At 34.7% G+C, this 57,671-nt stretch carries 55 protein-coding genes and 2 other RNA genes (1 of these 57 running past the window's edge); 18 read left to right on the top strand and 39 right to left on the bottom strand.

Translation table 11 applies throughout. The annotated features are described in order from the left end of the window. A protein-coding gene (locus C240_RS11180) for a glycerophosphodiester phosphodiesterase (protein WP_271495654.1) crosses the window boundary here: on the top strand, nucleotides 1-287 show its final stretch. 1,516 nt of this gene lie to the left of the window's left edge; only the last 287 of its 1,803 coding nucleotides appear in the window; its start codon lies off the left edge, out of view; its stop codon occupies nucleotides 285-287. A 48-nt stretch (nucleotides 288-335) separates the two neighbouring features. On the opposite strand, the gene nth is transcribed toward C240_RS11180, so the two are convergent. The 7 genes from nth to C240_RS11145 all read right to left on the bottom strand — a co-directional run bounded on the left by nth (nucleotide 336) and on the right by C240_RS11145 (nucleotide 5,994). Then, nucleotides 336-983, bottom strand: coding sequence for an endonuclease III (gene nth, locus C240_RS11175; protein ID WP_271495651.1), 648 nt, complete (start codon nucleotides 981-983; stop codon nucleotides 336-338). An 11-nt stretch (nucleotides 984-994) separates the two neighbouring features. Next, a complete protein-coding gene (locus C240_RS11170) occupies nucleotides 995-1,711 on the bottom strand; it encodes a DnaD domain protein (protein WP_271495648.1) in 717 nt (238 codons plus the stop codon). Nucleotides 1,712-1,739: 28 nt separating this feature from the next. After that, entirely contained in the window at nucleotides 1,740-3,239 is a 1,500-nt protein-coding gene (locus tag C240_RS11165; protein ID WP_271495644.1) for a carboxypeptidase M32, read from the bottom strand. Between the two features lie 9 nt (nucleotides 3,240-3,248). Then, nucleotides 3,249-4,412, bottom strand: a complete 1,164-nt coding sequence (locus tag C240_RS11160) for a THUMP domain-containing class I SAM-dependent RNA methyltransferase (protein ID WP_271495641.1) — start codon at nucleotides 4,410-4,412, stop codon at nucleotides 3,249-3,251. 128 nt (nucleotides 4,413-4,540) lie between these two features. Beyond that, nucleotides 4,541-4,910, bottom strand: an RNA gene (gene rnpB / locus C240_RS11155) — RNase P RNA component class B. 19 nt (nucleotides 4,911-4,929) lie between these two features. Further along, nucleotides 4,930-5,358, bottom strand: coding sequence for a cell division regulator GpsB (gene gpsB, locus C240_RS11150; RefSeq protein ID WP_271495638.1), 429 nt, complete (start codon nucleotides 5,356-5,358; stop codon nucleotides 4,930-4,932). Nucleotides 5,359-5,451: 93 nt separating this feature from the next. After that, a complete protein-coding gene (locus C240_RS11145; RefSeq protein ID WP_271495635.1) occupies nucleotides 5,452-5,994 on the bottom strand; it encodes a DUF1273 domain-containing protein in 543 nt (180 codons plus the stop codon). A 61-nt stretch (nucleotides 5,995-6,055) separates the two neighbouring features. Between C240_RS11145 and recU the strand changes: the two genes are divergently transcribed. Both recU and C240_RS11135 read left to right on the top strand, forming a co-directional pair. After that, nucleotides 6,056-6,697, top strand: coding sequence for a Holliday junction resolvase RecU (gene recU / locus C240_RS11140; RefSeq protein WP_271495630.1), 642 nt, complete (start codon nucleotides 6,056-6,058; stop codon nucleotides 6,695-6,697). Further along, nucleotides 6,687-8,990: a PBP1A family penicillin-binding protein gene (locus tag C240_RS11135; RefSeq protein ID WP_271495627.1), complete on the top strand. Its 2,304-nt coding sequence runs from the start codon at nucleotides 6,687-6,689 to the stop codon at nucleotides 8,988-8,990. Before recU ends, C240_RS11135 begins: the two co-directional genes overlap by 11 nt. A 51-nt stretch (nucleotides 8,991-9,041) precedes the next feature. Here the strand turns inward: C240_RS11135 and C240_RS11130 are convergent, their stop codons facing one another. The 4 genes from C240_RS11130 to C240_RS11115 form a co-directional block, all read right to left on the bottom strand. Further along, a complete protein-coding gene (locus C240_RS11130; protein WP_271495623.1) occupies nucleotides 9,042-10,646 on the bottom strand; it encodes a CTP synthase in 1,605 nt (534 codons plus the stop codon). 243 nt (nucleotides 10,647-10,889) lie between these two features. Beyond that, complete coding sequence (locus C240_RS11125) at nucleotides 10,890-12,557, bottom strand: peptide ABC transporter substrate-binding protein (RefSeq protein WP_271495620.1); 1,668 nt, start codon at nucleotides 12,555-12,557, stop codon at nucleotides 10,890-10,892. 28 nt (nucleotides 12,558-12,585) lie between these two features. Continuing rightward, the gene (locus C240_RS11120; RefSeq protein ID WP_271495617.1) at nucleotides 12,586-13,956 is read right to left on the bottom strand and encodes a transglutaminase-like domain-containing protein; all 1,371 of its coding nucleotides are present in this window, start codon (nucleotides 13,954-13,956) and stop codon (nucleotides 12,586-12,588) included. A 16-nt stretch (nucleotides 13,957-13,972) separates the two neighbouring features. Continuing rightward, complete coding sequence (locus C240_RS11115) at nucleotides 13,973-15,037, bottom strand: dipeptide epimerase (protein WP_271495614.1); 1,065 nt, start codon at nucleotides 15,035-15,037, stop codon at nucleotides 13,973-13,975. A gap of 302 nt (nucleotides 15,038-15,339) precedes the next feature. Between C240_RS11115 and C240_RS11110 the strand changes: the two genes are divergently transcribed. Next, nucleotides 15,340-15,906, top strand: coding sequence for a helix-turn-helix domain-containing protein (locus tag C240_RS11110; protein WP_271495611.1), 567 nt, complete (start codon nucleotides 15,340-15,342; stop codon nucleotides 15,904-15,906). Nucleotides 15,907-16,099: 193 nt separating this feature from the next. Next, nucleotides 16,100-16,441: a metal-sulfur cluster assembly factor gene (locus C240_RS11105; protein WP_271495608.1), complete on the top strand. Its 342-nt coding sequence runs from the start codon at nucleotides 16,100-16,102 to the stop codon at nucleotides 16,439-16,441. 61 nt (nucleotides 16,442-16,502) lie between these two features. Here the strand turns inward: C240_RS11105 and C240_RS11100 are convergent, their stop codons facing one another. From C240_RS11100 to ppdK, 7 genes are all read right to left on the bottom strand, one after another. Continuing rightward, on the bottom strand, nucleotides 16,503-16,952 hold the full coding sequence (locus C240_RS11100) for a hypothetical protein (RefSeq protein WP_271495606.1): 450 nt from the start codon (nucleotides 16,950-16,952) through the stop codon (nucleotides 16,503-16,505). A gap of 445 nt (nucleotides 16,953-17,397) precedes the next feature. Continuing rightward, nucleotides 17,398-17,745, bottom strand: a complete 348-nt coding sequence (locus C240_RS11095; protein WP_271495604.1) for an EamA family transporter — start codon at nucleotides 17,743-17,745, stop codon at nucleotides 17,398-17,400. Further along, the gene (locus C240_RS11090) at nucleotides 17,742-18,110 is read right to left on the bottom strand and encodes an EamA family transporter (protein ID WP_271495601.1); all 369 of its coding nucleotides are present in this window, start codon (nucleotides 18,108-18,110) and stop codon (nucleotides 17,742-17,744) included. The genes C240_RS11095 and C240_RS11090 overlap by 4 nt, the downstream gene beginning before the upstream one ends. Nucleotides 18,111-18,124: 14 nt before the next feature. After that, the gene (locus tag C240_RS11085; RefSeq protein ID WP_271495598.1) at nucleotides 18,125-19,096 is read right to left on the bottom strand and encodes an alpha/beta hydrolase; all 972 of its coding nucleotides are present in this window, start codon (nucleotides 19,094-19,096) and stop codon (nucleotides 18,125-18,127) included. Between the two features lie 133 nt (nucleotides 19,097-19,229). After that, nucleotides 19,230-20,534: a diaminopimelate decarboxylase gene (lysA, locus tag C240_RS11080; RefSeq protein ID WP_271495696.1), complete on the bottom strand. Its 1,305-nt coding sequence runs from the start codon at nucleotides 20,532-20,534 to the stop codon at nucleotides 19,230-19,232. An 84-nt stretch (nucleotides 20,535-20,618) separates the two neighbouring features. After that, on the bottom strand, nucleotides 20,619-21,719 hold the full coding sequence (locus C240_RS11075; protein ID WP_271495595.1) for a serine hydrolase domain-containing protein: 1,101 nt from the start codon (nucleotides 21,717-21,719) through the stop codon (nucleotides 20,619-20,621). Between the two features lie 367 nt (nucleotides 21,720-22,086). Continuing rightward, nucleotides 22,087-24,693, bottom strand: a complete 2,607-nt coding sequence (ppdK, locus tag C240_RS11070) for a pyruvate, phosphate dikinase (protein WP_271495592.1) — start codon at nucleotides 24,691-24,693, stop codon at nucleotides 22,087-22,089. A 172-nt stretch (nucleotides 24,694-24,865) separates the two neighbouring features. On the opposite strand from ppdK, the gene C240_RS11065 reads away from it, so the two are divergent. The 3 genes from C240_RS11065 to C240_RS11055 are packed head-to-tail and all read left to right on the top strand — an operon-like array spanning nucleotide 24,866 to nucleotide 28,273. Continuing rightward, on the top strand, nucleotides 24,866-25,501 hold the full coding sequence (locus C240_RS11065; protein WP_271495589.1) for a helix-turn-helix transcriptional regulator: 636 nt from the start codon (nucleotides 24,866-24,868) through the stop codon (nucleotides 25,499-25,501). Between the two features lie 44 nt (nucleotides 25,502-25,545). Further along, nucleotides 25,546-26,364, top strand: a complete 819-nt coding sequence (locus tag C240_RS11060; RefSeq protein WP_271495586.1) for a pyruvate, water dikinase regulatory protein — start codon at nucleotides 25,546-25,548, stop codon at nucleotides 26,362-26,364. Between the two features lie 13 nt (nucleotides 26,365-26,377). Beyond that, nucleotides 26,378-28,273, top strand: coding sequence for a fructose-1,6-bisphosphatase (locus C240_RS11055; protein ID WP_271495583.1), 1,896 nt, complete (start codon nucleotides 26,378-26,380; stop codon nucleotides 28,271-28,273). Between the two features lie 52 nt (nucleotides 28,274-28,325). On the opposite strand, the gene C240_RS11050 is transcribed toward C240_RS11055, so the two are convergent. Together C240_RS11050 and C240_RS11045 are read right to left on the bottom strand one after the other, a co-directional pair. Next, nucleotides 28,326-28,985 (bottom strand): ABC transporter ATP-binding protein, encoded by a 660-nt coding sequence (locus tag C240_RS11050; RefSeq protein ID WP_271495579.1) that lies wholly within the window; start codon nucleotides 28,983-28,985, stop codon nucleotides 28,326-28,328. A gap of 15 nt (nucleotides 28,986-29,000) precedes the next feature. Next, nucleotides 29,001-30,533 (bottom strand): ABC transporter permease, encoded by a 1,533-nt coding sequence (locus C240_RS11045; protein WP_271495576.1) that lies wholly within the window; start codon nucleotides 30,531-30,533, stop codon nucleotides 29,001-29,003. 214 nt (nucleotides 30,534-30,747) lie between these two features. Here C240_RS11045 and C240_RS11040 point away from each other — a divergent pair, with 214 nt between their 5' ends. Next, nucleotides 30,748-31,686 carry a serine hydrolase gene (locus tag C240_RS11040; protein ID WP_271495573.1) on the top strand — a complete coding sequence of 313 codons (939 nt, stop codon included), beginning with the start codon at nucleotides 30,748-30,750 and terminating at the stop codon, nucleotides 31,684-31,686. Nucleotides 31,687-31,947: 261 nt separating this feature from the next. On the opposite strand, the gene C240_RS11035 is transcribed toward C240_RS11040, so the two are convergent. Beyond that, nucleotides 31,948-32,265 carry a hypothetical protein gene (locus C240_RS11035; protein WP_271495569.1) on the bottom strand — a complete coding sequence of 106 codons (318 nt, stop codon included), beginning with the start codon at nucleotides 32,263-32,265 and terminating at the stop codon, nucleotides 31,948-31,950. Nucleotides 32,266-32,408: 143 nt separating this feature from the next. Here C240_RS11035 and C240_RS11030 point away from each other — a divergent pair, with 143 nt between their 5' ends. The 7 genes from C240_RS11030 to C240_RS11000 all read left to right on the top strand — a co-directional run bounded on the left by C240_RS11030 (nucleotide 32,409) and on the right by C240_RS11000 (nucleotide 38,867). After that, entirely contained in the window at nucleotides 32,409-32,753 is a 345-nt protein-coding gene (locus C240_RS11030) for a hypothetical protein (RefSeq protein WP_271495566.1), read from the top strand. A gap of 423 nt (nucleotides 32,754-33,176) precedes the next feature. Then, nucleotides 33,177-34,091 carry a helix-turn-helix domain-containing protein gene (locus C240_RS11025; RefSeq protein WP_271495562.1) on the top strand — a complete coding sequence of 305 codons (915 nt, stop codon included), beginning with the start codon at nucleotides 33,177-33,179 and terminating at the stop codon, nucleotides 34,089-34,091. A 240-nt stretch (nucleotides 34,092-34,331) separates the two neighbouring features. Further along, the gene (locus tag C240_RS11020) at nucleotides 34,332-36,002 is read left to right on the top strand and encodes a hypothetical protein (RefSeq protein ID WP_271495560.1); all 1,671 of its coding nucleotides are present in this window, start codon (nucleotides 34,332-34,334) and stop codon (nucleotides 36,000-36,002) included. A 235-nt stretch (nucleotides 36,003-36,237) separates the two neighbouring features. Beyond that, nucleotides 36,238-37,545 (top strand): Y-family DNA polymerase, encoded by a 1,308-nt coding sequence (locus C240_RS11015; protein WP_271495557.1) that lies wholly within the window; start codon nucleotides 36,238-36,240, stop codon nucleotides 37,543-37,545. Between the two features lie 21 nt (nucleotides 37,546-37,566). After that, nucleotides 37,567-37,950, top strand: a complete 384-nt coding sequence (locus tag C240_RS11010) for a hypothetical protein (protein ID WP_271495554.1) — start codon at nucleotides 37,567-37,569, stop codon at nucleotides 37,948-37,950. Between the two features lie 64 nt (nucleotides 37,951-38,014). Beyond that, a complete protein-coding gene (locus C240_RS11005; protein WP_271495551.1) occupies nucleotides 38,015-38,305 on the top strand; it encodes a hypothetical protein in 291 nt (96 codons plus the stop codon). Nucleotides 38,306-38,402: 97 nt separating this feature from the next. Beyond that, entirely contained in the window at nucleotides 38,403-38,867 is a 465-nt protein-coding gene (locus C240_RS11000; RefSeq protein WP_271495548.1) for a hypothetical protein, read from the top strand. Nucleotides 38,868-38,975: 108 nt separating this feature from the next. Here C240_RS11000 and C240_RS10995 read toward each other — a convergent pair whose 3' ends face one another. The 8 genes from C240_RS10995 to C240_RS10960 all read right to left on the bottom strand — a co-directional run bounded on the left by C240_RS10995 (nucleotide 38,976) and on the right by C240_RS10960 (nucleotide 45,960). Continuing rightward, the gene (locus tag C240_RS10995; RefSeq protein ID WP_271495544.1) at nucleotides 38,976-39,749 is read right to left on the bottom strand and encodes a carbonic anhydrase; all 774 of its coding nucleotides are present in this window, start codon (nucleotides 39,747-39,749) and stop codon (nucleotides 38,976-38,978) included. Nucleotides 39,750-39,932: 183 nt separating this feature from the next. Continuing rightward, a complete protein-coding gene (locus C240_RS10990; protein ID WP_271495541.1) occupies nucleotides 39,933-40,937 on the bottom strand; it encodes an NAD-dependent epimerase/dehydratase family protein in 1,005 nt (334 codons plus the stop codon). A gap of 631 nt (nucleotides 40,938-41,568) precedes the next feature. After that, a complete protein-coding gene (locus C240_RS10985) occupies nucleotides 41,569-42,093 on the bottom strand; it encodes a hypothetical protein (protein ID WP_271495538.1) in 525 nt (174 codons plus the stop codon). Nucleotides 42,094-42,190: 97 nt separating this feature from the next. Next, nucleotides 42,191-42,544: a hypothetical protein gene (locus C240_RS10980; protein WP_271495535.1), complete on the bottom strand. Its 354-nt coding sequence runs from the start codon at nucleotides 42,542-42,544 to the stop codon at nucleotides 42,191-42,193. A 190-nt stretch (nucleotides 42,545-42,734) separates the two neighbouring features. Further along, a complete protein-coding gene (locus tag C240_RS10975; RefSeq protein WP_271495532.1) occupies nucleotides 42,735-43,271 on the bottom strand; it encodes a hypothetical protein in 537 nt (178 codons plus the stop codon). A 40-nt stretch (nucleotides 43,272-43,311) separates the two neighbouring features. Next, complete coding sequence (locus tag C240_RS10970) at nucleotides 43,312-44,391, bottom strand: HAMP domain-containing sensor histidine kinase (RefSeq protein WP_271495528.1); 1,080 nt, start codon at nucleotides 44,389-44,391, stop codon at nucleotides 43,312-43,314. Continuing rightward, a complete protein-coding gene (locus C240_RS10965) occupies nucleotides 44,391-45,062 on the bottom strand; it encodes a response regulator transcription factor (protein WP_271495525.1) in 672 nt (223 codons plus the stop codon). The genes C240_RS10970 and C240_RS10965 overlap by 1 nt, the downstream gene beginning before the upstream one ends. Next, the gene (locus C240_RS10960; RefSeq protein WP_271495522.1) at nucleotides 45,055-45,960 is read right to left on the bottom strand and encodes a hypothetical protein; all 906 of its coding nucleotides are present in this window, start codon (nucleotides 45,958-45,960) and stop codon (nucleotides 45,055-45,057) included. The genes C240_RS10965 and C240_RS10960 overlap by 8 nt, the downstream gene beginning before the upstream one ends. Before the next feature lie 325 nt (nucleotides 45,961-46,285). Between C240_RS10960 and C240_RS10955 the strand changes: the two genes are divergently transcribed. Together C240_RS10955 and C240_RS10950 are read left to right on the top strand one after the other, a co-directional pair. Continuing rightward, nucleotides 46,286-46,768 carry a hypothetical protein gene (locus C240_RS10955; RefSeq protein WP_271495519.1) on the top strand — a complete coding sequence of 161 codons (483 nt, stop codon included), beginning with the start codon at nucleotides 46,286-46,288 and terminating at the stop codon, nucleotides 46,766-46,768. 371 nt (nucleotides 46,769-47,139) lie between these two features. Beyond that, complete coding sequence (locus C240_RS10950) at nucleotides 47,140-47,640, top strand: hypothetical protein (protein ID WP_271495516.1); 501 nt, start codon at nucleotides 47,140-47,142, stop codon at nucleotides 47,638-47,640. 348 nt (nucleotides 47,641-47,988) lie between these two features. Here the strand turns inward: C240_RS10950 and ssrA are convergent. The 10 genes from ssrA to C240_RS10900 form a co-directional block, all read right to left on the bottom strand. Continuing rightward, nucleotides 47,989-48,356, bottom strand: a transfer-messenger RNA (tmRNA) gene (gene ssrA, locus C240_RS10945). Between the two features lie 149 nt (nucleotides 48,357-48,505). Continuing rightward, entirely contained in the window at nucleotides 48,506-48,925 is a 420-nt protein-coding gene (locus C240_RS10940) for a VOC family protein (RefSeq protein WP_442896592.1), read from the bottom strand. A 75-nt stretch (nucleotides 48,926-49,000) separates the two neighbouring features. Beyond that, on the bottom strand, nucleotides 49,001-49,438 hold the full coding sequence (locus C240_RS10935) for a GAF domain-containing protein (RefSeq protein ID WP_271495692.1): 438 nt from the start codon (nucleotides 49,436-49,438) through the stop codon (nucleotides 49,001-49,003). A gap of 626 nt (nucleotides 49,439-50,064) precedes the next feature. Beyond that, complete coding sequence (locus C240_RS10930; RefSeq protein WP_271495511.1) at nucleotides 50,065-50,862, bottom strand: MurR/RpiR family transcriptional regulator; 798 nt, start codon at nucleotides 50,860-50,862, stop codon at nucleotides 50,065-50,067. A gap of 12 nt (nucleotides 50,863-50,874) precedes the next feature. Next, entirely contained in the window at nucleotides 50,875-51,972 is a 1,098-nt protein-coding gene (gene aguA / locus C240_RS10925; RefSeq protein ID WP_271495508.1) for an agmatine deiminase, read from the bottom strand. A 106-nt stretch (nucleotides 51,973-52,078) separates the two neighbouring features. Continuing rightward, nucleotides 52,079-53,017, bottom strand: coding sequence for a carbamate kinase (arcC, locus tag C240_RS10920; RefSeq protein WP_271495690.1), 939 nt, complete (start codon nucleotides 53,015-53,017; stop codon nucleotides 52,079-52,081). A 16-nt stretch (nucleotides 53,018-53,033) separates the two neighbouring features. Continuing rightward, nucleotides 53,034-54,125 carry an agmatine deiminase gene (aguA, locus tag C240_RS10915; RefSeq protein ID WP_271495505.1) on the bottom strand — a complete coding sequence of 364 codons (1,092 nt, stop codon included), beginning with the start codon at nucleotides 54,123-54,125 and terminating at the stop codon, nucleotides 53,034-53,036. Further along, the gene (locus C240_RS10910) at nucleotides 54,112-55,521 is read right to left on the bottom strand and encodes an APC family permease (RefSeq protein WP_271495502.1); all 1,410 of its coding nucleotides are present in this window, start codon (nucleotides 55,519-55,521) and stop codon (nucleotides 54,112-54,114) included. Before C240_RS10910 ends, aguA (C240_RS10915) begins: the two co-directional genes overlap by 14 nt. 82 nt (nucleotides 55,522-55,603) lie before the next feature. After that, complete coding sequence (ptcA, locus tag C240_RS10905) at nucleotides 55,604-56,632, bottom strand: putrescine carbamoyltransferase (RefSeq protein WP_271495499.1); 1,029 nt, start codon at nucleotides 56,630-56,632, stop codon at nucleotides 55,604-55,606. 241 nt (nucleotides 56,633-56,873) lie between these two features. Then, nucleotides 56,874-57,671 (bottom strand): family 1 glycosylhydrolase (locus C240_RS10900; protein WP_271494550.1); only part of this gene is annotated, 798 nt, incomplete at its 5' end.

Below are 57,671 nucleotides of genomic sequence, written 5' to 3'. Positions count from 1 at the left end.
ACATTTTACCTTTCAATATCGTTGGCCCGCCTATTTCTAATGTCGACTTTTTTACAATGGAATACTCGACTTTAAACCGTAACTTCATTAATGCCGCTCATAATGACAACAAAAAAGTTTATGCCTGGACTGTCAATGATGAAGACACAATGACTCGTATGATGTTTTATGGTGTGGATGGGATTGTGACGGATCAATTAAAATTATTAAACCAAACAATCAAAACTGATTTGGATGAATTAACTTATTCAGACAAACTTCTACATTTTGTTATTGGAATTGGTTAAAATAAAAAAACTGTTCTCAAACTAGTAGCTAGCTTGGGAACAGTTTTTTTAAATCTTATTCATTCTTGATTTGCCTTCTTGACACATGTATAACAATGGACATATATCACATTTAGGACTTCTTGCTAGACAATGATAGCGTCCAAAAAAGATCATCGTATGGTGTGTTTTTACCCACAACTCTTTAGGTATTTTGCGCATAAGTGTATCCTCAACTTCCGTTACACTAGCACTTAGTTTACAAATACGCAACCGTTTAGATACTCGTTCAACATGTGTATCAACTGCAATAGCTGGCTCACCAAAAGCATCGCCCATCACAACATTAGCCGTTTTACGACCAACCCCTGGCAATGAAACTAATTCCTCTCTCGTTCGAGGAACTTCACCATTAAATCGTTCCAACAATTGAGCTGCACATGCCTTGATATTCTTTGCTTTATTTCGGTATAAACCAATAGTTTTAATTTTATCTATGATTGCTTCTATAGGGGCTTCAGCGAGCGCAGAAGGTGTTGGGTACGCTGCAAACAGGGCAGGTGTTGCTTTGTTAACAGAGACATCTGTCGCTTGTGCACTTAAAATTACTGCAACTAATAATTGAAATGGATCTTTATGAATAAGTTCGCACTCAGCATCTGGAAACATTTCATACATAATTTCAATTGCTTCCATTGTCTTTTCTTTTGAAAGCATTTATCTACCTCCTACTCGTTATCATCAGGATTAAGCCAATTATGCAAAGTGACTTTGGGAATTGGCTCATTCGCTGCACTTTGTTGTTCAATTTCCTTTTGAATTAAGGCTTGTTTTCGACGTTTTTGGTCTTCTGCCACTTGCTCTTTCGTCGTAATATTTTTCCGTTCCCAAGCAAGTAAAATTCGATCAATATATTTCAAACTGTAAGCTTGGTTTAAAACGGCCTCTCGTAAAGCCAAACGAATTAATTCTGGTTGGTAATTGTCTGTTTCCAGCCATTGTCCAATCATTTCTAGTTCAATTGGTGATAGTTGACGACCAAATTCTTTTTCAAAGCCTTGATACAATGCCTTGATTGTTTCTTCAGATGCAAGTTCTTTTTCGGTTTCTGTTTCCTTCTGCTGTAAAAGTTCAATTTTTTGGAAAATAGGCAATAAATCGTACGTATCCATCATTTGACCTTGTTCATTCTGTTTTGTTTGGATCGTCAAAAAACCTCGCGAAACCAATTGATTTAGTAACTTATAGATTGTATCAATCGATTTACCCATTGTTTGACTGATTTCAGCTAATTCAGGAAACAAATTTCCTTTTACTTGTAAATGAAACAACTGCAGCCAAAATAAAAATTCTTCATCATTTAGTCCAATTTTGTGATAGTTCTCAAGGACCAAATTGGAGACAGTCGTTTCACCAGCTTTTAAATAGTCGTTAATTGTTAACATACTGCTCCCTGCTTTCTGATGCTAATGCTTATTCTGAAATTTTATATACATCAAAATAAATAGACTTCATGTAGTCGATTAAATATTGAGGATTCAACTCTTCTCCTGTTGCATCAAGAATCAATTGATTCGGTTTTCTAGACGCACCATACTGGTGAATATGCTGAGTTAGCCAATTTTTGATTGGAGAATAATCGTTACTAGATAAAACAGTATCGACATCCATTTCCTTTTTCATTGCATGATGTAATTGAGCTGCATACATATAACCTAATGCATATGACGGGAAGTAACCAAAGCTGCCGCCAGACCAATGAACATCTTGCACAATTCCTTCTAGATCATTTTCAGGACGAATGCCAAGATATTCTTCATACTTATCGTTCCAAATTTTTGGTAAATCCGCAACTGAAACATCTTCGTTAAAAATCATTTTCTCAATTTCATAGCGAATAATAATGTGTAACGGATAAGTCAAACTGTCCGATTCAATTCTAACTAAACTAGCCTTTGTTTCTTTCAATGAATCGTAGAAGACATCAAAATCAATGTCGTCAAATGTTCCTTCTGTACACTCTTTAAAGAAAGGATATTGTTTTTGCCAGAATTGTTTATTACTGCCAATAATTATTTCATTGAACAACGATTGAGATTCGTGAATCCCCATTGATGCACCTGTTGATAGTGGTGTGTAGTCATATTTTGGATCAATACTTTGTTCATAAATTCCATGTCCAGCTTCATGAATAACGCCAAATGTTGCCATTGAAAAGTTATGTTCATCCCAACGTGTTGTAATACGAGCATCGTTTCGGTTTAAATCTAGCATAAATGGATGAACCGTATCATCTAAACGACCACGAGTAAAATCATAACCTAATTGCTCTGTGACACCCATCACAAATTTTCGTTGTTGCTCTTTAGTTACTTTTCTAGTTAAAAAATCAGTTTGAGGAACAGTGCCTTTTTCAGCAATTGTCGCTCTAATTTCCATAATTCCATTTTTTACTTGAGTAAAGATTTTATCTAGTTTTTCAACCGTTAACTCAGGTTCATATTGATTTAATAGAACATCGTAATTGGTTGCTTCATCTTTTTTCCAATAAGGAATAAATTCTTTTAGAAATTCGATGATCGTTTCAATCTCAGTTTGCATTTTTTTGAAATCTTTAGCTTTTCGCGCTTTAAGCCATGCAGCATGAGCGTTCGTCAACGCCGTATTATACGCCTGCATACGTTCAGCTGGAATGCTATGATTTAATTCATAATCTTCTTTAACCTTTTTATAAACCTCTGTACCTGTTTCAGTTAACTCCTCTGTGTGAATGTCAAAATAAGCTATAGCGTCTTTAATTTTCGTTCCTACGCTGCGCTCAAAAGCCATTCCCGATAAATAACCAACTACTTCTCCGCGAAATGAACTGCTGGTTTCAGGCATCCCTGTTTGACTATCCCACTCCAGTAAGCCTAGAGCTTCATTTAACAACTCAATTTCTTTAACTTCTTGCAGAAATTCTTGTTCTTTCATACATTACACCTACTCTTCCCTTGGTTTTCTAGGTGGTCTTTCTCCCCAATATTGGAATAAATCAGTCCGTAGGGCACCATTATACAATTTTCTTTTTTTCGTTGCTTTGGCTCCATAAAACTGTTCAAAGGTTAAATCACTCGTCAATATATATTTACTCCAAGTTTTTAATGGTCGGAAAACTTCTCCCATTTCTTTATATAACTGACGTACAGATTCTTCTTCGCCTAAACGTTCTCCATATGGAGGATTTGCGACCATTACACCATATTCTTTATCTGTAGTAAAATCTTTTAAAGCTAGTTGTTTAAATTTAATGGAATTACCTAAACCGATTTCTTCTGCATTCGCTTTGGCAATTTCAATCATTTTTCCGTTAATATCAGTTCCTGTTATGTCCAATTCAATATCATAGTCAGCTTTTTCATCAGCCTCTGTCCGGACTTTCTCAAATACTTCTGAATCAAACCAATCCCATGTCTCACAGACAAACTCACGATTAAACCCAGGGGCGATATTATGACCAATTAATGCCGCTTCAATACAGATTGTACCTGAACCGCAAACAGGATCATAGAACGGACGATCTTTACGCCAGTTGGTCAATGTAACTAGCGCTGCTGCCATGTTTTCTTTTAATGGTGCACCGCCTTTTTCAATTCGATACCCGCGTTTAAATAAACTAGGACCTGTTGTATCAATAGTCACTGTTACATGATCTTTTAAAAGGGCCACTTCTAATTGGAAAAAAGCGCCAGTCTCAGCTAAAGGCACGGTTGCTGGACGATGATACACTTCTCTCAAACGATTAACAATTGCCTTTTTCGTAATTGACTGACAATCTGGCGTACTATAAAGCTTTGATTTAATAGATTTACCTGCAACCGGAAACTCTGCATCCATTGGTAAATAATCTTCCCAAGGCAAAGCTTTAACTTTTTCAAACAACTCGTCAAAACTAAAAGCATCGAATTCACCAACAATGATTTTCACACGGTCAGCAGTTCTTAGCCATAAATTTGCTGTAGCAATCGTTTCCATGGTGCCTTCAAACAAGGCTTTCCCATTCTCAACTTCACAAGGAATACCTAAATCACGTAATTCTTTTCCAACTAATGCTTCTAAACCACTTGCAGCTGTCGCTACTAATTTGAATGTTTTTTCTTTTGTCATTATATCTCCTCTTGTTCTTATTATCGTTAAGAACTGATAATTCTACTATCTACATTAAAAATCTTTATCTCTTACTTTAAAAAAAGCCTTCACAACAAAGTTGGAAGGTCATCCTGATACTTGTAATTTTCTATAAGCCATGTTCTGTATTGAATGCCTCTCAGGGAAAAACATTCAACGGTCATCATCTATCTGCAGAAATTAATCTGCCTCTTCTACTCGTTCATTTCCTTTAGAAGAGTGCCCCTACCATAGTTTGGGTTGCTCGCTCGAGGGGTTTACCGCGTTCCACCAATTCCGTTTCCAGAATTGCTTCGTCACTGTGGCACTTTCAAGGTTACTTTGACATAGCCGAAACCTTAGTCATTTTTCCTGCCGTTACTTTTACAAGTACCTTAGCTTATGATTTCGCTAAGCACGAACACTACAGACATCTCAGCCTGTGCGAGCATGGACTTTCCTCAGCTTGAAAAAATCAAACCGCGATCACCCGAAAATTACAAACAAAATTTAAATATTAAAATTGACGTGTTTCAGAATTATCTACTTCACGCTCATAAGGATTGTGGAAGCTGCTTTCATATGAGTTAGAATGACTCATTCCAGAAATTGGGTTTGAAGCAGGAGTATCGTCTAATTTTTTACCGAAAACTTCACGTTCTAAGTTAGACAGACGTTTTAAGATGTCAAAGTTTGTTACTGCTGCACTCTTAGGCATTTCCTGAGTACCACGAGGCATAGCTTGCTGAACTTTAGATGCTTGATCTAATTTAGCTGACAAACGATTGTTTTCTTCTTGTAATTTTAAAATTTCTTTGTTATATGCTTCATAATCTTTGATGACATTATCCAAAAACTCATCGACTTCAACTGGATCATAACCGCGCATTTTTGTTTTAAATTCTTTTTGCAGGATATCTTTTGGACTGTATACTAAATTTGCCATATTTACACCTCATTATTTTCTTTGATTAGGATAAAAGTTCATAGTTCAACAGCATTATTGTATCGGAAAACCGAGGAAAAATCAATTAGATTCTCACTCTTGCATCGAGTTTTGTAAATCATCCATGGTTATTAAGCGGATTTCATACGGATATTTCTCAGAAAAAAGTTCAGCATCTTTTAAGAAATACTCCGTTTTCCCAGGATATTCCTTATCATAAACAAGTAATGAAGCGCCTGAATGCTCTAATAAAAACTTTGTATGCATCTTTAATTGTGCTGGTGATTGATATGGCTGATGGCTCACTGAATCAACATAGTCAGCTAAACCTTCAATTTTTGTTAAGTTTCCTTGGTTTTTCTCATTCCAGTTACTGCCAAATTCTTTAAAAGGATAAATAATCCCCAATTTTAAATCAGGATAATCATTTTTCAATTCAGCAACCACTTCTGCTGCCCAAATTTCTGTCCCTAGGTTACCAGACACCAAAACCCACTCTAAACCAGCGTTCAAATAGTCACTTATTTCCCTTTTTAATACTTTTTTAATAACTGTTATTTTAGGGTCATTGTCTTGAAAAACCCCGATTTCAAAGCTTTTATAACCAGTCACATAAAGTGTTTTTACGTTTTCCATAGACATTCCTTTTCTTTCACAAAGATTTTTTGTTATAATGTTGCCTAGGAGTGTGATATAAATGGCTTTTCATTATCCTAATGGAACTCCCTATAGTAATCATGAAACACCTAAACAAAAAAAACAAGTAAAAAAACACAAATCAATTCAATTTGGTAAACGAGGAATGGATTTTGAAGAAGAAATCAACAAGAGTAATGCCTATTACTTACTACACAGTAAAGCTGTTGTTCACAAAAAACCGACTCCTGTTCAAATTGTAAAAGTTGATTATCCCAAACGTAGCGCGGCAGTAATCAAAGAAGCCTATTTCAGACAAGCTTCAACTACTGATTATAACGGTGTCTACAACGGATTTTATCTGGATTTTGAAGCAAAAGAAACACAAAATAAAACCTCTTTTCCTTTCAAAAATTTTCACGAACACCAGATTGAACATTTTAAACAATGTTTAGCTCAAAAAGGAATTTGCTTTGTTCTCTTGTGGTTTTCTTCATTGAACAGATGCTTCTTTTTAAGTGGAGAAAAATTAGTTACATATTGGTCCGAACAAAAAAGTACAGGCAAAAAATCGTTATCCCTGTTGACTATCGAAACAAACGGAATCGAAATCCCAATAGGTATCGCACCTAGAGTACCTTATTTAGGCGCAGTCGACCAACATATTCAATCAAACAAAGGAGTTGTGATTAATGACAACTGATGAAATAGGATCTCGTGCGGCCAGACACGGTCACACCTCTACTTCAACAACTACGGAAAACACACCTTCTAGCGGTGGCAAAAAACCAAAGAAAAAACGAATTCTATTGAAAATCTTTTTAGCGCTAGTTGTACTAGGGATTTTAGGATTACTTGCTGGGTTCGGTCTTTTTTGGTCTTATGCAAAAGATGCCCCCAAGCTAGATGACGAAAAATTAAGTGCCACTGTTTCATCAAAAATTTATGATGCCAATAATGAAGTTTTTGAAGAATTAGGTTCTGAGAAACGTGAAATGATCAAACCGACAGAAGTTCCTCAGTTATTAAAAGATGCTGTTGTTTCTGTTGAAGATAAACGTTTTTACAAACACAGCGGGGTTGATCCAATCCGAATTATCGGATCAGCTTTCTCTAACTTCAAAACAGGTGGTCTACAAGGGGGAAGTACCTTAACGCAGCAGTTAATTAAACTTTCTTACTTCTCCACCTCTGAACAAGATCAAAATCTTAAACGAAAAGCTCAAGAAGCCTGGTTAGCTATCCAGCTAGAAAAAGAAAAATCAAAAGAAGAAATCTTAACCTACTACATTAACAAAGTGTACATGGCTAATGGTTTCTATGGTATGGAAACAGCGGCACAGAATTATTATGGCAAACCCTTGTCTGAGCTTAATCTGCCACAAACGGCTTTATTAGCTGGTATGCCTCAAGCACCAAATGATTATGATCCTTATACAAAACCTGAGCTTGCTAAAGAGCGCCGTGACGTTGTTTTGTTTACAATGAAAGAAAACAATAAGATTACACAACAAGAATACGATGAAGCCAAAGCAACACCAATTGATGATGGTCTTCAACCACTTAAACAGTCGAATGATAATCGTAGAATTGTTGATAACTACTTAAAAGAAGTTATTAATGAAGTTGAAAGTATGGGTAAAAATATTTATACAGATGGTTTAGACATTTACACCAACTTAGATATGGCTGCTCAAAAACACTTATACGACATTGTTAATTCTGACGAATATGTTCAATATCCAGATGCTGATTTACAAGTTGCTTCAACAGTCATTGATGTTAAAACAGGGCAAGTTAAAGCACAGATAGGCGGACGCAATATTCCAGATGATGTTCAATTAGGGACTAATTTAGCAAATGAAACCGATCGTGATGTAGGTTCCACGATGAAACCAATTGCAGATTATGGACCAGCTATCGAAAACTTAAATTACTCAACCGGCCGAATTTTAATGGATCAGCCAACAAACTATAAAGGTACTAACATTGCTGTAAACAATGCTGATTTGCAATATTATGGTGCGCTAACTATGCGTAAAGCCATAATGTATTCACGTAATACCACTGCTGTTCAAACATTTGATGCCGTTGGAACTGACAAATCTGCTGAATTCCTGAATAACTTAGGAATTGAATTTAAGGAAATGGTCCCTGCTAATTCAATTTCTAGTAATACTAGTGAATTCGATGGTAATAAGTACGGTGTTTCTTCCTTAAAACTTGCTGCAGCTTATGCCACATTCGGCAATATGGGTGTCTATAATAAGCCGACTTACGTAAATAAAATTGTCTATCAAGATGGTTCTGAGGACGTTATTCAACCTGAAAGCAAGCGTGCTATGAAAGATTCTACTGCCTACATGATGAACGATATGCTTAAAGATGTTATCTCTGGCGGTACTGCCTTTAATGCTGCAGCAGATGGATTAGTTCAAGCTGGTAAAACTGGTACAGCCAATTATACTGAAGAAGATTTAGCCAAGATTGGGGCTTCAGCATCATCTAGTATCGCTCCAGACAGTACATTCGTAGGCTACACGCCAAACTATGCAGTTTCCGTTTGGACAGGTTATAAAAACCGTTTGACACCAATATCATATGAATATTGGGCTACTGCTTCTGATATTTATCGAGAAATGATGGTTTATCTTTCTCAAGGTAAGATGGGTGATGATTGGACAATGCCTGATAGTGTTGTACGTTCTGGTGGAGAATTATATGTGAAAGGTGCCTTTGAAGATATGCTACCTTCAAGCAGCAGCTACACAGCTCCAACTTGGGAAAGTTCATCTACTATGGAATCTAGTAGTACGACTACAACCCAATCAGAAACACCGCCAACTCAATCTAGCGAAGTTCCTGCTCCTACAGAAGAGCCTGAGGCACCAACAACAACCGATCAAAACGAAATTTCTACGCCAAGTAGTGAAGCGTCAACACCACCTTCGACGCCTGCTGCTCAAAATGCAACGGTCAGGAAACCTTCAGGTTGATGATATGAAAAAAGTACAAGACTTTTAAGCGGTCTTGTACTTTTTTATATACTATTTTTGATTGTTTAATGCAGCACCTACAAAGGCTTTAATTAAATGTTGTGGTCTATTCGGTCTAGAGATTAGTTCCGGATGGAATTGACAACCAACAAAGAATTTATTTTCAGGAATCTCAACAATTTCAACCAAACGATTATCTGGCGAAACACCTGAAAAGACTAAACCGTTATCTTCAAATAGTTGACGGTATTTATTATTGAATTCATAACGATGACGGTGACGCTCTTGAACAACTTCTTGTCCGTCATAAGCTTCTGCTGTTACGCTACCTTTTTTCAATTTACATGGATATAATCCTAAACGTAAAGTTCCTCCAAGGTTTTCAACATTTTCCTGATCTGCCATTAAGTCGATAATATTGTTGGTAATTTCCGGATTGTTTTCAGCTGAACCAGCATCTTCTAATTTAACCACATTACGGGCAAATTCTACACAGGCCATTTGCATACCTAAACAGATTCCTAAAAATGGTACATCATTTTCACGAGCAAAACGAATTGCTTCGATTTTACCTTCTACTCCCCGATCACCAAAACCGCCAGGAACTAAAATTCCATCAGCGTCTTTCAATGTTTCTGCAACGTTTTCTGCTGTTAATTCTTGTGAATCAATCCAATCAATTGCAATATCAGAATCAAAGGCAAATCCTGCATGTTTTAATGCTTCAACAACTGAAAGATAAGCATCTGGTAACTCTACATATTTACCTACTAAAGCAATTCTAGTTTTTTCTTTCAAGCTTAAAACTTTTTCTTCTAATGCACGCCATTCAGTCATATCAGCGACTGGCACATCAAGTTTTAAGTGATCACAAACAATTTGATCCATATTTTGTGCTTGTAAAGCCAATGGAATAGAATAAAGTGTTTCAACATCACGCGACTCAATCACGGCTTCTGGCGCAACATCACAAAATTGAGCTAATTTATTTTTGGTTCCTTGGGAAACTGGTAATTCTGTACGAACAACTAAAATATTTGGTTGGATACCTAAGCTGCGTAATTCTTTTACACTATGCTGTGTTGGTTTTGTTTTCATCTCGCCAGCAGCTTTTAAATATGGAATTAGTGTTGTGTGGATGTACATTACATTATCACTGCCCACTTCAGCTTTCATCTGACGTAACGCTTCTAAAAACGGTAACGACTCAATATCGCCAACTGTTCCGCCAACTTCGGTAATGATAATATCTGCATCTGTCATACTGGCAGCACGCATTATCTTATCTTTAATCTCATTAGTGATATGAGGAATAACTTGAACTGTCGCACCTAAATATTCACCTTTACGCTCTTTTCTCAAAACTTCTGAGTAAATTTTCCCAGTTGTCACGTTTGAATATTTATTTAAGTTGATATCAATAAAACGTTCGTAGTGACCTAAGTCTAAGTCTGTTTCGGCACCATCATCTGTGACAAAAACTTCTCCATGCTGGTAAGGACTCATTGTTCCCGGATCCACATTGATATATGGATCAAATTTTTGAATCGTTACTTTTAAGCCGCGATTTTTTAATAATCGTCCTAAAGATGCTGCGACAATTCCCTTACCAATCGAAGAAACCACGCCGCCTGTAACAAAGATGTATTTTGTCATAATATAAAAAAACCCTTTCTCTTAATAGATTTGTAGAGAGAAGTGAACGGCTCCAACCTTGTTTTTTCTCCATAAAAAACAAAAGCTCCCTATCCAAAATGAATAGGGAGCTGGAATTCGTTAAAAACTTCTGACCTTCTCAAAGGTGCCCAAGTAGTATAATACAAGCAAATCTGTTTGAGGTCAAGTGTTTCTGATAGAAGAATTATAAAAAATTTTATAGACTATTTGCCTCAAAAAATTTTATTCACTGATATAGGCATATTTATAGGTACTTGTTGCCCCAAAATTATGGTACTCAATCCCTTCAACGCCTGGTCGAACTAACTGTCCGCGTGCTTGTTGATATAAAGGAATCAAGGCCGCATCTTCTTCTACTAAAACTTTTTCTGCTTCAATTAATGTTTCCCAACGTTTTTCTGGTTCATTAGCATATTTATTTGAAGCATCATCAATTAATTGGTCAAATTTTTCGCTGTGGTAGCTTGTTTTGTTTTTCGTGCTAACAGAATTTTCCAAGAAGCTCATCGGATCTTGATAATCAGGTCCCCACATGCTGATAGAAAGTTCATAGTCCCCTTTTTTCATTAATTCAATTGAATTGTTTAAAGGCACTGTTTTGACGTTAATTTTCAAACCAGGCAATGTTTTTTCTAATTGACCTTGAATAAATTCAGCAACTTTTTTATCGCCATCGCCATCTTTAGATAGTAATTCAATTGTAATATCACCATTTAATTCCTTTTTCGCTTTTTCTAAATATTCATTTGCCAATTTTTCATCAGTTTTGACTAACTCGCCAGCTTCTTTTCTAAAATCCTCTCCTGTCTCAGGATTAGATACAAAATTTCTAGGAATATAGCCATAAATATCTTCAGAACCATCTGCCAAAATATTTTCAACTAAACTCTTTTTGTCCAATGCAAATGCTACTGCTTTTCGAACATTTTCATTAGCAAATATTGATGGTTGGTCATTTCTTTTTTGATTCATTCTTAGTGAATAAACTTTTGAGCGTTGGATTGCTTCATAATCGGGATTTTCTTTGTTTTGTTTAGCGAAGTCTCCCGTTAAAATGGCAACATCTAATTCACCTGATTCGTATAAGTTGAAAACAGTGTTCGTTTCTTTTAATACTTCAAAATGAATTTTTTCAGATTTTACTTTATCGGCATCATAATAGTCTGGATTTTGAACTAAATCCCATGACATAGAGGATTGATCCCAATTTTCCATAAGGAAAGGTCCGTTTGACACAATATTTTCACTTGAAGTTCCGTAATCTTTGCCCTTTTCAGTCACAAATTTTTCATTTTGTGGGAAGAAAGGTGAAAATGCTAATAATGACGTAAAATATGTGACTGGTTTTTCCATTTGAATTTCTAGCGTATAATCATCTAATGCTTTGACACCCAATTCATCAGCTGATTTTTCTTCATTAACGATTTCAGTTCCGTTAAAAATTGTTCCGTCCATCAAGAAAAAGTAATTTGCTTGATTTTTAGGATCAGCCATTTTCTTCCATGCAAAAACAAAATCATTTGCAGTTACTGGATCGCCATTTGACCATTTAGCATCCTCTCTTAATTTAATTGTATACGTCTTGCCATCTTCTGAGATTTCCGGCATTTCTTTTGCAACTGCTGGTATAACATTGTCATCTCCATCTAATTGATAGAGCCCTTCAAAAACATTCGACTGAGCATTAACACTTGGTTCATCTTGCGTAAAAATCGTATCCATCGAACCTATTTCAGAAGCTTCCATCAAATTTAATACTCTGGCTGATTTTTTACTATCTCTATCCCCATTTTGTGAACCATCTGCTTTTTTACTCGTATTTCCCCCGCAAGCTGAAAGCAATAGTATTGTTGTCACTAACACAAGACTTCTTCTTAACCCTTTTTTCATACGTTCCACCTTTTCCTTCATTTTTTTATTACACAAGTTCATCCATCGCTATTAGTTCTTGTTTTACATCTAGGTAAGCATAAGGAAGTCCTTGGTTTTTATATTCAAATTCACCGCGTTGATTATCGATTGGATCAGCTCTAAGATATTCTTTAGGCGGATTGAAATTTTTTTGAATCTCGCTATTAGCCGGCATTCTATAGATATCTAAATTGCCAAAGTAATAATTCCAACGATCCAAGTCACCCATTCTGTAAGCACCGCCGCCAAAAGATACATCTGCAAAAATCCAGCCGTAGGGTTCCACATAAAATTGTGCCCAATCATGACAACCAGTATAGTACTGTGATACATATAAGCCTGACTGCCATTTTGCCGGTATATTAGCCATTCGGCATAAAGTAATAAATAGAATCGCCTGAACCCCACAATCACCCTTTAAATTGACAGCTGCGTATTCTGAAATATTATTGATTGTAAAATATTCCCGCATAAAAGAATAATTGACTTTTGTTGTGATAAAATCATAAATTTTCCGTGCCTTTTTTACTGGATTAGTTTCCTCAGCTATTATTTCAGTCAATAATTCTCTCAAATATGGAGTGAAATGAATATGAGGTAATTGTTCACCTAAATCAAACTCCGGTTGCGTCTCTGATACCTGCTTGGGATCTAATTCGGTATAATCTACTTGATTGATATAACTATATTCAACTGAAAACTCTTGATTCTCTTCTAAAATAGTTTCAAAGTAAACTGTCCGCTGCGCCTCTGTTTCTGGTGCAATAAAGGTTGCTTCTGGTGTCGTATTTAAAATCTGAATATCAGAGATTTGTTTACAAGCTTTTGGCAAGGGTAAATAAACACGTACTTTTTCTCCTGGGCGTTCGTATTCTTTTTTAACTTGAATACTGGTTTTTAAATGAATCTTTGCTTTGCGAAAACCTTTTTCCTTCATTATTTGAACGTTCTGGGTTAATTCTTGTCTTCGTAAACGATCGACTTCATCATCTTCTTTGACGATCAATCGTGCAGCGTAATCTGCTTGTGTTTTGATTAAATTCATTAAAAAACGTCTTTGAAAATGTGTTTTTCCTTCTACGTAAAGCCAATCGACCAGCCCTGATTCTTTTAGTACGGTCAATTCTTGTTCATCGTAGTCTTTAAATGTTTCTCCCATCATTTTATTAGCTTCAGCAAAATCAAATGGATATTCATTAATACCGACAATCCGAATGACATCTTTTTCAATTTCTAAACGTTTTCTCAATGCATCCGGCATTTCAGTCGATAGTAAATAATTAATCAGTTTCTCAGCACCAGCAAAATCTCCAAAATTTTTCAACTTAACTACATCTTCTGGCAATGGAACACTCAAATAAGCTAAATCATTATACATTAAGCTATCTCCTCTCTTATTTATCCAAACCCAAACCAGCTTGACTCGATAATTGAATCATACTAGTCGCTTCTAAAGGTACACCACCCGGAATAGCTACTTCACTTAACCCAAACGTTGCATCTAAATCTGCCCTTGTAATATTTTTAGTCGCTGCAGCCAAGTGCGCAGCAGCGGTCACGCCTATATTTGTTTCTTCTACCATGCACCCAATCATACATTCAATTCCAGCTGCTTCACAGATGCTGTTTATTTTTATAGCTTCGTGAATACCGCCGCATTTCATTAACTTGATATTTACAAAATCTACTGCATGAGCTCTAATCAATCGAAGTGCATCCTTGGAATTAAAACAACTTTCATCAGACATAATTGGCGTAGCAACATTTTTCGTCACAAAAGCTAATCCATCAATATCATGATAAGCAACTGGTTGTTCTACTAATTCGATGTCATATTCTGATAAACGGTTAATCATATTGACAGCTTCTTTTGGTTTCCAGCCTTGATTGGCATCTAAACGTATTTTTACTTGACTGCCTATCGCTTCACGAATAGCTTTGAGTCGCGCTATATCCAAATCAGAGCCTGTGCCAACTTTTATTTTTAATGTATCAAAACCTTGATTAATTGCTAGTTTGGCTTTGTCCTTCATCACTTCTGGTGTGTCTAAACCAATTGTCATATCAGTCTTAACAGTTGAAGCAAAACCGCCTAACAGCTTATATAATGGCAAATCAGCTTTTTTTCCTAATAGATCATAACAAGCAATATCAACCGCTGTTTTTGCTGACGGTGCATGAGCTGCAATCGAATTCATTACGCTATGGACTTTTTCAATATCTAAAGGATCAATACCGATTAACTGCTTTTCAAAAAGCTCAATACATTCTGTCGTTCCTTTAAGAGTTTCCCCAGTAATTAAAATACCTGGCGAGCCTTCTCCATATCCAACAAGTCCTTCGTCAGTTTCGATTTTAACAATTGCGCTGATGGAATGATCGATCCTTCCAAGCGAAATTGTTATTGGATCTTTTAGCTTTACAGCTTTCGGTGTAACTTTAATTTTTGATATTTTCACAATTATTCCCCCGTATTTTACAATTTCATTAAAAACACATTTTACATCATTTTTTAATTATCCAAACAACATATTATATCTTCCTTAAAGATAAAATAAACACTCTTTTTTTAATTTTGAATTGAATTGTATCACATTTTTTGAATTCATTGTTACAATTTTAAGTTCAGTATTTGAAAATGTCAATACAATAATGAGATTTTAATGTGTTTTCTTTCATTAAAATCCAAGTACTTGTATTTTTTTAGTGAATCCGCGATAATATGAATGAAAAAAGGAATCTAAACAAAGGGCGGCTGTAGATGGAATTTAGAAAAATTAAACAATTACGGAAAGAAAAAAAGATTACTTTAACTGAACTAGGCGAAAAAACTGGTTACTCTGCAAGTTTTTTATCCCAAATTGAACGAGGCACTAATCGACCTTCGTTAGAAGCGCTGCGAAAAATTGCTGATGCCTTAAATGTTACTGTTGCTTCCCTTTTAGCCAGTGAAGCTCCTCAAGTAATTCAAGATGAAACAACCTCTGAAAAAGGCTATAAAGTTATTCGCAATTCTTCTGGAACAATTTATAATCCTTGGCAAACCAATTCTACTTATTACGACACATTGTTCAATTTACCCGTACATACAGATAACATGGTAATTTCTAAAATTTATATTGATGCACAATCGTCATCAAGCGGTAAAAAAATTGCTCATAATCTTTGTGAAATTAATTACGTATTAAAGGGTGAAGCCACGATTGAGCTAAAGGATGAAGTTTTGCAATTGAATGAAGGTGATGCTATCTTTTTAGAAGCTTTTACTCAACATAATATTATCAATGCTACTGAGCATGAACTGATGCTTTTTACTATGCAATTTTAGCTTCTTTTGCAATACTAGCCTAAATTAATGATCTGATTAGCTAAGCTATCGTTTTACTGAAAAAGATTCTCATTTACAAAGTATTTAAAAAAAGGTATTATATGAAAAGAACAAACTGTAAGTGAGGCCTGTTACCCTAACGAATCACTTTTATAATAGTGCTAGCAGGATAATCGGAAAAGGAGTAGATACAATGACTGAAACAAATCAAGAATGGTCTGCTGAAGAAATTGAAAATATTAAAGAAGAAATTCTGACTGCTTTAGAAACTGTTATTGACCCTGAACTTGGGATTGATATTGTTAATTTAGGATTAATCTATGAAGTTGATTTTGCTCAAAATGGCGATACTGTTATCAAAATGACCCTAACAACAATGGGTTGTCCGTTAGCTGATATTTTGACCGATCAAATTCACGAAGCGCTAAAAGAAATCCCTGAAGTTAAAAATCCAGAAGTTAAACTTGTTTGGTATCCAGCATGGACAACAGATAAAATGTCTCGTTATGCGCGAATCGCATTGGGGATCAGATAAAAATAGTAAGTAAACAGACAGTTAATTATTTTGGCCTAAAATAATTAACTGTCTGTTTTATTCAATTATCTCCACTTTTTTCATCTTCTTTTGCTGATTCAACTTGCCAATTTCCTTCTGTTTTAATTTCCAATATATAATTGTCGGCATCTTTAGGAACCTGAGCTAAGACTTTACCTGAATACTTACCTCTAAAATCAACCAAAGTTGCCACAATATTTCCATCACTATCTAACAGTTTAACTGTTATTTCAGCTTGTCCTTCGTACACTATTGAAAAAAGAGTTGGTCCTTTTTTAAAAGCTAAATTAGTAATGACTTCGTCACCAGTTCCCTTTTTTGTTAGCGTTGTTCCACTCGTTTTATCATCACCACTGTCTTCGCTACTATAGCTGCCAGGTGAATTCACACCATAGTTATCATCTCTAGCACTTTGAGGACTGTTATATTCAATTTTACAGCCCGACAAACAGAACAAACTAATCATCAAGAAATAGAAGATCTTTTCCATATTTTTCCGCCTCACATTCTTACAATGACACAACCAGATAAAAGTATGACCATAACCGCAAAAAGCAAAATTATTTTCATTTTTTTATGCATTGATTTCATCTCCTTAACTTTCATTATTTCTAAAATAAGTATACAAATTAACAGCAATGTAAACCGCTCGAAATTCTCCCAATTAACTTCCTAAAAGACAAAAAAATTGGAAGTTGTCAATTTTTTAATCGACAATTTCCAATCTCCAAGTCCATGCACTATTTTTTTGTTTTTTTCAATACTGCATTTAACATGATAATCCCCGTAACAATTGTGGTTACTGCCTGCAGTAACTTAATTTTATCAATTCCTTTTGATTTAACAGTCATACTAACTCCTCCTGTTCTTTATATATTTATCTTACAGCTAGATAAACTAGATTACCACTATTACGTTTGCTTAACTTTCTTTATCTATTGGCTGATAATAAACACACCAATAATAATTAGAATCACAGCTGCCATTTTCCGCAAGCTTAACTTTTCTTTAAAAATAAAATATGAAATAATAACTGTCCAAACATAGGTCAAAGATGTCATCGGAAAAGCTATCGAGTAATCTAAAAATTTTAATAAGACAATATTTGTTATCGCACTTAAAATATATAAGAAGGTCCCTAAATAAATCCACGCATTCGTCACGACCGATTTAAAACTAAGTTGAGGTAAATCGTTCATACCTTTTTTTAGAGCTAAGGCACCTGCGCTGCCGGAAAACGTACTAATGACTAAAATTGCTAAAATTGCTGCATAATTTATCATATTTTTTCCTCATTTCCCTCTACACCTAAAAGAACTGATCCAGCAATAATAAATGCTGTTCCCAACAGTTTATACCAAGTGATACTCTCATTTAAAAAAATAGCGCCTAGAACAATCGACAAGGCAAAACCCAAGCTCATCATCGGTTGTAAAATGGACACTTCACCATACCGAAATGCAGCCATCATGAAAAACATTCCTGCTCCTGCTGCTATAAATCCAACTGCATACAAAATCAACGCATAATTTCCAGTATTGTCCGCGCCAAATTTCCATGCTAATTGGCCTAAGCTACTAAGTGTTGCCGCGATTAAAATCAAAATTATACCTAAACTTAATTTTCGTTGTTTATTTTTTTCGTCCATAGTATGGCTCCTCCTTAACAGTAACGATGAATAAATTCAAAAACCGTTTCAAAATAATGCTCCGGCTCATAAATAAATGACGATAGATGCGGTGCTTTTTCGACAATCAGACTTTCTTTCACTCCGTTGGTTGCTTCCATGTTTACATAGATCATTTGATGTGGAACAAATTTATCTCCTGTTCCGTGAATAAATAACGTTGGCAGTTGATTTTTTGCTAATTGATTCACTGACGAAGCTTCTTTTAATGAATATCCAACCTTTTTCGTCGCTAAGAAGTTTGCTGCAGTCATAATTGGGAAAGCTGGTAATTTAAAAGCTGAACGTAACATTGTACTAAATTCATCGTAAACAGATGAGTAACCGCAATCAACAACTAAGCCTTTTATATTTGCAGGCAAATTTTCGCCACTTGTCATCATTACTGTGGCAGCTCCCATCGAACCGCCAAATAAGACAATTTCAGCCTGTGGTTCTATCGCAATTACTTCTTGAATCCACTCCAATAGATCTAGCCGATCAAGCCAGCCCATTCCAATGATATTCCCAGGACTTTTCCCATGTGAGCGTAGATCTGGAACCAAGATATTGTAATTATCTTCAGCAAATTTTGCCGCAACATATGCCATATCTCGCTGACCGTATGAACGATAGCCATGAACACAAATCACCCATTTTTTACTCTCAGGATAAGGAATGATTAAACGGCTATAAAGTTTTCCTCCATCCACAACTAACCAGTTATCTTGAGCAAAAGATCTTTGCCAGAACTCATCCCCAATCTTATTTTGTTCTACTTCAACAAGATCATATTTTGACTTTCCTTTATTAAAATTATCCGGATTCATCATCTTATGACCTGTCGTATCGTACCATTTGTTATCTCGAAAAAGTGCAACATTTATAAAAAAATTTGCTGCATAAAACACTATAGCCAAAATAATTAACATAACTATGATTAAAACAAACCACATTATCCATTTCACCCCTTATTTAGATTTATACTCTGACTTAAGTATACCCCGATTTATTAAATTGACTCAAACAAGTTACATTAAAATCAGAATAAAAAAAGGCGGATACAAAACGTAAAGTAGTTTCGCTCCTCCTTTTTTTCATTTAAATATCGCAATCCAGAGCAATTAAATCATCATAGGTTTCTCTACGAATAACCAATTTATCTTGGCCATTTTCTACAAAGACTACTGCTGGTTTTAAATTACGATTATAATTATTTGCCATAGAATAGCCATACGCTCCAGTACTTGTTATAGCAAACAAATCTTCCGGCTCCATTGGCGGTAATGCGATATCTTTTATTAAAACATCACCAGATTCACAATACTTACCTACAATAGTGACTTTTTCTTCTGACTCCGCACTAATTCTATTAGCTAAAAAACCATCGTATACTGCACCATACAATGCTGGTCGAATGTTATCACCCATACCGCCATCCACAGATATATAATGGCGAACATCAGGAATTTCTTTTTGTGATCCAACTGTATAAATCGTCGTTCCAGCCTCAGCAATAATACTACGACCAGGTTCAATCCAAATTTCAGGAAATGGATAATTTAATAATTCACATTGACCTTTCACGCCATTGACAATTGCGCGTACAAAAGCTTCCGGTTCAAGCGGATCATCAGATTCAGTATATTGTACACCAAATCCACCGCCCATATTTAGCACGTCAACACTATAGTCAAATGCTCGTTTCCATTCATTTAAAATTAATAGCATTTTTTCAACAGCTGCTAAAAATCCTTCAGCAGAAAAAATTTGTGATCCGATATGACAATGAACACCTTTCAATACTAGTCGTTCATCAGCTAAAATTTTCTCTAAAGCTTGTGTAGCTTGTCCGCTATTCACATCAAACCCAAATTTTGAATCTACTTGTCCAGTCAAAATATAGTCATGTGTTTCAGCATTCACACCTGGCGTAATCCGGAACATAACATTTTGCTGTTGATTTTTTTCTTTTAAAATCTCACTTAACAATTCAATTTCATAAAAGTTATCGATAATGATCGTTCCGACACCTTGATCGACTGCAAAAATAAGTTCTTCTCTGGTTTTATTGTTTCCATGAAATTCAATATCTTTAGCAGGCATACCAGCTTTAATTGCTGTATAGATTTCTCCGGCAGAAACTACATCACATCCTAATTCTTCTTCTACCAAAAGCTTATACATTGCCAAACAACAAAAAGCTTTGCTGGCATAAATCACTTTATTTTTTACTCCTAAAGAGTTAAATGTTTGTTTAAATCCTCTCGCACGTTCACGAATATGAGCAACATCATAAACAAATAATGGCGTACCATATTTTTCAGCTAATGTAACAGTATCACATCCGCCAATCGTTAAATGTTCTTGTTTATTAAATTCCGCAGTTCCAAATAGTAGCGGCATCTCTTCACCTTCTTCAATTTGATTTATTAAAAATGATAGCATAAAAATGAAAAACTTCCTATCTATTTTTCATTATTTTCACAACTAATCATTTTGTAGTACTATTTGGTTGTATAAACTTTGGCTTAATTCTTGAAGACTTTCGTTAGGTGATTGATTAGCAAAGAGTATCACCAAGTTTTGATTATCTTGATCGCCATAAATCACCGTATTAAAACCACCTAGGCTTCCTTCCGAATACTTTAAATCATCAAAATAAAAAATCCCTGCTTGGTAGCCTTCTTTGTGTACTTCAGCGAATTGTTCATATGTTTCTTTTGAAAAAAGTTTGCCATTAGTCAGACTTTGAATAAACGTCCAAAAATCCGTTACTGACATATACATATTCCCCGCTCCTAATAAACTAGAGAATAACTGTTTATTTGGTTGAAATGGATCGATTTCATAGTCATTATCTAAGTAATAATAAGAATTAGGGGTACGTTCTTTTTTAGGTAGTATATCCCAAAAATAGGTGCGCTTTAAAGACAATGGATCAATTATTTTTTTCTGAACGATTTCTTCATAGTTTTGACCTATAATTTGAGAAATAATTCCAGCTAATAAGGTATAATTAGCATTTGTATAAAAAAAATCTTTATTTCTACTAGTCGTTAGATTTTCCAAAGTAAAGTCAAGCTGATCTGATTGGTTCGTCAATACTTCGGCTGGTTCAATTTCATCCATCATAATCCCTGAAGTATGTGTCAGAAGCTGTTGAATCGTGATTGTATCACTTAAATCAATTTCAGGATAAAACTCATCCAATGTATCCGTAATTTTTAGCTTTTTATCTTTCAGTAAATCAACAATTATTGCTCCTGTAATAATCTTTTGTAAAGATGCAATTGGGAACAGAGTATCCAATTGATTATCCTGTTTTTTTTCTGCATCAGCATAACCATAACTTTGCTGGTAAAAAATCTGTCCTTGTTTAATTAAAAGTGCGGTTCCTTTAAAATGACTTGTCGTGATTATTTTATCGAAAGTTTGGTCTATTGCTACTTCTGCTGATGAATCAGTCATTCCACTAGCGCTTTTTGACGGTTGCTGCTCAGGATTATTTTTCAAAAACCAAGCACTTGCTATAACTAAAATCAAAATAAGTAACGACAAATAAATCAGTAGCCTTGTCCTCTTTTTCAACAAATCACTTCTTTCTAAAACAGTTCTGGCTAAAGTATACCATTTATCGTTTAAAAAATAGAAGTTACAAGCGTCAGCAGTGTACTATGTGGCAAAAATTGTGCAATTGAACTAAAACGCGCACAATGCATAAGACGCATTGTGCACGTTTGTGAAAATTGCCGAAATCTTCAATTCTAAGTGTATCAAAGGAAGCAATGCACATTCTGTGCCTTGTATCGTTCATCATCGAATCACAATATTCTTTGTGATTTACGACAATGTGATCGAAATGAAATAGAGTGTTTGACTTTTTAACATCGTTTATTTGGTTTTTCATTGACGTAGGCATAACTCCCCATTTTAAACGACTCTTTTTAACAACCGTTTATTCTTGAGCAATTGTCAAAATAGCGGCTGGAATCCGATAGGGTGAACACGAAATATAATCTACTCCAATTTTCTTTAGGAAACGAATAGATTGTGGATCACCCCCAACTTCTCCACATACACCAATCTTCATTTCAGGATCAACTTGTCTCGCTTTATCAATTGCTATTTTCATTAATTGTCCAACCCCAGCTTCATCTATCTGTTGAAATGGATCATTTGTTAACAACTGTTTCTCTTGATATGCACTAATAAATTTGCCAGAATCGTCCCGAGAAAAACCATAGGTCAACTGGGTTAAATCATTTGTCCCAAAACTAAAGAAATCAGCATATTCCGCAATTTTTTCGGCAGTTAAACACGCTCTTGGAATCTCAAGCATTGTACCGATCTTATATGGAATCACTTGTGCCTCACGTTTAAAAATTGTTTGAATCGTTTCAATTAAATGTTCCCTTAACCACTGCATTTCCTCATAGCTGCCGATTAGAGGAATCATGATTTCAGGTATTGTTATGTGTTCAGGCTGGCTTTTAGCAACTTCCAAAGCACTTTCAATAATAGCGGCTACTTGCATTTCATAAATTTGCGGTGTTGTAATTGCAAGCCGACAACCCCGATGACCTAACATTGGATTTTGTTCTTGCAGTTCTTCAATTCGATCATTAATTTGTGCCTCTGTTCGTCCTGTTGCTTCTGCTAAGTGTGTAATTTCAGCAGTAGTTTGAGGTAAAAATTCATGTAGTGGCGGATCTAGTAAACGAATAGTACAGGGTTTTCCTTTTAACAAAGTAAGCATTTCCCGAAAATCTTCTTTTTGAAATTCCTTTAATTTATTTAAGGGAGCTACTATGGCTGCTTCATTTTCTGCCAAAATCATTTTGCGCATTTCAAAGATACGTTTCTCACCAAAAAACATATGCTCTGTCCTAGCTAAACCAACACCACTTGCACCTAGTTTTAATGCTGTATTTATTTCAGTTATCGTTTCTGCGTTGGCTTTAACTTCCATTTCTGCCATTTCCTTAGCCCAGTTAATAATTGTTTCTAATAGTTGCCACTCATCACCTTCAACATAAGAAATTTCACCAAGATAGATCGTTCCTGTTGTCCCATCTACTGAAATACAATCTCCCTGTTTTAAAACAAGCTCTCCAACTGTTGCCTGTTCTAAAAATTCATCAACATTAATCATTTCACAACCAGCAACGCAACACACACCCATACCGCGTGCCACAACCGCTGCATGAGAAGTCATTCCACCCCTTGACGTTACAATGGCTTCACTAGCGATCATTCCTTCTATGTCCTCCGGCGAGGTTTCTTGACGAATTAAGATCACTTTTTCACCTAGATCGTGAGCCTTTTTGGCTGCTTCAGCGGTAAAATAAAGCTTACCACTAGCTGCACCAGGGCTGGCTGGCAATCCTTTTGCAAAAATTTCTGCCACGTTTAATTGTTCAGGTTCAAAAACAGGATGAAGCAATTGAGTAATCATCGTTGGATTGATTCTTTGAATGGCTTCTTTTTTTGAAATAATTCCTTCTTCTACAAGTTGAATACATATTTTAAATGCTGATTTAGCAGTTCTTTTTCCATTTCTTGTTTGCAAAAGATACAGTTTTTGGTTTTCAATGGTAAATTCAATATCCTGCATATCTTTATAATGTGTCTCTAACAAGCGACTTAACTGAATAAATTCCTGATACACTTCCGGCATTAGAATTTCCAATTTACTAATTGGTTGCGGTGTTCTAATACCTGCTACCACATCTTCCCCCTGTGCATTCAAAAGAAATTCCCCAAAGATCCCTTTTTCTCCTGTAGCAGGATTTCTAGTAAAAGCCACTCCTGTACCGCTATCTGTACCAAAATTCCCAAAAACCATCTCCTGAATATTTACTGCTGTTCCTAATGAATCCGAAATATCATGTAAACGGCGGTACGTGATTGCTCGGCGATTATTCCAAGAACGGAATACAGCCTCAACTGCTAAAACTAACTGTTCATAAGGATCTTGAGGAAAAGGCTGATGTGTAACTTCTAAAAAAATATTTTTATAAACCGCTACCAATTCTTGCCAATCAACTGCTTGCATATCTGTATCAGACGTATACTGTCTCTTTCTTTTGTAAAAGTCCAATTGTTCTTCAAAACGATTTTTGTCAATACCACAGACCACATCACCAAACATTTGTAAAAGTCGGCGATAACAATCATAAGCAAAGCGAGGATCTCCCGATTTTTCACTTAAACCAATAACTGTTTTATCATTAAGCCCCAAATTTAAAATCGTATCCATCATACCCGGCATCGAAAATTTTGATCCGCTTCTTACAGATATAAGTAATGGATTTTGTTCGTCACCAAACCCCTTCTTCGATCTTGTTTCCACACTTTTAATATGCTGATGGATTTCCACTATTAATTCTTGTGAAATAACTGAATCACCTTTTAAATAATCTAAACAAGCGGCTGTTGTGATTGTAAATCCAGTTGGAACAGGAAGCTGTAATTTAGTCATTTCAGCCAAATTCGCTCCTTTTCCTCCAAGTAGATCTTTCTGTTCCTTACTTCCTTCGGCAAAATCAATTACATAGTTCATTGGCAAACTCTCCTCCGTCTATATAGTGTATCACATTAAATCTTAAAACGATTATATTGTGTATCACATTTAAAGTCAACAGAATTTTATACACTTGATTTTTACTGTTGATTTATTTTTATAAGAAATATATAATAATTAGTGTGTCACATTAAGAAAGTAGGTAGATAAAATGAAACTTACCTCAAGACAATTAGAAATCATCAAAATTGTTAAGGAAAATGAACCAATCAGCGGTGATAGTATTGCTAAAACGCTTGGTTTAAGTCGAGCAACCTTAAGAAGTGACCTGGCAATTTTGACGATGACTGGTTTACTTGATGCCAGACCAAAAGTTGGTTATTTTTATACAGGTCAGACCATTGAGCCTTTACTTTATGAAAAATTGTATAAAAAAACAGTCAAAGATATTATGCTTCCGCCGATATTAATTCACCAAAGTACGACTGTTTACGATGCAGTTACAAATCTTTTTATGTATGATGTAGGCTCTTTATACGTAAAAGATGACGATAATGAACTAATCGGAGTGCTCTCACGTAAAGATCTTTTACGAGCTGCCATCAGTAATCCAAATACCGAAAAAACACCTGTAGCGATGATTATGAGTCGAATGCCTAATATTATCACTATCACAAGTGACCGAACTATTTTAGAAGCTGGCGGACTATTGCTTCAACATAGCATTGACACATTGCCAGTGGTTGAACACGATCAGCCGAAAAAAGTCATCGGGAAAATTACCAAAACAAAAATAATGGCCTATTTTATCAATGCAGGAAACGATATTGAAAAAGAAAATTATTAACCAAAAAATTATAAAACATTGCGTCTTAAAAGGAGATTCCATTTATGAAAACAGAAGAAAAAATCAAAATTTACTTAGTTTCAGATTCCGTTGGAGAAACTGCTCAAAAAATCATTTCAGCAGTCTCAGCTCAATACCCCAGTATTGATATGACTGATATTCAACGTTTTCCCTTTATTACTGATGAAGAATTACTGCAACCTATTTTGAAAGATGCGCTCCATGATAAAGCTGTTGTAGTCACAACATTAGTTAATAAAAAACTTGTCCAACTAGTGAAAGAATTTGCTGGACGGACTGGATTACAATATGTTGATTACATGAGCCCATTAAGTGAAATTGTTGAATCGACATTTGGGATTCAACCGCTACAAGAACCTGGAGCTATTCATAAATTAAATGAACAATACTTTAGTCGCGTTTCAGCGATTGAATTTGCAGTTAGATATGATGACGGCAAAGATGCTAAAGGTTTTTTAGAAGCAGATTATGTTTTGTTAGGTGTCTCTCGTACATCTAAAACGCCACTAAGTATGTATATGGCTAACCGCAATCACAAAGTAGCCAATTTACCTTTAATTCCAGAAGTTCCTTTACCTGCTGAATTAGATCAAATTGATCCTAAAAAAATTATCGGTTTAACTACCAGCATTGAAAGTTTGATGGATATCCGAAAATCCCGTTTACACTCATTAGGACTAAAAGAAGACTCTGCTTATACAAATGCTGACCGGATTCAAGATGAACTGGCTTACGCTAATAGTGTTTTTGAAAAATATAATGCCTTAGTCATCAATGTTGATAAAAAATCAATCGAAGAAACGACAACCATTATTGAAGATTTAGCTAAAAAACAAGGATAAGGAGTTTTTGTAGATGACAAATGTTCAATCCAATGACTTAATAGCAGAGCTTATCAATTTAGAAGCCATTTTAAATCTCCCAAAAGGAACTGAACATTTTATTAGTGATCTCCATGGGGAATTTGATGCTTTTAATCATATTTTGAGAAACGGTTCCGGAAGTATTCGGGAAAAAATCCAAACACTTTTTTCGAAAGAACTCTCTAAAATACAAATGGATGAACTTTGTTTTTTAATTTACTATCCTGAAGAAAAAATTCAGTTATTAAAAAGCCAACGGAACCTAACTACGCATTGGTGGTTTGAAACAATTGAACATTTATTAACTGTAGTTCGTTTTTCATCTAGTAAATACACTCGCTCTAAAGTTCGAAAAGCTCTACCAAAGAGTTACGCTTATATTCTTGAAGAATTGATTTATCCTTACAACGAAACAACAGACAAAGCTGCTTATTACCGGCAAATCATCAAGAAAATTATCGAGCTTGATGAAGCTGAACGATTTATTGTTGATTTGGCTTATTTAATTCAACGCTTTGTCATCGATCATCTACATGTGATTGGCGATATCTATGACCGCGGTCCTTTTCCAGATAAAATTATGGATTCTCTAATGAAATATCACTCGCTCGATATTCAATGGGGCAACCATGATATCATCTGGTTAGGTGCTGTGAGCGGTTCTAAAGCATGTTTAGCAAATGTACTGCGGATTTGTGCACGCTACGGAAACCTTGATCTCTTAGAAAACGCTTATGGTATTGATCTTGAAGCACTTAGAACTTTCAGCCGCAATACTTATCAAGAAAATATTCATTTTAAACCTAAAAATAACCCTTATCGGAAACTCTCAACCTTAGAAATAACCGATGCTATGAAAATTCAGCAAGCCATGGCTATTATTCAAGAAAAATTAGAAGGACAATTAATTCAACGACGAGCAGACTTTCAGATGGATCACCGATTGTTGCTGAACAAAATCAACAATAATCAACTGGTTATCAACAATCACATCTACTCACTGATTAATACCTGTTTTCAAACAATTGATTGGCATGATCCTTACCGCTTATCCACTGAGGAAAACGAGATCATCACTGATTTATTGAATCAATTCCAACACGCTGAAAAACTCAACAAACAGATGGCTTTTCTAGTTGAAAAAGGTACGCTTTATCTTTCCTATAATCACAACTTGTTAATTCATGGCTGTATTCCTCTTAACGAAGATGGAACTTTTCAAACAATGACCTTTAATAAAAAAACATACAGTGGAAAATCACTCCTAGATTTTTTTGAAAAACAAGTTAGAAAAGCTTTCTCTTGTCCTTGGCAAACAGATGATTACGCTACAGATATCGTTTGGTATCTCTGGTGTGGGGAAGGCTCTTCATTATTTGGAAAAAAAGCGATGAAAACCTTTGAACGATATTTTATTGAAGAAAACGAAATACATTTTGAAGAAAAAAATGCTTACTACGAGTTAAGAAACAAACCTGAAATCTGTCAGTTTATTTTAAATTCCTTCAATCTCAAAGAAGAAGATTCACATATTATCAACGGGCACACACCTGTTAAATTAGCCAAAGGTGAATCACCTATTAAAGCTGCTGGAAAAATGATTGTGATTGATGGTGGGTTTTCTCGCTCTTATCAAAAAGTAACTGGCATTGGCGGCTACACTCTGTTATACAATTCCTTTGGTATGCAGCTAGCAGCTCATAAGCCTTTCACTAATAAGGAAACTGCTATTGAGAAAAATGATGATATTATCTCCACCCGGCAAATTGTTGATCGTCATTCACAACGAGTAAAAGTCAAAGACACAACTATCGGACAGTTACTAATTCAGGAAACTGTATTGCTAAAACAACAATTGATGGATTCAAATCATTTATTCTATTATTAAATAAAAAACTGAGCTACCGAGTCAATTGACACGGTAGCTCAGTTTTTTATGCTTATTTAACCAATTCAAATGTTTGATTTTTTAATTCATAAACTTCATCACAAGCCTTCGCAACTTCTTGTTCATGTGTCACAATAACGATACATTTCTGTTGCTCATGTGCTACTTTTTGGAAAAGTTGAACAATATCTTTAGACGTTTTCTCATCTAGGTTTCCAGTTGGCTCATCTGCTACAATTAATTCGTGGTCACAACATAATGCTCTAACGATAGCTACTCGCTGCTGCTGTCCACCAGATAATTGAGTAACATTTTTCTTTGCAAGAGTTTCATCAATTCCTACGTTAGCTAAATTTTCTAACGCGAAAGCCTGTCTATCTGCTTGCTTTGATCCTGAAATTGCCATGGCTGTTAAAACATTATCCAAAGCTGACATATACGGTAATAGATTATATGCTTGAAAAATGATTGACACATCATTTTTGCGATAATTTCTAAGTCCAATTTTTGATAACGACTCACCATTATATAAGATAGTCCCTTCTTTGGGAATGTCCAGTCCTGCAATTAAAGATAAAAATGTTGTTTTTCCAGAACCACTTGCACCTAAAATTGCATACATTTTCCCACGCTGAAAGTCTAAATTTACATCTTTATAAAGAAATTCCTCTTCATTTTTGTACCAATAACCGATTTTTTGTGTTTGCAACATTATTTTTCCTCTTTTCTATGTGGTTAAGATTTTTTTCGGTTGTAGTCTTAAGATTCCAATAGATGATAGTAATATGGAGAAGAAACTAATTAAGACACCTAAACCTGCCAGTGTAGCAATCTCGGTTGGTTTTACTGAAATGTTTAATTCCTGAATTGCTTCGGCATTTTCTTGTGAACTAGCTCCAATTGATCCAAAGCCGCCACGCATACCGCCGCCTCCAGATGGTCCGCCTTGTCCTTGTTCACCGCCCATTCCTTGTGGTCCACCTTGATTTGTCGTAGTTTCTTGAGCTGTTGTTTGTTGACTAATCAACTGTTCACCCACAACATTTCCGACAATATTTCCACTAAATGTTGCAATGACTAAAGCAACTAACATACAAATAATGATTTCACTAAAGAATTGGAAAATAACTTTTAATCTAGACTCTCCTAGAGATAACAGCACACCAATCTCATATCTTCTTTCTCTGATAGTCATCATTATAATCAGCGTTAAGATAATCACACCTGCTACTGCTACTAAAATAACGATATTTTTCGCGAAACTTGCAACATTATTTAACGGCTGTAACATTTGTTGATAGGCTTGATCGTTAGTTTGAAGACTGAAACTATCTGTGTCAATTAATTCTTCAGCAGCAGATACAAAACTATCCATTTCTTTTGGATCACTCAATGTATACGTAGCTGAATCAATTGTTCCTGCTGAGTCATCACCTTTTAACGTATTTGCAAATGTATAAGATGTGTACAGTGTATTGGCTGGATTTAAGAAGTTAAACATCATTCCCATACTATCGCCATTATCAGATGTTTTATAAATCCCTTTAACGGTCATTTCATAAGTAACAGTGTCATCTTCAGGATTAGTAATTTTAAACGTATCCCCTACTTCTAAATCATTAGCTTCCGCTAAAGACTGTTCGATCACTACATTATTGCTATCTTTATCTGCTTCAGTGATCCCTTCACCACTTATAATTTCTGCCACACCATCTGAAAAATCAGAAGCCATTGTCAGATCCATGACACCACTAACTTGAAAATCACTCTGATTCATTTGAGACATAGGACCGCCTTGGGCACCGGAGCCTTGTGGACCGCCTTGTCCCATTTCGTTTCCCTGGTCACTTGTTGTACTTTCCGAAGTCGAAGTATCTTCTGATTCGCTGGAAATCGGTGTAATACCGTCCCCTGCTCCTGCTGATGAAGAAGATAAGAACGAATATGTTTTCACATTATCCAATGCGGCTATTTTTTCAGCATCTTCCAAAGATACTGGCGTTAAACTAAAACTACCAGGATCAGGTCGCTCACTACTATTTTCATCTTGACTTTTTTTCATCGCCGCTTCTCTATTAGCTGAAAGAGTCACTGTTGCCCCTACACTCTTTTTAGCATTTTCTGTTGCTGTCAGTGCAGCACTTCGGATGGTTAATCCAGCTAACACAAAAATCAAAATCGCTGAAAATACCGCACATAATAACAACGTTCTCCCTTTTTTTGCTTTCATACTTAATAATGCCCGTCTAATAAAATTCATATAAATCCTCCTAGCTGTTTCTTGTGAACATCCACTACTTTAGCTAAGCTACCTTAAATATAACTTAAACCACCAAAACAACTAATCAGCTTTTCCAAATCTTGCAAAAACGTAAGAAAAGTGTTTAAATAATTGTGGTTGTATTTTTATTTGGTATGATTTTATCATAGTCGAATTTTCGGAAAGGAACACAAGAAATTTGGAAAAAAAGAGAATGACTTTATACGGAATGATTTTCTCTATTTGTTTCTTTTTAATCGTGTCTTTCTTTTTTTCTACCCATACAGTAGATTACGCGTACGAAACAAAAACAAGCGAAAAAAAGAACATTCCGGAGGAAAAAACAATACCTTCTCCAGAAAAAACTAGTGAAACACCTCCTGAAGAAACTCCTGAATTTGTTGCATTTTATAATAAAATCGAACAAACGTTAACACAAAGTGCAGAGCTTTTTAAAGGAGATGTTGGAATCACCTACGTAGACCTTACAACAGGTAAACAGGTTTCAATTAACGGAACAAAAGAATTTTACAGCGCCAGCACAATTAAAGTCCCACTAGCAATGATGATCGCTGACAAAGTTCAAGCAGGTACATTAAAATGGGACGATGAGCTTTCTTATACCCCGAAAAATTATGAAGAAGGTACAGGGATTATTATTAATAATATTCAGCCTAAATATTCTGTAAGAACCCTTCAAGAATATAACATTACCTATTCGGATAATATTGCTAAAAATATGTTGTATGATACTTTTGGCGACAGTGTGAAAGCTAAACAAGCACTGTATGCTCACTTTTTACAAAGAGAAACCGACTGGGATGATGCAAAATTTACGTCGGAAGATGCCGCAAAAATTTTAAGTATTCTGTATGAGGAAAAAGCAACAAATCAAGAGTACCAGACGATTTATAACTATATGAAACACACTGTTTTTCACGAACGCATGGAAACTCCAACAACTTCTGGTAAAGTTGCACACAAAATCGGATCATATGCTGGAAATCTCCATGATATCGGGATTTTAGAAACAGAACACCCATTTATTCTAACTGTCTTTACTAATGGTCAAACAGATGCTGGAATTTCATTTATTGCAACTGTTACCGATCAATTGTGGGCAATCCAAAGTAATGATTATCCACAAAAATAGTAATTGTTTCATTTATTAGCTTACTAATTTAACTGTCTTGAACACTTTCACTATGATTTTTGAAAGTATTCAAGATTTTTTTATTTTCCAAAAATAAAAAACAAAAAACCCACCTTCGTCAGAAGATGGGAAAGGAGTTTTACTCATAAGAGTAAATGAAAAAAATTGTAGTTAGGATAAATTTATCTTACTAGCTTCTCACTTATTTTTCAAACAATATGCATTTTATATTTACATTGCATATCATTTTTATACTTTTTTTCAAAAAAAGAAAGCCTCTAATTCATATGCTGATCTATGTACTCTTTCTATTATGGTTTCTTTCCAAACATCTGTAAACCAGTCGTACTGAATTTGTTTAATAACACTCTTTTGTATCTCAATCATTAACGCTTGACCGTCAATCTGTTTATCATAAAATGAACTTAAGGCTGCTAGTACTTTTTGATTATTATGTTGTTCAAAACGATAGACACGTCCTTTTTCTACATAATAAAACCAATGATTAATAATAATTGCAAATCGCTCTTCTCTTTCTTCTAGAAACGTAACAAACATCTTAGGGGTTATTTTTTTCATGTAGACTCCTTTCACCTTTAGCTGTATTCTAACATAATCTAATCTTTAGACAAAATCTTCAACGAAAAACTTAATGAGATTAAATCAGTACATTTTGGTATAATTGATTGTGAGTATATATTTTTATAGATTGGAGAACATTTATGCAAAAACTAGTAAAAGTAACAACGACTTTTCAAAATATTTGGTTAATTGATTTAAAAGATGAGCTTTTTTCTGAAAAAAATACTATTTTATTTGGAGACACTTTACGGCTTTCTATCTCTAAAAATGACTCTTATTATTTTTCTGAGTCAATTGGTTTGACTTACGACAGAGAAATCATATCAAAAGATTTACCGACTGAAAATGAAATTGCCTTTTTCAATTACATGAAAAAAGCCCAAGAAAAAATGTTTTCAAAGACATTAGCAAACAAGTATGATATAGCAAAATATATTCGTTCAACCACTACAGAAGAGCCCGAAAATGATCCCAAAACCAAATAATAGCCTCTGATTTACTTCATTCAACAGGAAAAGTAAATCAGAAGCTACTATTTTGCACTTTTTTTTGGTACGCACTTTTTATTAATACATTTTATTTTTTTTAATCAGCTTTTTGAAACTTTGAATTTGAGGCAGTAAAATCAACTAGCCTCCACCTGTAACTACATAGATAGAAATAACGCCAGACAACAAAGCTATCAACGAGATCATCCATACACCTCCTTCAAATTTTTAAGAAATTATGTCTGCAAACAAATAATTTTCCTCAAGTAAAGAATAACAAACAGGTCTAAAAAAAGAAAGTAGGAAAATTCCAAAGTGCGAAATTGGCATAAATTTAGAAGAAATTATTTGTTTTTTTATTAAAATTAAGAAATTAATATTATTTATGTGCTATAATCGCATATGAAGGGAGAGAAATCCTTGAATATTACAGAAACTTTGCGTTTTTTCAGACTCAAACTAAAACTCACTCAAAAAGAAATGATGTCGGAATACAATGATCCTTCTACCTACTCAAAAATCGAAAGTGGCAAACGTTCTCTAAAAGTTAACGAACTGGAAGAAATACTTGGTCAAACTTCTATTAATGTGGAAGAGTTTTTTAGTTTCACAACTTTCGATAAAGAACAACAAGATTTCAGAGAATATTTTTACTATTGTGGCGCTCACTTGGAAAATAAAAGTACAAAACAAAAGCTTCTTACCTATTATTTTTCTTTAAAAGATAAAGAAGTAAAAACGTTAAGAGAATTATCCAATTATATTGCCATAAAAAATTACTTTGCAGCACATTGGAAAGAAATTGAACCGCTAACAACGGAAGAAATTACCAATACTTTTAATACATTATTAGCTAAATCTTTTTATCTCCAGTATGATTATGTTATTACAGCTAACCTTATTCGCTTTTTTAGTTCTAAAGAAGCTGATCTACTTCTTGCGCGAATGTTTCCAATCAAATATGAAGAACGACGAGACTTTACAACTAAAAAATTTGCTTACAATATTCTTATAAATCTGATCTCAATGAGACTATATGCTAAAGATTATGAAAGTGCAGAAAAATATATTAAGTTAGCTAAAAAACAAGATAAACAAAGTGAAAATTATAGCTTTAAGCTTAATCTTCAATATTTAAATAACTTGTTAAATTATATTTTGGATGGTGAACCAGTGTACATGGAACGCGTATATGACTTTATTCATCTATTAGAAAATACTGGTGATACCTTGCAGGCAGAACAAGTCAAAAAAGAAGTAAAAATGTTAACACATGAACGCGACAGCGAAAAAATGTTAAATAACTATGTTGTTGGCTTATTAAAAGAAACGTAAAAAAAAAGAATATCCCACCTCTTATAAGGTGGGATAAGGAGTATTACTCGGATTGAGTAAAATGAAAATACTGTTAGGGTATATTTATAATACTACACAAAGTAAACAATATCAAGCTTAAAGTATTGCCGTAGTCCAATTAGTTTATTTATTCCAATTACTTGGTTTTTTTAGCTATTTTTATTATGAATTTATCTTTTCCGTTATCATAAACAAAATCAGTACCTTAGGAGAATTCCCTTGAAAATTAAACTAAATAGATTAACGGTTGCCATCGGAGCAATCCTAATAGGAATAAGTGTTATTTCAATTTCCCCTTATTTTTTCAATAATTACATTTTTAGTCAAGATGACCTATTATTTCATCGGACACGTTTAGAAAGTTATTACCAAGCAGTAAAGCATTGGGATTTTTTCCCGAGAATCTTTCCAGCAATGGGCTTGAATTTTGGCTATGGTGCTGATCTATTTTACCCATCAATTCTACTGTTCCCTTTTGCTTTATTCCGACTTTTAGGTCTGGCTTTTGTTCCAGCATATTTCATGTACCAATTTGTCATTAGTCTAACAACAGCAGCTACTTCTTTTTACTTTATGGATTCAATTAGCCATTCAAAAAAAAGTGCATTATTATTTTCTAGCTTTTATACATTATCCACCTATCGCTTAATTGACCAATCCGTTCGTGCTGCGTTGGGAGAAACCTTGGCATTTGCTTTCTTACCTTTGGTTGCATTAGGTGCTTATTCTATTTTTTATAGTGATAAACCGCGTTGGAAACTTTTGGCGGTTGGTATGAGCTTTTTAATCGCTTGTCATTTAATTACCGCGTTCTACACATTTATTTTCTTAATCATTTTTATCTTACTCAATTGGAAAAAATGCAGTCAAATTCAAATGAAAAGTATTCTTTCTGCTGGTTTATTATCTGTCGGTCTCTCTGCTTGGTTTCTATTTCCATATTTAGAACAAACACATCACTTAACGTTTAATTTCAACAAAACAATTTTATGGGCAACTGGTTTGAATTTTGGATTAGGCGATTTATTTGTCAATAGCTTAACTAATTTAAGCGCGCCTTTTGCAAACTTAAAACCGAATCTAGGCGTATTCCTATTAATTGTTGTGATAGTGGCTGGCTTGAACTATCCTAAATTAACTACAAAAAATAAACAGCTCACTTTAGCTACCCTTTTTACTGTTTTACTTAGTACTAATATTTTTCCTTGGGCTATATTTAAAGAATCTATTTTAGCAACTATTCAATTTCCATGGAGATTGTTATTATTCGCTTCATTTTTCGCTAGTTTGCTTGCTGTAAATTTGATCAAACAATTTAATTGGCTTTCAAGTAGAAATACGTTACTCTTTATTGCCTTGTGTAGTTTTTTGGCAATTAGTTTCAATGTTAATAACTTAATGCAAAGTCAAGCTCAAAACTATTCAACAATTACAAATGAAAATTTTACTGATTTCTACGAATCAGAAATTGGTCATGGTAAAGAGTATTTGGTTAAAGATACCGATTTTAAGACTTACTTTGCTAACCCTGGACTAATTATCAACGGCGTTCCTTACGCTGATTCTTCAAAGCAAACAATCAACACCTATCATTATAGCCAGTATACGTTGCGTACGAATGGTGTTCAAGAAGTACAGCTGCCTAAATTTTACTATAAAGGCTATCAAGTAACTGATAATCAAAAAGTTATTGAAAACTATAATAAAAATGGCTTAGTCACCGTTAAACTTGATTCCGGCGTCCATACACTAGTTATTTCTTATAAAAAGACGCTGATTCAAAAAATTTCTACAGCTTTTTCACTTTTAGTCGTTGGGGTGCTTATCCTAGTAAGCTTGCCTCCTGTTAAGAAAAAATTTGAAACTAACAAACCTTTAAAAGCTAAATAAATATTTATAAAAAAATTGAGCGATGTTTTTCTACATTGTTCAATTTTTTTATATTGTTCAAAAATTTATTTTTTTTGATTTTATCGTCGTTTTTTTATACCTTTTTATCAGTTAGTTTTTACCTTATCCTCTTTCTTTTACGAATCTCTAGCATTTGGTTAACTATCTTATTCTAGACTTTTCGAACAAACGTTCGTATAATAGGTTTACATTCTTTAGAATAGAGGTGATAATTATGACGTTTGATTACAAAAAAGAAGAGCGAAGAGACGTTTTATGTATAGACGTAAAATCTTTTTACGCCTCTGTTGAATGTGTTCAAAGAGGGCTTCATCCATTAAGAGAAATGTTGGTCGTGATGAGCCATGCAGAAAATACTGGTGGACTTGTCCTTGCTTCTTCCCCTATGGCAAAGAAAAAATTAGGGATCTCCAATGTCATGAGAAAATGGGATTTACCCAATCATCCTGAATTAAAAATTGTTCCGCCAAGAATGAAACTATACATTAAAGAAAATATGAAAATCAATAATATTTATAAAAACTATGTTGCTGAAGAAGATTTACTCATTTACTCTATTGATGAATCTTTTCTTGATTTAACCGCAAGTAGACACTTATTTGCTTCATCCACTTATGAATTCGCTAGAAAGATACAGAAACAAATTTTTGACGAGACTGGCTTATACGTGACGATTGGCATTGGTGATAATCCTCTTCTCGCTAAACTTGCTTTAGATAATGCCGCAAAACATAATCATGATTTTATAGCTGAATGGCATTACGAATCTGTTCCACAAACCGTTTGGAAAATTGAGCCAATAACTGAAATGTGGGGTATCGGCACTAGAACAGCCAAACGATTAAAACGTTTGGGCATCTACTCTGTTTATGATTTAGCACAGGCTAGCCCTCACCTACTTAAAGAACGTATCGGAATGATTGGAGAACAGTTACATGCTCATGCTTGGGGTATTGATCGCAGTAAATTATCCGATACCTACACGCCCATAGAAAAGTCCTACGGTAACAGCCAAGTCCTACCGCGAGACTACTTAAAACAAGCTGAAATCGAAATCGTTATTCGTGAAATGGCCGACCAAGTAGCAGCAAGAATCAGACGACATCATGCACAAACTAAGTGCATAAGCCTATTTATCGGCTATTCTATGGGTTATCGTGATAGCAACGGTAAAGGAGGTTTCCACCAGCAACTTAAGATTCCCGTTACCAGCAGTACTAAATTGCTAACTGAATATTGCATCGAAATTTTTAGAAACAATTGGCACGGTCAAGAGATTCGTCATGTCGGTATTACCTACTCACAATTAGTTTACACCGATAGTATTCAATTAGATTTATTTCATGACCCTGATGAACAAATTCAAGAGTTAAAACTAGATCTATTAATTGACACCATTCGAAAAAAATATGGCTATACTTCCCTAATTCATGCAAACTCAATCACAACTGGTGGTACTGCTGTCTCTAGATCTTCTCTAGTTGGCGGACATGCTGGCGGAATGGATGGTATCCAGGAATAAACTATAGAAAGGTTGATACCTATGTCTCAAAAAATTGATTTGTCCGACCCTTATTTTAATGATTATCATGATCGAGGCATAAAAAAATGGAATGGTTTTTACTTATCTGAACATACAGCAATCATTAATGCAGAAAATGCAGCAGCAAGAAAAACTGTACCTAAAAAAAAGCGAATGACGGAGACTGAAATTGGTCAAGTACTTGAATTCGCCTTCAATAATCGACGTCAAATTGTTGTCCAATTAGAAATTGTCGATTCAGAAGGAAAATACAACGATGATACGATTGGTTTTATTGAAGGATTCGACGAGCTTGGCTTAATGATCGGGCAAGAAAAAGTACATTACGATGAAATCAGAAATATTGAATTACTGAATTTTAAAAAATGGAGTGATATGACATAACTACTGACTAAAAGACAACAACTATTTCAGGCTATATACATAAAAATTAAGGACGGTGAATATTATGGATAAAAATAACTATGTTGGTATTGTTGATAAAATTAAAGTTATTAAATCGTTCCCAAATATGTTGGTTCGATTTACGCTGCACACAGTAGATACTGATATCCAATGTATCGTCTGCAAAAAAGAGCTGGCCAATCTTTTATTATTTCTTGATAATAATAAGTATGAAGTGGCTGTTTTTGGACATGCAAACCTTAGAAAACAATTGATTGTTGAAAAATTTATGGTACGAAATCCTAACAGTTTCATTCATGAGTTCGTTACGAAAACGTTATCTAAAACTTCCTAAAAAATTAGCATCCTTTTTTATTTTAAAATCCATAAAGTTATTTTATTTTTACTTTAAGAATGGTACAATAATTAAAGACTTAAAGGAGGTCTTTAATTTGAGAAAAAAAATTGGTTTAATTTCAGCTTCAATTGCTATGGGTGCATTAGTTTTACTAGGTACTCATCCAGAGGAAGCACAAGCAAAAAGGAATAATGTTGGTACGGCTACTTACAGTCAAAATCTTGATTTTGCAACGGTTTCTTGCTATTTCGATGATACGTTAAAAACGTATTCTGGTGAAGCAGAAGATATTACTTTAACAACAGATCAACAGCAAGTTACATTCAGTTTTACTGTTAGTGGAGAAAAGCTTGAATTTAAAGGAAGCTTATATTTTTCTTCTAGAAATAGCAGTACGTATATTTTGGAAACTATGAATGGTGAAGCTTCAGCGATTACAATGACTCTATCTGTTCAAAAAATTGATGCTAATAAATCTTACGTGAATTTACGTTCTGGCAGTACTATTATGGATCGTTTTTTGATACTCCACACATTAAACCCACTCTTGATACAATAGTTATCAAGTAAAATAAATAGCTATAAGGAATAAAACATTTTCATGTTCTATTCTTTATAGCTATTTCGCAACTCTAACTAGTCATTCTTGATAATAACTACTTATCTACTATTCGTTATGCTCAATAATCGCTCTATCATTTAATGGTTGAATATCTCGATTATTATGTGAGTATAATTTTTTAAAAGCTTCAATTTGCTCTGATGATACTTCAACAGGCTCTTTCATAACGTACCATTCAACATTTTCATTTAATGGCGGTGTTGTTAACGAACCTAAATAATGATAGTAGCTTTTATTAACTGGAATCATATCATTTAAATCCGTAATAGGATCTGTTTTCTCGTTATTCACATCATCTAAAACTTCTTGGAATCCTTTGTTTTCTGCTCCCTCTTTAAAGAAGACTCCGATCACTGCGATTCGACCATCTTGGGAAGTATTAACAAAATGAGCTTCCATTGGATAATGTTCACCATCTACTGTATGCTCACTTTCCGCATGGAAATGGAATTGACTTAACTCAAAATTTCTTCCGTTAATAGTAGCTGTTCCACCATCTGTAATCTGGATACTATGCCCATTATTTTCAGCATTCGTGATATCTTTACCATAATCTAATGTAATTGTTCCAGCATCTGGCGTCATTTTTTCAGCCTTATCCGTTGGAATGTCAATTGGCGATTGCATTTTTCCAGAAGCAAATTCCCAATCTTCTTGATCGTCATAATCAATGTGATCTGATTTCTCCGCTTGTTTTGATGACTCTGCGGTTGTCCCTTCTTTTTCTGACGAATTAGTTGTAGTAGTACTTGGAGAACACGCAACAACAAATAATGCTGTGCAGCTCAAAAGTAACATAGAGAGTGCTTTTCTTTTCATTTTCCATCCTTCTTTCTAAAAAAATACTCCTTATTATATACCTTATTATGATAAATTAGAATACTTTTCATAAAATTAAATAACACTTTATATAAAATTAATTATTACTATGATTTTTTTCATTTCATGCGTAATCATAAATAAATAAATTTATAAACATAGAGTCTTAGCCTGATTTTTTACCTATATTCTATTTTCTTCTTTCAACCAATCCACGGTATCTTGAATTGTTTCTTCAAATGGTCTTGAAGCAAAGTCTAATTCCTTACTTGCTTTTTCATGTGAAAATAAATTGTTGCGTGTTAAATTATAAAGTTCAAATTTTAATACTTCTTTATCTGTTTCAACTTGTTCTTTTGCTAGATTTACTGATGAGATTTCCAACATTTCTTCGGGTGTAAGGATTATTTTCACTTTATTTACACCACTTTTTTCACTAATTAAATCAAACATCTGTCTCATGTCAACTAGCTCATTACTAATGATGTAGCCTTCGCCTTTTCTACCTCTAGAAGCTGCTTCAATAGTAGCTGTTGCTAAATCACGGACGTCAACAGAATTAAATGTTCCCGCGACACCAACAGGCATTTCGCCTTTGCAGTAGCGAATAATAAAGCTTGAGAAAGGTCCAAAGGCACTGTCATTGGGACCAGCAATTCCTGAAGGATAAATAACTGTTGCATCCAAATCAGATTTTTTAACACTATCAAAAACATACTGAGTAGCTATTGCTTTGGTTTCACCATAGTAGCCTATTACTTGATTTGGGAAAAATGTCAGTGGCTCCACGATTTTTTCACCATGTGGGGCTTCTAAAATCGCTCCTGTAGAACTCACATAGACTAATTTTTTCACTTTCTTTTGAATACATAAATCTACGACGTTTTTTGTTCCATTTACATTTACATCATAGACTATCTTATTTTTTTCTGGGGAAGTGGTGACCAAACTGGCACAATGAATAACAATTAACTCGGTATCTTCAGATTCCGCAAAATATTTGTTCATACTATTTAAATCTGTTATATCACCAAAAAAGATCTCAGCTTCGGCTGGTATGTATTTAGCGGCTGGATCATTTTTTAAAACTAATGCTTTCACTTGTTGTCCACTTTTTACTAATTGATGAACGACATTATTTCCTAAAAATCCAGCTGCTCCTGTTACCAAATAGAGTGTCTTTTTCATATACTTTCCTACTTTCTCTGACCATCTTTTTTTCTGATTCTTTCATGGCTAATCCTTATAGAAATTGCTTTAATTAATGGGTTAGTTCTTTGCTTCGTATGCTTTTTTGATTAACACACTACTCACAATAATCGTACTTAAACATACAATTGACAGTCCTATTTTTTTCATTCTATTTTCCTCCCTTCTCTCTAAACCAATTTGCCATAGTTATACGGCTATTTATAGATTTCTTTTATTTTATTCACTGTAAATTCAGTGATTGCGACAACTGTAATTCCCAAAACCATAGCAATTCCCACAGTACTAGTCATCTGCTCTCCTACTCTCTTATTTTATTTTTAATCTTATTTATTCATTCTAATTAATCCTACAAATGCAGTAAATATAGACTAATACTGTACATTATCTATCTCTACTACAAAAGTAGGAGTTGGTGCTATCGCTAGTAAATATATTCGGAAAAATTTTTATTTTTTAATTTTTTTAGCAACAAATGCTACAAGTGCCACAATGGCTACTAATACAATAATTGTAACGACCGTACTGTTCATATTTCCCCCTCCTTCTTCAGCTTGAATCTATTGTAATAATTCTATTTATATACCTAAAATTAGATAGTATATGTTGGTTACCCCTGTAATAAATTATTGGCTTGATCACATAATTCATAAAGTTCATCATATTTTTCATCAATAACTGGATTAAGCTCATCAATTTTGCGGTGATTGATTGAACGATATACCCAATAAGGTGCAATCCAACCAATTAAACCAGGAATGGCAAGAACTACACATAACGTAATCTGACCAGAAGTAACAGCGAAAACTGAACCAGCCATAAAAGCTGTGCCTAGTACACCAATGATATAAGCCCATGTTGCAGCTTTTAAAATTTTGGACCGTTCTAGCATTTTCACAGAATCCATAATATGGTCAAATTGGTATTGCAATCGAGATAGTTCTGCCTTATTTCGTAATTTGCGATTTCGTTTGAATTTTAACGTAACGAATGTTGATCCTTTCGACGGTGTAGAACTTCTTTCCAATTCCCAACCAAAATTACGATAATTATCAGTGTAAATGGATTCCCTTTGTCGCTTAACTGTAACTTCGGCATATTCATAACCTACAAACTGTTCTTGATTGTCACTCATCATTATTCTCTCCTTTTTATTTAAGTATCTTTCTATTGGATAACCCAAGTATAAATTCTTTTTGTTTATGAATTGATTTAATTTTGTTTATGTTATGTTAATTCTGATCTAGTAACTCATCTGTCAGCATCATGATTTCTTCTGTGTATCTTTGTTTTCTGCGCTTCAGCATCATTGAATACAGCGGTCTAGAAAGTATAGCTACTAACATACCCGGTATTGCCATGGCTAATCCTGTAAACATATTGTCCCAAACCATGATTGTTGACATCCCTGCTCCCATTAAAAGTGTACCGCCTACTCCAACAATACCGGCCGTTACTTTTGCCGGCAGTTTAACTTTGCGATCCAACTTTTTGAGCTGCAGTACTTTGTCTTCACCTTTCGTTAGGTATTGGCTGCGAATGTTTTTAATTTTTTCTTGTTCATCAGTGGTAGTTAAATAATTCATTTTAAACACTTCCATTTCTTTTTTTGTTAGTTAACTTATGTCCTTATATTAATAGACATATGTTTATGCTTTGCTTAAGAAGTGTTTCGATTATGTTAATTCAAAAAAAATAGCACTAAACTCTTGGAGTTTTAGCACTATCTCTTAAATCACTTTGTATCCGTTTAAACAACCTTCGCGATTGTTCAAATTAGAACAATAAATTATTTCCTTTTTCACATATTTCGTCTATTTCATCGTATTTTTGCTCCATCATTCTTTCTGTTTGAACACTTTTTTTTTGGACAAGTTTTTTATAGACAATTGGTGCTATTGCACAACAGGTAAACCCAGGAATCGCTAGTATAATACATAAAAGAATCATTGGGGAATCTGCTGTTACTGCAAACGTCGATCCAGCTATAAATGCAATTCCCACTATTCCGATCAAGATCGACCAAATAGTTGCAGAAAAAGTTGCAGATTTTTGAATCTTATCCAGTTCATTGACACATGATTCAAAATGCCGTTGCAGCCGGGTTAATTCCGCTTTATTTAAGATTTTCCGATCTCGTTTTAACTTAATCGTCATGCTCCCTTTAGTCACTGTAGGTTGAAAATTATCGTCTGGTACCCAACCAAAATTACTATAACCGTCAATATATAATGAAGCGCTTTGCCTTGTTGTCACAATTTCCTTATATTCATAGCCAATAAAATCTTTTCCTTCTTTAACAATCTGACTCATAATATCTCCTTCCAACTTTTCTTATAGCAGCACCTATCATTTAATGATTTATTTTATAGCGAACAGGAATTTTAACTGTAATAGTAGTTCCTTGACCAATTGTACTAGTAGCAGAAATAGTGCCATCCATCAATTGTAAAACACGTAAAACAAGAGCTAATCCTAACCCGTTCCCCTCAGTCGAGCGAGAAGTATCGCCTTGATAAAATTTATCAAACATACGCTTCAGTGTCTCTTCATTCATGCCCAGACCGCTATCAGTAATTGAAACAATTAATTGATTTGCCGTTGAAGTTTGCTTCATCGTAATAGTTCCTTCTGGTGCAGAAAATTTAATCGCATTAGAAATCAAATTGTTCCAAACAATTTCTAATAAACTAGCATCCGCTTCAATAGTCGCATAATCTTCAATTTCAACAACAAAATCAAGTGATTTAGCTGTCCACAACTCTTCATAACTCAATGCGCACTCTGTTAGTTGACGACATAGATCATAAGGTTCAGAAATAGGTTGTAATTTTTGATTTTCAAGCTTATTCAATTTTAAAATATTTGTAATTAAATTAGTTAGTTTAGCAGAAGAAGCAATAATTGTTTCAATATAATTCTCTTTTTGTTCTGGAGTGATGTTTTCTACCTTTAATGCTTCTGCATAATTTTGAATAACCGACAACGGTGTTTTAATTTCATGAGAAACATTCGAAAAAAAATCTGTTTTTAAAGTTTCGATACTACCAAGTTCCTCAACCATCACATTAAAATCGGCAAAAATAACATCAATATAATCCCATTTTTCAGGCAAATGCCTTGGTGAAATATAAACGGAAAAATCACCTTCTCCTACTTTACGCGCGCTCTGTGCTAAATCTTTCATCGGTTGTTGATAATTGCGTTTAAAGCGTCCTTGAATAAACAGGGTCAAAATAATAGCTATGAAAAACCAATAGAGCAAAATACCAATTATATATCCTTTTGGCAAACTCTCATGATCTAAATAGTTTTGCAAAATAAACATTTGACCAGTTGTCAGAGCACCCAGACCGATAAAAATTAGTATAAAGTTAAAAAATGGCGATCCTTTTGACTTAACTCGAGGATCAACGCTGACGTTCTCATCCATTAAGAAAACACCGCCTTATACCCAAGACCTCTCACCGTAACAATTTCAAAACCTTCTCCCTCTGATAACTTATCTCTTAATTTGGTTATGTAAACATCTACTGCACGTAAACTAGTTGAGCTATCCATCCCCCAAAACTCATCCATCAACTGGGCTCTTGAAAATGTTTTTTTGGGATAAGAAAGCAATTTATAAAGGATGTTAAATTCACGCAAGGTCATTGCGATTTCTTCACCATTGATCTGAGTATAAACAGCATCTGCATCCATTACTAAATTCCCAACGGCCAATTTTCGCTCTTCAGCAATATTTGCTCGACGTAAAAGAGCACTAACCCGCATAATTAACTCATCCATATTGATTGGTTTGACCATGTAATCATCAATGCCTAATTTGAAGCCTTTTTGTTTAGACATGATATCATCTTTAGCAGACATAAAAAGAATCGGGATTGTTGGATTCAAACTACGAATAGTCTGGGCAAACTCAAAACCATCCACTTCCGGCATCATAATATCAGAAATAATTAAGTCATAGAGACTATTGTACAATAAATCATACGCTTCAACTGGATTTAAACACCCTTTAGCAACATAACCATTATCATTTAAATAAGTACAAACAATCTGATTTAATTTGATATCATCTTCTACAACTAATATATTAATCATCTTGGTACTCTCCTTTATGGGTAATTGGTATCAATTCCATTTCTAATTCTATTTTAACCTTTTCATGCAATATCTGAAACTCTTCTTTAGACGTTTTATTTAAAAGTTTCACTTGAAGCTGAGGTTTTCCTTTAGCATCTTCTACATATTTTAATGCTGAAATCTGACACAGTAATTTTTCTTTTTTTATTATTTTATTTACTTTTCGCGAGAGATGACGATATTGTTTTCCTTGATCTATTCTCTGAATACGTATCAGCATTAAACAACCAAGAAATGCCGCGCAAAAACCCATCAAAACGCCAAATAATCCATTGGCAGTTGGATGGAGATCCGTTTGACTATCACTGAAAGATAAAATAGCGGTCTGTGTCAGAACTAGCGAAACAAAAGCTGAAGCTAAGTTTATCATCTTAAGTCCATGGATGAGTAAACTATGATTCTTTAATTCTACGATTACTCCTCTAATCCCTATTCCTATTTCAATGAATGTAACTAAGGCAATAATTAATGCTACATTCATATCATAAACGACTGTTACAGGATTAAACAGTAAACGTAACGAGTAGCCACTATAAAGTAAACTCGTTACAATTAGAATGACACCTGCGATTCGATAGTATTGATGCTGCTCTTCAACTGGTTTTAAACTTCCTTTCAAAATCATATATTTACCAGATACCATGCCGAAAATATAAAAGGCGCTGACACAAGTTATGAGTGACAATGATAACAGTCCTAATACTAATTTGCCGCTACCCACAAGAATATTGGCAGTTCCTGATGCTCCGGCAAAAATCAATGAGCGACTATGTTTTTTATTAAATTGCTGGGAAAGATTACTATTGACATCTTTAATTTTTTGAATAGACTTGGGCAACGTTTTTTTCGTTGGCATCTCGTACCCCTTTCGCAAAGTTCGCACTTGAATTAGTTTTTCTTTATTTTAAGCAAAAAATGTGTGTAAAATGTTTATGAATTGTTTCAGAATTGTTAATAGAGTGTAGTCATGAATGTTTCTGTCGTTGTTGAGTTGCTGCTAAGACTACTTTAAAACGAAAAATAGACAGGAGAAACGCCGTACAAATCTAACTCATTTTAGTAATTCATCAAATTTATCAGATAAATAAAACAATATTTTAGTTCTTTATTTTTTACAATTAGATAAATAAATTTTATAATTAATTGAAACATATTACTTTATATTAAAAGGAGGCTTTTTTATGAAAAAGAAATTTGCTGTACTTTCTGCTTTACTGTTTAGTGTTCTTTTATTTTCAGGTACTATTGGTTATGCTGATGAGGTTACGCCCAATGAGCAACCAGTGTCTTTCCAACCATATTTTTCTAGCGCTAGTGTGGAAAAATATATACTACCTTTTGAGACTTTTGACTTTTTAATACCTAAATTACCAGTTGTTTCAGGATATCATGTAAATTACAGATTCAATGTGGACGTACCTTATCCTAGAAAAGAAAACTTCTTAGTAGAACAATTTTCTCCGAATGGACAATGCATTATCGCCGAAGATGTAATTGTAGGGTCTTCTAGCGAGTACTATTTTGCTTCCACTGCGGGTGCCATTGATTATGGAAGTAACTATCTTGTTGCTAGAGTAACGAACCTTTCTCCTCAATCCATTAACTATAGATTAGTTTACAATTACAAGTTGTCTAAAGATCCAACTGATTTTGTTGGGTTATAATAATTTTTTCCCCTCCTTGCGTATATTATTGTAAGGAGGCTTTTATATGGATTAAATAATGGTAACACAGTATGATTCGTTATTAATAGTGGATCAGCTAGGTAGGAATTTAATCGTTCAAAGGACGCATTTATAAGGTTGTCCAGCAAAAATGAACAATTTCCAGAAAAAAGTAAAAGCTCTACCTTATAATGTTAGGTTTATTATTTATTTAGAGCACAACATTGAAGCGGAAAACAACAACGTTATTGTTTATCCTGTTATATAGTAACGTTCTTTTTTTTAGAAAGCCTTTACATTTTAAGTTACATATAGTAAAATATACACGACTTATCGCGATGAGAAAGAAAAAATGAAAGAAGGTTAACGTTATGAATTTAAAAAAAGGGCTTGTGTTAATTTGTGCTTTAGGTTTGGTTGGTTCTGCCGTTTCTCCTACTGCTATTGCGTTTGCTGGGGCTGTTGATACTGCTGAACGTCACGAAGAAGAGTTTGATCCGGATTTTCAGATTGACGAATCTGTATTAAAATCAAATGGATTAAATGCAAATGAAATTGAAGCATTCAACAACTATGAACCATCTGGTATTTACTTGGAAAATGGTAAAACCTTTATAAATGGTGTAGAACAAATTGACATGCAGCGCGGGAAGCTAACTTGGGCGGTTAAAGCCATCAGAAAAGTTTGGAATAAGTTACCAGCAGGTGTAAAAAACACCATTAGCGGTTACGTGGGTATCAATGGTTTCCTAAATTTGATTGAACACTATACTGGGTCTTTGGAAAACGCGATTTATAATGCATGTAAAACTGTGGGTATGCCAACTTGGGCAGCAAATTTTGTCACTAAAACAATTATGCTATTTATATAAAGATGAAAGGTGATTTATATGAAAATCAAATCCCCACTCTATCTAATTTTGTCTATAGCACTTTTAATCTTGTCTCTCTGGTATATATACTCTATTCTGACATCCAATAATTCTGCAATTAAAACAGTTGTAGATATTATAACTGTTCTATTGACACTATTTGTAGTGATTGTTTGCTTTTCAAAAGCAACCGGAATTAAGTAATTAAATGAAAAAATGTTGGTTGTTGTAGCTACTTTTGGATATAGACCTTAAACACAAACTGAAAACAGAAAAACAGCTATAAACGTTTAGTTAAAAGCGTTTATAGCTGTTTTTTTAGTTTCCATGTTACTTCTCATTTTTTTCAAATGGAAGCGGCGGGAGTCGAACCCGCGTCCAAACATATTGTCACTTAAACTTCTACACTCATAGTCATACTATTTTAAAGGTTCGCTTAAGTTCATGCCGCATAACAGGCCCAAACTTTTGCTAGTCTGATGATCTCTTCTAAATTTTACAGACGGAAAAATTTAGCGTATCCCACTTAATTTGAGACCCTTACCCGAGCACATGGGCGATGCCGGGAGGATCTTCACCCGCTGGTTTTACGCAGCTAAAGCGAAAGTATTGTTTTCGTTTTTAGCAGTTATATTTAACTGTAACGTTTTTACGTAGACGTAACCTACGAAGCGCAATTCAAGCTCAACTATGCCTGTCGAATCCGTAACGCCCCCGTTAGGATTAAAAGCATATTCTATGCATATAATAGTATAACATAATCAGTATAGATTTTAAAGAGCCAAGCAACCCTTTTCAATCGTTTCCATTCTTCATAATAACAAAAAAGTTTGTTGAGAATTTTCCCAACAAACCTTAACTTTTATTACTCATCTGCATAATTAAGCATCCAATTTATTCCAAATTTATCAACGACCATACCATATTTCTTTGCCCAAAATGTTTCACCTAACGGCATTGAAATTGTTCCACCTTCAGCTAGTCTGGCAAAAATTCGATCAATTTTCGCTTCATCAGTCGTATTAATAACTAAGGATACATTATTTCCTTCAATATATGTTAAGCCCATGCCATCAGGTACATCGGAGAACATAACAGGAACTCCTTCAATTGTCATTGATGCATTAATTACTAAATCTTTCCAAGCATCCGGCGTCGGATGATCCGGGTCTTGGGGCGCATCTTTAAACGTCATAATCCCATCATTCTTCACATCAAAAACTGTTTCATAAAAAGCAATTGCCTCTGCCGCTTGATCTTTAAAATTTAAATAAACTTCTAACATAGTAGTCATCCTCTCGCTCTATTTTTGTTAATTATCTCACGGAAAAATAGTTTACGCGAAAGGAACGCTCGCTTATTAAATAAAATCAGTATTTTTTAGTAAAACTGACACATATTGTTCTAAGTATTTTTGATCTATTTCATCATATCCGTGTGTAACAGAACTATCCAAATCTAAAACACCCAATAATTTTCCAGCTTTAACCATCGGTACAACGATTTCGGATTGCGCAGCAGAGTCACAAGAAATATAATTTTTGTGCGTCTTAACATCTTCAACAATCAATGTTTCTTGTTTTTCAGCTGACTCGCCACAAACACCTTTTCCCATCTTGATTCGTGTGCAAGATACTTTCCCTTGGAACGGTCCTAAAATAAGTTCGTCGCCATCAAATAAATAATATCCAGCGAAAACAGTATTCGGTAAGGTATCTGCCATTAATGCTGATGAATTCGCTAAATTAGCAATCTGATCATGTTCAATTTCAATAATTGCTGCTTGTTGTTGAATCATTAACTCATATGCGGCTATTTTCTCTTCTTTCGTTTTAAACACTGTTCTCCCACTTTCTTTTCAAAAAATAATCGGTTCATTAATTTTTATATTATACCATAGTCAAACTGACTTTTTAGTTGCAATCGCTCAGATTTTGACTTCTTTAGCTTGAAATACTCTCTTAATAATCTTCATAGCAACTTCAAACGAATTCACACTTTTTTCAAAGATTTTTATGTTTGGTTTAAACTATTAAGGTTATAGTTTAATCATAGTAAACAAACAAAAACTTTTGTGGATGAACGTGGTGTTAAAACTCTTTGAGGACTAACGGATGTTTATTCTCGACCAAGTGAGGTGTAGGTTCGAATCCTACCGTCCACGTACGTGCGATTTTGGCACTTGAATATAAAAAAATTGAAGGGATGAAGTACTATGAAAAAACTATTTGTTACAGGAGCCACTTTGTCTGCAATTACATTTGCTACCTATTCAGTATTGAAACATATGCCGAAAAAACAACATGTTTATGGAAAACGATAAAATAATTTGTCAAATAAAAAGCGTGAGGACAACGGATTAGGCTGTCTTCATGCTTTTTTAGCATTGAGAAAATTTTCACAAATAAATGTACTATTTTTTGGCTACTTAAAGACCAAGTGATACTCTCCTTCACCAGCGCTATCTAAAAACTGGTACAAAATTAATTCTAAAATCGCCAACATTGAAATATGTGACGTAATTTCCATTTTATTTAAAAATAGTTCATCAGTAAAAACATAAAAATTTATATCACTCATATTTTGGACGACATTATTATCTGCTCCTGTAATCGACACCAGCAGTGGATGAACAGTATTTTTCAATTGCTGTAATAACTGAATCCATTCTTGATCTTTTCCCTGATACGTTAGAATAAAAACAATATCTTCAGAATGAATTTGCTGTTGAACAATGGTTCTCATGGATTGGTCTTCTGGAAAAACGACTAAAAAACCAGCAGCCGCAAACAAGTATTTTACATATTGCATTAACTGTTTATTCATTCCTTTAGCGAATAGATAAATTACTGGTTTTTGTTTTAAATAATCTGCTACAGCAGTTAAGCTGCTTTTATCGATTACTCGAACAGATTCATTGATATTTTTTAAATATTCTTCCCGATACTCTCTTTGAGAGACCACAAAAGGACTAACTTTCTCTTCTGTTTTTTGGTTTAACAAGGTATATTTGATCACAGTTGTAAATTCACTATAACCAGAAAAACCAATTTTTCTAACAAAACGAAGGAACGTCGTTGTTGATACAAAACAATCATCTGCCACTTCTCGAATACTTTTATTTTTTATTTCATTTAAATTTTTCACAACATAATCAAATAATAAATGCTCATTTTTAGTTAACTCTGAAACACGAGGGTTCACTACTTCAAAAAAGTCCATTCTCTTCCCCTCCTATGCTTTTTCTGGGATACTTTGCGCGATACAATGAATATTTCCACCGCCAAGCAAAATTTCACGGGCGTTCACACCAACAATTTTACGCTCAGGATAGATTTTTTTTAACAAACTTTCTGCTGCTAAATCATTTTTATCATTAAATAATGGAAAAACAATGCCGCCGTTAGCCGAATAATAACTTACATAAGTAGCAGTTAAACGGTCACCGGGAAAACGCGGCAACATACCATTTACAGGATCAACCCCTTGGCTTTCTTCTGTTGTAATATACATTGGTTCCGGCATCAGCATTTTATGTATTATTAGTTTCCGGCCCTTTGCATCTGTTTCGTTTTTTAATTGTTCGTATGCTGCTCTTGAAATTTCGTACTGCGGATCTTCTGGATCATCTGTCCAAGTTAAAACAAGTTCCCCCGGTCTCACAACATTTAACATATTATCAATATCACCATTCGTTTCATCTAAAAAGAATCCTTGCTTAAGCCAAATTATTTTTTCTACATTACAGTATGCTTTCAATACCGCTTCAATTTCAGATTTTGAATATTGTCCGTTTCTCCCTTCTGAAAGTAAAACTTCTTCCGTGGTATAAAGTGTGCCATCGCCGTCCAAATGTATGGAACAACCTTCTAAAATAAACGATTCTAATGAGTAATAATCGATTCGGTTAAATTCACATAATTTTTCAGCAATTAAATCATCTTGATCCCAAGGAAAATACAACCCATCCAATAAGCCCCCCCACGCATTAAAACGCCAGTCAACACCTCTAACTTCTCCAGCTTCATTGATTGTGTAAACTGGACCATAATCTTTAATCCAAGCATCATTGTTGCTCATTTCCATTACCCGAATCGATTCTGGTAAAAATTGTCGTGCATTTTTATACTGTTTAGCAGAAACTAACATTGTAACTGGTTCAAATTGAGCAATTGCTTTAGCAACTTCAGCGTAAGCGTGCTGAGCTGGTTTTCCACCATTGCGCCAATTGTCAGCCCGTTCAGGCCAGATCATATAGGCTTCTTTATGAAACTCAAATTCACCCGGCACTCGAAAATTATCTTTTTTTGGATTACTATTTTTTATTTTCATAAGGGATACGCTCCTTAATTCACTATTCTTTTTATGTAAGCGTTTCTGTTTTTAATATATCAGAAAAAAAGAGTAGAAACTAGTCTTTGCTCCTACTCTTTTTAAACTAAGCGGTGATAATTGTTCCCGTTTCTTCATTTAGTAAATTTTGAATATTTTCTAGGGAGGTAATCACTGCTTTTCCTGCTGGATTTTCCTTAATAAAGGTTATTGCTGCCTCAACTTTTGGTAACATACTACCCGGTGCAAATTGAGCTTCTTTAATATAATTTTCCATATCAGTGATGCTTACTTTTTTTAGCTCTGTCTGATTTGGCTGGTTAAAATTAATACTAACATGATCCACTCCAGTTAAGATCACAAGTAAATCAGCCTGAACTAAAGCAGCAATTTTTTCTGAAGCAAAATCTTTATCAATTACAGCTTCAACACCTTGATATTTGCCATCTTTATTGACGACCGGAATACCACCACCACCGCCTGCAATAGTGATAATATCATTTTCCACTAACTGCTTAATCACTGGATGCTCTACAATATCCATCGGCATCGGTGAAGGAACTACTTTTCGATAACCTCGTCCAGCATCTTCTTTGTAGATGGCTGAAGTTTTTTGTTGTTCTTCTTTCATCTCATCTTCAGTTAAAAATGGTCCTACTGGTTTACTAGGTTCTTGAAATGCCGGATCTTTTTCGCTAACAACAACTTGAGTTAGTAGAGTCACCGTAGATTTTTGAATGCCTCGTTGTCTCAACTCATTTACTAGCGCATTATCCAGCCAATATCCGATACTTCCTTGTGTCATTGCAACGGCTGTATCTAACGGCATCGCTGGATTTTTCTCTGTTGCACCTAATTGCTGCTGCAATAATAAATTTCCGACTTGTGGTCCATTGCCATGTGTAATAATCAATTCATGACCCGCCTCAATAAAATCAGCAAGATAATAAGCTGTATTTCTTAGCGCTTGTTGCTGAGCTTCAGCACTTGCATCTGTTGTTAAAATTGCATTACCGCCAAGAGCTACAACGATTCGTTTTTTCATTTTCATAGTTGTCTCCTCATTTTGGCACTTGTTGGGTAATACAATGAATATTACCGCCACCTAGTAAAATTTCTCGTGCTGGTACTCCAACAACTTTCCGATCAGGATACAATTCTTGTAAAAGATCTAATGCTTTTTTATCATTAGGATCATCAAAAGTTGGCACAATAACGCCCCCATTTGCCGTATAGTAATTCGCATAGCTAGCAGCCAATCGGTCGCCTTTCTCTCTTGGTAATGTACCGTCAACAGCATCTACACCTTGACTTTCTGCTTCTGTAATCAATACTGGTTTCGGTACATGTAATTTGTGAACAATCAATTTACGACCTTTTGCGTCTGGTTCGTTTTCCAAAATAGCTAAACATTCTCTGGAAATTTCGTATTGAGGATCTGTTTCATCGTCTGTCCAAGCTAAAACGACTTCACCTGGTTTTACGATATTAATGATATTATCTACATGACCATTGGTTTCATCCAAATAAATGCCACGTTTTAGCCAAATAATTTTTTCAAGTGACAGATATTCTTTTAATACTTGTTCGATTTGTTCTTTGGATAACTGGGCATTTCTGCCTTCTGACAATAAACATTCTTCCGTTGTGATTAAAGTGCCTTCACCATCGACGTGAATTGAGCCGCCTTCTAAAACAAAATCATTTAAGCGATAGCGATCTTTCCACTCTACTTCACAGATTTTTTGTGCGACTTGATCATCTTTATCCCAAGGAAAATACAAGCCATCAATCAAACCGCCCCATGAATTAAACGTCCAATCGACACCGCGAATCTCACCATCGTCATTTTTAACAAAAGTCGGGCCACAATCACGAACCCATGCATCATCATTGGCGATTTCGATAACCCGAATGACTTCTGGCAGCATATGTCTGGCATTATCATACTGTTCCGCAGAAACTCCAACTGTGACTGGTTCAAATTCACTGATTGCAACGGCTACATCTACAAACGTTTTCTGAGCAGGCTTACCGCCATTGCGCCAATTATCTGGCCGTTCCGGCCATAAAATATAGACACCTTGATGAGGTTCAAATTCTCCTGGCATCCGAAAGCCATCTTTTTTTGGTGAACTATCAATTGTGTTCATTTTCAGAAACTCCTTTAATATTATTTTTTTCTATTTGCTGTTTTTTCTTATATTCTTTGTCGCCTAATCGAATACAAAACTCTCCAATGATTGCTGCTGCAACGGTTCCAATTAAGATCGGAATTTTTTCATTAAGTTCAGAGCCTGACAATGGAACAATTGAGAAGAATAATGTAACTATCAATAGGATAAAAGGGACATACGTAAATACTTTTAACAATCCTGCTCCACCTGGAACTTTAAACGGTCGTTCTTTATCAGGATCAATTTTACGTAATTTTAAAAATGCTGGAAACATCATAATGTAAGAAAGTAGCAATGCGACAACATTCAGTGCAAAAAATGCCCAGAAAATATTCTCATTTGGAATAAATGGTGCTGCTACTACCAAAACAGATGCGACAATTCCATTTACCATCGAAGCGCCGACTGGCATTTCATTTTTCGGATTTTCTTTCGCAAAGATTTTTGGTAAATCATGATTTTTGGCTGCGTAAAAAGCTACATAATTCACACCCAGTGCCCATGAAATTAAATTTGCCGCTAAAGTATACATAAACAACAAACCAATAATAATCACAAATGGGTTAATTCCACCAACTAATAAGATAAAGCTGTCTATCAATCCACCAGATGTTGAAAGTTGGTCTGCTGGCACAGCTGCTCCCATACCGAAAGCTGCAAATAGATAAAAGAATGCAATCAAAATCCCGCCATAAATAATCGCTTGAGGAATTTGTTTTTTCGGATTTTCCATATCACCTGCTAACGTCGTAACCACTTCAAACCCTAAAAAGTTGAACAAAATGACGGAGATAAAGCTTAAACTATTCAAATCAAAACTTGGTAACAAAGCTTTTCCAGAGAAATCATTGGCCATTCCTTTTGTCACTGCATGATAAATTCCTAATACGCCTAAACACACCATAATTGCTACTTTCGCAAAGGCTGCAATATTTAGAATCCATTTACTATCACTTACTGGATAGCAACTAATCAATGTAACGACCCAAATAAAAATAAGCTGAAGAACAATCAAAATCGGTGTTCCTAATTCAAGATTAAAAATTTGTGTCATAACTTCTGTGAATAAGACAGCTAGACTAGCCATCCAAATTGGAAAATTAATCCAATAAAACCAAGCTACTCGCGCACCCCACCGACGACCAAATGCCATTTTTACCCAATCATAAATCCCACCGTCTCCTGTATATGTTGTTCCTAACTCAGCTGAAATCAGCCCATAAGGTAGAAAAAATAGAATCAAAAGAATTCCCCACCAAAAAAATTGTGATGAACCTATCGCTGCCGCTGGTGCAGCAGATTCAACAACTAAAATGACTACAACAGCCATTAGAACTGCGTCAAACAACCGAAATTTCTTTTTTTCTTTCATGTTTTGTACGCACCTTTCGATTAAAGAGTAAGGAGAAGTGATAACAATTGATAGTCAGCCTCTTCTCCTCCTCTAATTAGATTCACTTAGCGTCAATAACCACATTTCTTAACATTAATTCAAATTCAGCATCATACTGTAAGCCAACCGCTTCACTCGCATAGTTCAAATACGGATTTAAGAAATAAACAAGTAACGCACGCATTGCTGTTAAACGATTTTCAGCTTCATCCAATACAACAGAATATGGTGCATCTAACACTTCATCTGTAACTTCTTCGCCTCTAGTCGCAGGCAAGCAATGCAAGAATTTTACATGTGGCGCTGCTTTAGCTATTAACTCTTTATTCACTTGATATTTTGGATAGAAAGTAGCCATCCGTTCTTCTTCAGATAATTCAGCTTCATATAAACCGTACCAAACATCGGTATAGATAAAATCTGCATCTTTCATTGCTTCATCAGCATCTTCTGTAATTAGCACACTACCGCCAGAAAGTTCAGCATTTTTACGTCCAATTGCTAAAGTTTCTTCTTTGATTTGGAAGCCTTTTGGTCCAAACTGAACAAAGTCCATGCCCATTTTTGTTGCTATAAACATGGTAGAAACACAAACTTGCGTTGCATCTCCAACAAAAACAATTTTACAATCACTTAATTTTTTCCCAGCAGGTAAATGTTCTGTCATAGTTATAATATCGCCCAGTTCTTGCGTTGGATGATTATAATCACTCATCCCATTAATGACTGGAATAGTTGCATCTTTTGCTAAATCTACAATAGTTTGATGCCGTTCAACACGTGCCATTAAAATATCAACTAAACGAGACAACACTTGTGCTGTGTCTCCCAATGATTCATGTCCTCCCAATTGAATTTGTCCTGGTGCTAGATATTGAGCATGTCCGCCAAGCTGAGTCATAGCTGTTTCAAACGAAACTCTAGTCCGTGTCGAAGATTGCTCAAATATCATCCCTAATGTTTTTTCTTTTAATAAAGGCGGATAATACCCATTTTTAATAGATTCTTTTAATTTTAAAGCTAATTGAATTAAATAATTGATCTCTGCTTTAGTAAAATCATTTGTATCTACAAAATCTCTTTTATTCATTTTTCTTTCCACCAATCTTTGTTTGTTATTGTCGGATCCTCGAGTATTCCCTTTGACGTATTAAGCATACTGCTAAACCCAAGTGATTAAAAGCGCTTTCTAAACAATTGATAAGGAACAAAGCAGCCTGTATTTTGTTTCATTTTGCGTAACAGGTTACATCTACAATTGTTGATTTTTAAAGCAAAAGAAGACAGCAAGTGTCAATTCCACTTACTGTCTTTCATTTCGATACAATAAATTAATTTGTTAAATCTTCCCCATTTGTCGCAATGACTTTTTTATACCAATCAAAAGATTTTTTCTTCGAACGTGTTAATGTTCCATTTCCTTCATTGTCCCGATCTACATAGATAAAACCGTACCGTTTTTTCATTTCGCCTGTTCCAGCTGAAACTAAATCAATACAGCCCCACGTTGTGTAACCTAATAGATCAACACCATCTTGCTCTACCGCGTCTTTCATCGCTTGGATATGTGCGGCTAAATACTCAATACGGTAATCATCAATCACATTGCCGTTTTCATCTGGCGTGTCTACCGCTCCTAAACCATTTTCTACGATGAATAACGGTTTTTGGTAACGGTCGTATAAATCATTCATAGTCACACGCAGCCCTAGCGGATCAATTTGCCAGCCCCATTCACTTGCTTCTAAATAAGGGTTTTTCACTGAGGCAAAAATATTTCCCGCTGTTTGTTCATTAATTGCTGGATCTGTTGATTGGACGCGTGAAGAATAGTAAGAGAACGAAATAAAATCAACTGTGTGTTCTTTTAATAAGTCTAAATCACCATCTTCAATTGGCAATTCGATGCCTTCTCTTTCCAATTCTTTTAAGGCATAGGCTGGATATTCGCCACGTGATTGCACATCGATAAAGAAGAAGTTTTCCCGATCCGCTTTGCGTGCAGCCCAGACATCTTCTGGTTTACATGTATAGGCATAGTTGGTCCCTGCTGCTAACATACAGCCGACTTGGTTTTCAGGATCGACTTCATGAGCAATTTTAGTTGCGATAGCACTTGCTAATAATTC

The organism is Enterococcus sp. 5H (assembly GCF_028128615.1).
Lineage (GTDB): Bacteria > Bacillota > Bacilli > Lactobacillales > Enterococcaceae > Enterococcus_L.
Note: the sequence above shows the minus strand (reverse complement) of the source record. Positions and strands in the feature narration are given on the sequence as shown.

Bases quoted from the DNA above. Each gene is read 5' to 3' on its own strand.
- C240_RS11055 (WP_271495583.1), top strand. From the start codon at position 26,378: ATGACAAATGTTCAATCCAATGACTTAATAGCAGAGCTTATCAATTTA.
- C240_RS11165 (WP_271495644.1), bottom strand. From the start codon at position 3,239: ATGAAAGAACAAGAATTTCTGCAAGAAGTTAAAGAAATTGAGTTGTTA.
- aguA (WP_271495508.1), bottom strand. From the start codon at position 51,972: ATGAAAATAAAAAATAGTAATCCAAAAAAAGATAATTTTCGAGTGCCG.
- C240_RS10985 (WP_271495538.1), bottom strand. From the start codon at position 42,093: ATGAGTGACAATCAAGAACAGTTTGTAGGTTATGAATATGCCGAAGTT.
- C240_RS11095 (WP_271495604.1), bottom strand. From the start codon at position 17,745: ATGATAAATTATGCAGCAATTTTAGCAATTTTAGTCATTAGTACGTTT.
- ppdK (WP_271495592.1), bottom strand. From the start codon at position 24,693: ATGAACTATGTAATTGATTTTGCCGAAGGAAGTAAGGAACAGAAAGAT.
- C240_RS11145 (WP_271495635.1), bottom strand. From the start codon at position 5,994: ATGGAAAACGTAAAAACACTTTATGTGACTGGTTATAAAAGCTTTGAA.
- C240_RS10990 (WP_271495541.1), bottom strand. From the start codon at position 40,937: ATGAAAAAGACACTCTATTTGGTAACAGGAGCAGCTGGATTTTTAGGA.
- C240_RS10910 (WP_271495502.1), bottom strand. From the start codon at position 55,521: ATGAAAGAAAAAAAGAAATTTCGGTTGTTTGACGCAGTTCTAATGGCT.
- ptcA (WP_271495499.1), bottom strand. From the start codon at position 56,632: ATGAATAAAAGAGATTTTGTAGATACAAATGATTTTACTAAAGCAGAG.
- C240_RS11170 (WP_271495648.1), bottom strand. From the start codon at position 1,711: ATGTTAACAATTAACGACTATTTAAAAGCTGGTGAAACGACTGTCTCC.
- C240_RS11110 (WP_271495611.1), top strand. From the start codon at position 15,340: ATGGAATTTAGAAAAATTAAACAATTACGGAAAGAAAAAAAGATTACT.
- C240_RS11120 (WP_271495617.1), bottom strand. From the start codon at position 13,956: ATGTATAATGATTTAGCTTATTTGAGTGTTCCATTGCCAGAAGATGTA.
- C240_RS11105 (WP_271495608.1), top strand. From the start codon at position 16,100: ATGACTGAAACAAATCAAGAATGGTCTGCTGAAGAAATTGAAAATATT.
- C240_RS10950 (WP_271495516.1), top strand. From the start codon at position 47,140: ATGAATTTAAAAAAAGGGCTTGTGTTAATTTGTGCTTTAGGTTTGGTT.
- C240_RS11060 (WP_271495586.1), top strand. From the start codon at position 25,546: ATGAAAACAGAAGAAAAAATCAAAATTTACTTAGTTTCAGATTCCGTT.
- C240_RS11160 (WP_271495641.1), bottom strand. From the start codon at position 4,412: ATGACAAAAGAAAAAACATTCAAATTAGTAGCGACAGCTGCAAGTGGT.
- C240_RS10955 (WP_271495519.1), top strand. From the start codon at position 46,286: ATGAAAAAGAAATTTGCTGTACTTTCTGCTTTACTGTTTAGTGTTCTT.
- C240_RS10995 (WP_271495544.1), bottom strand. From the start codon at position 39,749: ATGAAAAGAAAAGCACTCTCTATGTTACTTTTGAGCTGCACAGCATTA.
- C240_RS10935 (WP_271495692.1), bottom strand. From the start codon at position 49,438: ATGATTCAACAACAAGCAGCAATTATTGAAATTGAACATGATCAGATT.
- C240_RS11130 (WP_271495623.1), bottom strand. From the start codon at position 10,646: ATGACAAAATACATCTTTGTTACAGGCGGCGTGGTTTCTTCGATTGGT.
- C240_RS11030 (WP_271495566.1), top strand. From the start codon at position 32,409: ATGCAAAAACTAGTAAAAGTAACAACGACTTTTCAAAATATTTGGTTA.
- C240_RS10970 (WP_271495528.1), bottom strand. From the start codon at position 44,391: ATGGATGAGAACGTCAGCGTTGATCCTCGAGTTAAGTCAAAAGGATCG.
- gpsB (WP_271495638.1), bottom strand. From the start codon at position 5,358: ATGGCAAATTTAGTATACAGTCCAAAAGATATCCTGCAAAAAGAATTT.
- recU (WP_271495630.1), top strand. From the start codon at position 6,056: ATGGCTTTTCATTATCCTAATGGAACTCCCTATAGTAATCATGAAACA.
- C240_RS11040 (WP_271495573.1), top strand. From the start codon at position 30,748: ATGACTTTATACGGAATGATTTTCTCTATTTGTTTCTTTTTAATCGTG.
- C240_RS10940 (WP_442896592.1), bottom strand. From the start codon at position 48,925: ATGTTAGAAGTTTATTTAAATTTTAAAGATCAAGCGGCAGAGGCAATT.
- C240_RS10965 (WP_271495525.1), bottom strand. From the start codon at position 45,062: ATGATTAATATATTAGTTGTAGAAGATGATATCAAATTAAATCAGATT.
- C240_RS11125 (WP_271495620.1), bottom strand. From the start codon at position 12,557: ATGAAAAAAGGGTTAAGAAGAAGTCTTGTGTTAGTGACAACAATACTA.
- C240_RS11135 (WP_271495627.1), top strand. From the start codon at position 6,687: ATGACAACTGATGAAATAGGATCTCGTGCGGCCAGACACGGTCACACC.
- C240_RS10975 (WP_271495532.1), bottom strand. From the start codon at position 43,271: ATGAGTCAGATTGTTAAAGAAGGAAAAGATTTTATTGGCTATGAATAT.
- C240_RS11100 (WP_271495606.1), bottom strand. From the start codon at position 16,952: ATGGAAAAGATCTTCTATTTCTTGATGATTAGTTTGTTCTGTTTGTCG.
- C240_RS11005 (WP_271495551.1), top strand. From the start codon at position 38,015: ATGGATAAAAATAACTATGTTGGTATTGTTGATAAAATTAAAGTTATT.
- lysA (WP_271495696.1), bottom strand. From the start codon at position 20,534: ATGCCGCTACTATTTGGAACTGCGGAATTTAATAAACAAGAACATTTA.
- C240_RS11050 (WP_271495579.1), bottom strand. From the start codon at position 28,985: ATGTTGCAAACACAAAAAATCGGTTATTGGTACAAAAATGAAGAGGAA.
- C240_RS10960 (WP_271495522.1), bottom strand. From the start codon at position 45,960: ATGCCAACGAAAAAAACGTTGCCCAAGTCTATTCAAAAAATTAAAGAT.
- C240_RS11010 (WP_271495554.1), top strand. From the start codon at position 37,567: ATGTCTCAAAAAATTGATTTGTCCGACCCTTATTTTAATGATTATCAT.
- C240_RS11015 (WP_271495557.1), top strand. From the start codon at position 36,238: ATGACGTTTGATTACAAAAAAGAAGAGCGAAGAGACGTTTTATGTATA.
- C240_RS10930 (WP_271495511.1), bottom strand. From the start codon at position 50,862: ATGGACTTTTTTGAAGTAGTGAACCCTCGTGTTTCAGAGTTAACTAAA.
- C240_RS11035 (WP_271495569.1), bottom strand. From the start codon at position 32,265: ATGAAAAAAATAACCCCTAAGATGTTTGTTACGTTTCTAGAAGAAAGA.
- C240_RS11045 (WP_271495576.1), bottom strand. From the start codon at position 30,533: ATGAATTTTATTAGACGGGCATTATTAAGTATGAAAGCAAAAAAAGGG.
- C240_RS10980 (WP_271495535.1), bottom strand. From the start codon at position 42,544: ATGAATTATTTAACTACCACTGATGAACAAGAAAAAATTAAAAACATT.
- nth (WP_271495651.1), bottom strand. From the start codon at position 983: ATGCTTTCAAAAGAAAAGACAATGGAAGCAATTGAAATTATGTATGAA.
- arcC (WP_271495690.1), bottom strand. From the start codon at position 53,017: ATGAAAAAACGAATCGTTGTAGCTCTTGGCGGTAATGCAATTTTAACA.
- C240_RS11065 (WP_271495589.1), top strand. From the start codon at position 24,866: ATGAAACTTACCTCAAGACAATTAGAAATCATCAAAATTGTTAAGGAA.
- C240_RS11090 (WP_271495601.1), bottom strand. From the start codon at position 18,110: ATGGACGAAAAAAATAAACAACGAAAATTAAGTTTAGGTATAATTTTG.
- aguA (WP_271495505.1), bottom strand. From the start codon at position 54,125: ATGAACACAATTGATAGTTCACCAAAAAAAGATGGCTTTCGGATGCCA.